This is a genomic window from Vibrio sp. zbq_1, from assembly GCF_043102935.1.
In the GTDB taxonomy this organism is placed as follows: domain Bacteria; phylum Pseudomonadota; class Gammaproteobacteria; order Enterobacterales; family Vibrionaceae; genus Vibrio; species Vibrio parahaemolyticus.
In genome coordinates this window covers 1-57671 of the sequence record NZ_JBICJH010000044.1, presented here as the reverse complement: position 1 = coordinate 57671, position 57671 = coordinate 1, and the positions used below count along the sequence as shown (strand labels likewise).

Annotated in this window: 53 protein-coding genes; 37 read left to right on the top strand and 16 right to left on the bottom strand. The window is 45.1% G+C overall.

Translation table 11 applies throughout. The features are described 5' to 3' along the window. Positions 1–4 precede the first annotated feature (4 nt). The 15 genes from nrfB (at position 5) to ACF8CV_RS22575 (ending at position 14485) form a co-directional block, all read left to right on the top strand. A complete protein-coding gene (gene nrfB / locus ACF8CV_RS22645; RefSeq protein WP_138937551.1) occupies positions 5–607 on the top strand; it encodes a cytochrome c nitrite reductase pentaheme subunit in 603 nt (200 codons plus the stop codon). Between the two features lies 1 nt (position 608). Further along, positions 609–1295: a cytochrome c nitrite reductase Fe-S protein gene (gene nrfC, locus ACF8CV_RS22640; RefSeq protein WP_024702494.1), complete on the top strand. Its 687-nt coding sequence runs from the start codon at positions 609–611 to the stop codon at positions 1293–1295. Then, complete coding sequence (nrfD, locus tag ACF8CV_RS22635; protein ID WP_138937550.1) at positions 1292–2263, top strand: cytochrome c nitrite reductase subunit NrfD; 972 nt, start codon at positions 1292–1294, stop codon at positions 2261–2263. Before nrfC ends, nrfD begins: the two co-directional genes overlap by 4 nt. Positions 2264–2272: 9 nt before the next feature. After that, a complete protein-coding gene (locus ACF8CV_RS22630; RefSeq protein ID WP_138937549.1) occupies positions 2273–4180 on the top strand; it encodes a heme lyase CcmF/NrfE family subunit in 1908 nt (635 codons plus the stop codon). Then, complete coding sequence (locus tag ACF8CV_RS22625) at positions 4158–4691, top strand: DsbE family thiol:disulfide interchange protein (RefSeq protein WP_025499586.1); 534 nt, start codon at positions 4158–4160, stop codon at positions 4689–4691. The genes ACF8CV_RS22630 and ACF8CV_RS22625 overlap by 23 nt, the downstream gene beginning before the upstream one ends. After that, positions 4678–5088, top strand: a complete 411-nt coding sequence (nrfF, locus tag ACF8CV_RS22620) for a heme lyase NrfEFG subunit NrfF (RefSeq protein ID WP_138937548.1) — start codon at positions 4678–4680, stop codon at positions 5086–5088. Before ACF8CV_RS22625 ends, nrfF begins: the two co-directional genes overlap by 14 nt. 148 nt (positions 5089–5236) lie before the next feature. Further along, positions 5237–5413: a hypothetical protein gene (locus ACF8CV_RS22615; RefSeq protein ID WP_005483239.1), complete on the top strand. Its 177-nt coding sequence runs from the start codon at positions 5237–5239 to the stop codon at positions 5411–5413. Positions 5414–5633: 220 nt separating this feature from the next. Next, positions 5634–6290, top strand: a complete 657-nt coding sequence (gene ribA / locus ACF8CV_RS22610) for a GTP cyclohydrolase II (RefSeq protein ID WP_005457833.1) — start codon at positions 5634–5636, stop codon at positions 6288–6290. A 176-nt stretch (positions 6291–6466) separates the two neighbouring features. Continuing rightward, the gene (locus tag ACF8CV_RS22605) at positions 6467–7729 is read left to right on the top strand and encodes an imelysin family protein (RefSeq protein WP_208870979.1); all 1263 of its coding nucleotides are present in this window, start codon (positions 6467–6469) and stop codon (positions 7727–7729) included. 84 nt (positions 7730–7813) lie between these two features. Continuing rightward, positions 7814–9196: a di-heme oxidoredictase family protein gene (locus ACF8CV_RS22600; RefSeq protein ID WP_180758348.1), complete on the top strand. Its 1383-nt coding sequence runs from the start codon at positions 7814–7816 to the stop codon at positions 9194–9196. A 10-nt stretch (positions 9197–9206) separates the two neighbouring features. Further along, on the top strand, positions 9207–10244 hold the full coding sequence (locus ACF8CV_RS22595; protein WP_208870978.1) for an imelysin family protein: 1038 nt from the start codon (positions 9207–9209) through the stop codon (positions 10242–10244). Continuing rightward, positions 10225–11307 carry a DUF1513 domain-containing protein gene (locus tag ACF8CV_RS22590; protein ID WP_208870977.1) on the top strand — a complete coding sequence of 361 codons (1083 nt, stop codon included), beginning with the start codon at positions 10225–10227 and terminating at the stop codon, positions 11305–11307. The genes ACF8CV_RS22595 and ACF8CV_RS22590 overlap by 20 nt, the downstream gene beginning before the upstream one ends. A 152-nt stretch (positions 11308–11459) precedes the next feature. After that, the gene (locus ACF8CV_RS22585) at positions 11460–13001 is read left to right on the top strand and encodes a murein L,D-transpeptidase (protein WP_238988910.1); all 1542 of its coding nucleotides are present in this window, start codon (positions 11460–11462) and stop codon (positions 12999–13001) included. Between the two features lie 182 nt (positions 13002–13183). Then, positions 13184–13732: a DUF882 domain-containing protein gene (locus tag ACF8CV_RS22580; RefSeq protein WP_005457820.1), complete on the top strand. Its 549-nt coding sequence runs from the start codon at positions 13184–13186 to the stop codon at positions 13730–13732. A gap of 96 nt (positions 13733–13828) precedes the next feature. Continuing rightward, on the top strand, positions 13829–14485 hold the full coding sequence (locus ACF8CV_RS22575; RefSeq protein ID WP_208870976.1) for an MBL fold metallo-hydrolase: 657 nt from the start codon (positions 13829–13831) through the stop codon (positions 14483–14485). Between the two features lie 20 nt (positions 14486–14505). Here ACF8CV_RS22575 and ACF8CV_RS22570 read toward each other — a convergent pair whose 3' ends face one another. Then, positions 14506–15171: a DUF2982 domain-containing protein gene (locus tag ACF8CV_RS22570; protein WP_005457834.1), complete on the bottom strand. Its 666-nt coding sequence runs from the start codon at positions 15169–15171 to the stop codon at positions 14506–14508. Between the two features lie 270 nt (positions 15172–15441). On the opposite strand from ACF8CV_RS22570, the gene ACF8CV_RS22565 reads away from it, so the two are divergent. The 6 genes from ACF8CV_RS22565 (at position 15442) to ACF8CV_RS22540 (ending at position 21472) form a co-directional block, all read left to right on the top strand. Then, entirely contained in the window at positions 15442–15831 is a 390-nt protein-coding gene (locus ACF8CV_RS22565) for a hypothetical protein (protein WP_005490722.1), read from the top strand. A gap of 487 nt (positions 15832–16318) precedes the next feature. Next, a complete protein-coding gene (locus ACF8CV_RS22560) occupies positions 16319–17407 on the top strand; it encodes a TRAP transporter substrate-binding protein (protein ID WP_208870975.1) in 1089 nt (362 codons plus the stop codon). A 125-nt stretch (positions 17408–17532) separates the two neighbouring features. After that, a complete protein-coding gene (locus ACF8CV_RS22555; protein WP_021448880.1) occupies positions 17533–18072 on the top strand; it encodes a TRAP transporter small permease subunit in 540 nt (179 codons plus the stop codon). 12 nt (positions 18073–18084) lie between these two features. Then, positions 18085–19371 (top strand): TRAP transporter large permease subunit, encoded by a 1287-nt coding sequence (locus ACF8CV_RS22550; RefSeq protein ID WP_138937541.1) that lies wholly within the window; start codon positions 18085–18087, stop codon positions 19369–19371. A 114-nt stretch (positions 19372–19485) separates the two neighbouring features. Then, on the top strand, positions 19486–20850 hold the full coding sequence (locus tag ACF8CV_RS22545; RefSeq protein ID WP_005458065.1) for a cache domain-containing protein: 1365 nt from the start codon (positions 19486–19488) through the stop codon (positions 20848–20850). Continuing rightward, positions 20834–21472, top strand: a complete 639-nt coding sequence (locus tag ACF8CV_RS22540) for a response regulator transcription factor (protein WP_005458063.1) — start codon at positions 20834–20836, stop codon at positions 21470–21472. The genes ACF8CV_RS22545 and ACF8CV_RS22540 overlap by 17 nt, the downstream gene beginning before the upstream one ends. 37 nt (positions 21473–21509) lie before the next feature. Here the strand turns inward: ACF8CV_RS22540 and cosR are convergent, their stop codons facing one another. Beyond that, complete coding sequence (cosR, locus tag ACF8CV_RS22535; protein WP_005494763.1) at positions 21510–21986, bottom strand: MarR family transcriptional regulator CosR; 477 nt, start codon at positions 21984–21986, stop codon at positions 21510–21512. Positions 21987–22381: 395 nt separating this feature from the next. Between cosR and ACF8CV_RS22530 the strand changes: the two genes are divergently transcribed. Continuing rightward, on the top strand, positions 22382–23953 hold the full coding sequence (locus ACF8CV_RS22530) for a BCCT family transporter (RefSeq protein WP_005458059.1): 1572 nt from the start codon (positions 22382–22384) through the stop codon (positions 23951–23953). A 226-nt stretch (positions 23954–24179) separates the two neighbouring features. Then, positions 24180–26063, top strand: coding sequence for a methyl-accepting chemotaxis protein (locus tag ACF8CV_RS22525; RefSeq protein WP_005458057.1), 1884 nt, complete (start codon positions 24180–24182; stop codon positions 26061–26063). Positions 26064–26164: 101 nt separating this feature from the next. Here ACF8CV_RS22525 and ACF8CV_RS22520 read toward each other — a convergent pair whose 3' ends face one another. Then, positions 26165–26884, bottom strand: coding sequence for a 3'-5' exonuclease (locus ACF8CV_RS22520; protein ID WP_023623883.1), 720 nt, complete (start codon positions 26882–26884; stop codon positions 26165–26167). Between the two features lie 8 nt (positions 26885–26892). Next, entirely contained in the window at positions 26893–28782 is a 1890-nt protein-coding gene (locus ACF8CV_RS22515) for a putative nucleotidyltransferase substrate binding domain-containing protein (RefSeq protein ID WP_005483278.1), read from the bottom strand. Between the two features lie 194 nt (positions 28783–28976). On the opposite strand from ACF8CV_RS22515, the gene ACF8CV_RS22510 reads away from it, so the two are divergent. Beyond that, a complete protein-coding gene (locus ACF8CV_RS22510) occupies positions 28977–29618 on the top strand; it encodes an outer membrane beta-barrel protein (protein WP_042767520.1) in 642 nt (213 codons plus the stop codon). Positions 29619–29717: 99 nt separating this feature from the next. Here ACF8CV_RS22510 and ACF8CV_RS22505 read toward each other — a convergent pair whose 3' ends face one another. The 3 genes from ACF8CV_RS22505 to ACF8CV_RS22495 all read right to left on the bottom strand — a co-directional run bounded on the left by ACF8CV_RS22505 (position 29718) and on the right by ACF8CV_RS22495 (position 32010). Continuing rightward, positions 29718–30908, bottom strand: a complete 1191-nt coding sequence (locus tag ACF8CV_RS22505) for an amino acid aminotransferase (RefSeq protein ID WP_021448914.1) — start codon at positions 30906–30908, stop codon at positions 29718–29720. Positions 30909–31281: 373 nt separating this feature from the next. Then, positions 31282–31581 (bottom strand): hypothetical protein, encoded by a 300-nt coding sequence (locus ACF8CV_RS22500; protein WP_005458048.1) that lies wholly within the window; start codon positions 31579–31581, stop codon positions 31282–31284. A gap of 198 nt (positions 31582–31779) precedes the next feature. After that, on the bottom strand, positions 31780–32010 hold the full coding sequence (locus ACF8CV_RS22495) for a hypothetical protein (RefSeq protein WP_005483298.1): 231 nt from the start codon (positions 32008–32010) through the stop codon (positions 31780–31782). A gap of 178 nt (positions 32011–32188) precedes the next feature. On the opposite strand from ACF8CV_RS22495, the gene ACF8CV_RS22490 reads away from it, so the two are divergent. Together ACF8CV_RS22490 and ACF8CV_RS22485 are read left to right on the top strand one after the other, a co-directional pair. Further along, entirely contained in the window at positions 32189–33580 is a 1392-nt protein-coding gene (locus ACF8CV_RS22490; protein ID WP_138937540.1) for a PLP-dependent aminotransferase family protein, read from the top strand. A 99-nt stretch (positions 33581–33679) separates the two neighbouring features. Continuing rightward, positions 33680–33904, top strand: a complete 225-nt coding sequence (locus ACF8CV_RS22485; protein WP_005485465.1) for a hypothetical protein — start codon at positions 33680–33682, stop codon at positions 33902–33904. Positions 33905–33995: 91 nt separating this feature from the next. On the opposite strand, the gene asnS is transcribed toward ACF8CV_RS22485, so the two are convergent. Continuing rightward, positions 33996–35396: an asparagine--tRNA ligase gene (gene asnS, locus ACF8CV_RS22480; RefSeq protein WP_005458036.1), complete on the bottom strand. Its 1401-nt coding sequence runs from the start codon at positions 35394–35396 to the stop codon at positions 33996–33998. Between the two features lie 188 nt (positions 35397–35584). Then, the gene (locus ACF8CV_RS22475) at positions 35585–37210 is read right to left on the bottom strand and encodes a methyl-accepting chemotaxis protein (protein WP_025509323.1); all 1626 of its coding nucleotides are present in this window, start codon (positions 37208–37210) and stop codon (positions 35585–35587) included. Positions 37211–37504: 294 nt separating this feature from the next. On the opposite strand from ACF8CV_RS22475, the gene queD reads away from it, so the two are divergent. Then, complete coding sequence (gene queD, locus ACF8CV_RS22470; protein WP_005494779.1) at positions 37505–37867, top strand: 6-carboxytetrahydropterin synthase QueD; 363 nt, start codon at positions 37505–37507, stop codon at positions 37865–37867. A gap of 82 nt (positions 37868–37949) precedes the next feature. On the opposite strand, the gene ACF8CV_RS22465 is transcribed toward queD, so the two are convergent. From ACF8CV_RS22465 to ACF8CV_RS22445, 5 genes are all read right to left on the bottom strand, one after another. After that, complete coding sequence (locus tag ACF8CV_RS22465) at positions 37950–38417, bottom strand: N-acetyltransferase (protein WP_021447722.1); 468 nt, start codon at positions 38415–38417, stop codon at positions 37950–37952. 182 nt (positions 38418–38599) lie between these two features. Beyond that, entirely contained in the window at positions 38600–40315 is a 1716-nt protein-coding gene (locus ACF8CV_RS22460; protein ID WP_015296943.1) for an EAL domain-containing protein, read from the bottom strand. 303 nt (positions 40316–40618) lie between these two features. Next, positions 40619–41980 carry an L-serine ammonia-lyase gene (locus ACF8CV_RS22455; RefSeq protein ID WP_021823429.1) on the bottom strand — a complete coding sequence of 454 codons (1362 nt, stop codon included), beginning with the start codon at positions 41978–41980 and terminating at the stop codon, positions 40619–40621. A gap of 98 nt (positions 41981–42078) precedes the next feature. Next, positions 42079–43332, bottom strand: a complete 1254-nt coding sequence (locus ACF8CV_RS22450) for a serine transporter (RefSeq protein WP_005458812.1) — start codon at positions 43330–43332, stop codon at positions 42079–42081. Positions 43333–43686: 354 nt separating this feature from the next. Then, entirely contained in the window at positions 43687–44286 is a 600-nt protein-coding gene (locus ACF8CV_RS22445) for a CoA pyrophosphatase (RefSeq protein WP_005458814.1), read from the bottom strand. A 284-nt stretch (positions 44287–44570) separates the two neighbouring features. Between ACF8CV_RS22445 and ACF8CV_RS22440 the strand changes: the two genes are divergently transcribed. Further along, the gene (locus tag ACF8CV_RS22440; protein WP_031415797.1) at positions 44571–45110 is read left to right on the top strand and encodes a heme NO-binding domain-containing protein; all 540 of its coding nucleotides are present in this window, start codon (positions 44571–44573) and stop codon (positions 45108–45110) included. A 7-nt stretch (positions 45111–45117) separates the two neighbouring features. Further along, positions 45118–46818: an ATP-binding protein gene (locus tag ACF8CV_RS22435; protein ID WP_138937539.1), complete on the top strand. Its 1701-nt coding sequence runs from the start codon at positions 45118–45120 to the stop codon at positions 46816–46818. Between the two features lie 149 nt (positions 46819–46967). Here ACF8CV_RS22435 and pabB read toward each other — a convergent pair whose 3' ends face one another. Next, positions 46968–48332, bottom strand: a complete 1365-nt coding sequence (gene pabB, locus ACF8CV_RS22430; protein ID WP_138937538.1) for an aminodeoxychorismate synthase component I — start codon at positions 48330–48332, stop codon at positions 46968–46970. A gap of 271 nt (positions 48333–48603) precedes the next feature. Here pabB and ACF8CV_RS22425 point away from each other — a divergent pair, with 271 nt between their 5' ends. The 8 genes from ACF8CV_RS22425 to ACF8CV_RS22390 all read left to right on the top strand — a co-directional run bounded on the left by ACF8CV_RS22425 (position 48604) and on the right by ACF8CV_RS22390 (position 56447). Then, positions 48604–50121 carry a fumarate hydratase gene (locus ACF8CV_RS22425; protein ID WP_005376905.1) on the top strand — a complete coding sequence of 506 codons (1518 nt, stop codon included), beginning with the start codon at positions 48604–48606 and terminating at the stop codon, positions 50119–50121. 173 nt (positions 50122–50294) lie between these two features. Then, positions 50295–50480 (top strand): hypothetical protein, encoded by a 186-nt coding sequence (locus tag ACF8CV_RS22420; RefSeq protein ID WP_005458825.1) that lies wholly within the window; start codon positions 50295–50297, stop codon positions 50478–50480. A gap of 211 nt (positions 50481–50691) precedes the next feature. Next, positions 50692–52068, top strand: coding sequence for a YcjX family protein (locus ACF8CV_RS22415; protein WP_005483259.1), 1377 nt, complete (start codon positions 50692–50694; stop codon positions 52066–52068). Then, positions 52065–53105 carry a YcjF family protein gene (locus ACF8CV_RS22410; protein ID WP_138937536.1) on the top strand — a complete coding sequence of 347 codons (1041 nt, stop codon included), beginning with the start codon at positions 52065–52067 and terminating at the stop codon, positions 53103–53105. Before ACF8CV_RS22415 ends, ACF8CV_RS22410 begins: the two co-directional genes overlap by 4 nt. 100 nt (positions 53106–53205) lie before the next feature. Then, positions 53206–54750: a transcriptional regulator TyrR gene (tyrR, locus tag ACF8CV_RS22405; protein ID WP_138937535.1), complete on the top strand. Its 1545-nt coding sequence runs from the start codon at positions 53206–53208 to the stop codon at positions 54748–54750. A 36-nt stretch (positions 54751–54786) separates the two neighbouring features. Further along, entirely contained in the window at positions 54787–55371 is a 585-nt protein-coding gene (locus tag ACF8CV_RS22400) for a GNAT family N-acetyltransferase (protein WP_025501949.1), read from the top strand. 1 nt (position 55372) lies between these two features. Beyond that, the gene (locus ACF8CV_RS22395) at positions 55373–55960 is read left to right on the top strand and encodes an HD domain-containing protein (RefSeq protein WP_138937534.1); all 588 of its coding nucleotides are present in this window, start codon (positions 55373–55375) and stop codon (positions 55958–55960) included. Positions 55961–55973: 13 nt separating this feature from the next. Next, the gene (locus tag ACF8CV_RS22390; RefSeq protein ID WP_005458833.1) at positions 55974–56447 is read left to right on the top strand and encodes a DUF2947 domain-containing protein; all 474 of its coding nucleotides are present in this window, start codon (positions 55974–55976) and stop codon (positions 56445–56447) included. A gap of 50 nt (positions 56448–56497) precedes the next feature. Here ACF8CV_RS22390 and ACF8CV_RS22385 read toward each other — a convergent pair whose 3' ends face one another. Continuing rightward, positions 56498–57460, bottom strand: a complete 963-nt coding sequence (locus tag ACF8CV_RS22385; protein ID WP_021448851.1) for an integron integrase — start codon at positions 57458–57460, stop codon at positions 56498–56500. Between the last annotated feature and the right edge of the window lie 211 nt (positions 57461–57671).

Genomic DNA, 57671 nt, shown 5'->3' with positions numbered 1-57671 from the left:
AAATATGGGCAATATAAAATTGACCATAGTGACAATGCTGAAATTTCTCTTCGCCTTTGCCATCTATGGTTTTTCTATCTCCGCCCATGCGATTTCATCAGAGCCTGTTGAGGGTGCACAAAACACTCGCCATCAAGTTGAGCTGATTCGTGACCGAGACTACAAATGTCTTCAATGTCATAAGGATGCCAAAGAAACTCTGAATTTGTCGCATGAGCCAGAAGCGCTGCTTAGCCAAGGTAAAACACTTAACTGCACAAACTGTCACAGCAATATCGGGCCTGATCACCGTGAAGGGGCTCCTGATGTGATCAAGTTTGCTGCTGCGCAATCAAAAGCAGTGCATGACAAGGTTTTTCTTGATCCAAGCACCATTCTCAAAGCGAATAGCCAGTGTGTAGATTGCCACGCTCCAACTCAGTTGAGAGAAAGTAATTGGACGCATGATGTTCATGCTAAAAATTTGACCTGTTCAAATTGTCACGATGTTCACGCTGCCAAAACGAAAGCACTTTCTTACGACGGAAAACAGCTCATCAAACAATGTGTCGATTGCCACTCTCAGTTTGCTGCTGAACCTGAACTTGCAAAAAAAGAGGAGAGATAGCATGAAGTGTTCAAGACGAAATTTTTTAGCCAGTAGCGGCGCATTGATTTTGACCACTGGCGTTGCTGGTACTTCTGTTGTTAGTGCTTCTCTTTATGCCAGTGATAGTGAGCAAACCAAACGTTTTGGCATGGTGCACGATGAAAATGCGTGTATAGGATGTACTGCGTGTACCGAAGCATGTCGCGAAGTGAATAAAGTGCCAGAAGGGGTGACCCGCCTAAAAATTCATCGCAGTGAACCCATTGGGGAATTTCCTGATGTTGAGTACCAGTTTACGCGTGAATCTTGTCAGCACTGTGATAATCCACCATGTGTGTATGTTTGCCCTACGGGTGCTGCGTATAAAGATGAAGCTACGGGCATAGTTGATGTGCACAAAGAGCGATGTGTCGGCTGTGGCTATTGTTTGGCTGCTTGTCCTTATCAAGTGCGCTTTTTCAACCCTGTTGACCATTCTGCAGACAAATGTAACTTCTGCAGTGATACCAACCTGGCGCAAGGTAAGCAGCCAGCTTGCGTGGAATCTTGCCCAACAAAAGCACTCATCTTTGGTGATTTGAATGACCCAACTAGCGAGGTCAGCAAAGTCATTGATAACCATCTTGTGTATCGCGATAAGTCACATTTAGGAACGCAACCTAAGTTGTTTAAAATTCCGCACAACAAAGGGGAGGTGTCATCATGAACGGTTTTGAAAGTGCTTTCCACTTTGATTCATTAGTGTGGGATTGGATCATCGCGATTTACCTATTTTTAGCTGGGATGTCTGCTGGCGCAGTGATGATTTCTATCTATCTTAAACGCAAAGTCATTGAGGGTGATCCGGCGAACAATGGCATTATGAAAGCGATGGCTTGGCTCGCGCCATTTGGCATCATTTCCGGTTTGGTGATTTTGATTTTCCATTTAACTAAGCCACTCCAGTTTTGGAAAATCATGATTTACTACAACCCGACGTCGGTGATGTCGATGGGCGTTGTCTTGTTTCAAGTCTACATGGTTGTGTTGTTTGTTTGGATTGGCGTGCTCTTTCGCCATCAAATCATCAGCTTTTGTGAAGGCAAATTACCGAGCGGGTTACTCGACTTTGTGGATGGCGTTTTGATCAAGGCTGGAAAGGTGAGTAATGCCATCGAGTTGTTCTTGGGTTTCTTGGCGATAGTACTGGCGGCATATACTGGCTTCCTACTATCGGCACTTAAAACCTACCCGATGCTCAACAATCCGGTGTTGCCGATTTTGTTCCTATTCTCAAGCCTTTCTTCGGGCGCAGCGGCATGTTTGATGTTCGGAATCTTAGTGTTTAAAGAGCCGACATCCAGTCCTAGTGTGTCATGGGTGCATGGCTTTGAACGTCCGGTTGTATTATTCGAGTTGTTCGTTTTAGTAACGTTCTTTACTGGCCTGATTTTCAGCGGGGGACAAAACGAAGTCGCAGCTTGGAATGCAATATCCAACGGCTTTTGGGCGCAGTGGTTCTGGGTTGGTGTTGTGTTGATTGGTATGTTGATGCCGCTAACATTGAACTGGTTAATGCCTTCTGAAGTTCGCCATAAAGGTAGTTACGTTTTTGTCGTGACGACATTGAGTTTGGTCGGCGTGCTGATGCTGCGTACGTTCATACTCTATGCGGGTCAAATGACCGTTGTCTAAGGAGGAACAATGGAGGCTGAACTAGGGTTCTTCTTACTGATTTTTGTCGCAATGGGGGCGAGTTGTTCCGCTGTACTGCATTGGTATCGCCGTGCAGCGGCTAAGCCCATCATGTTAGAACACCAACTTGCGACCTCACATCTCATCAGTTTGGCCTCTGTTGTTTGTCTATTACTGCTGATTGTCTGTTTTATCCAAGACAATTTTGCTCTTGAATATGTGGTCACTCATTCCAACAGCCAATTGCCAACCGCTTACAAGGTTGCAGCGGCATGGGGTGGGCACCAAGGCTCCATGCTGTTTTGGGTCGTGACGCTCAGTTTATGGGCATCATACATTGCTCTTAGTTCTCCGATTAACCAATGCTACACCGCAGATTGCCTTGGCATTATGAATGTTCTGATTGCCGTTTTTGCTTGGTTTACGTTAACAACGTCTAACCCTTTTGAGTTCGCAAAAACATTGGCGGTAGAAGGACGTGATTTGAATCCAATGCTGCAGGACATCGGATTGATCATTCATCCGCCACTTTTATATTTAGGTTACGTTGGCTATTCCGCCATTTTGGCGTTTGCACTTGCGGCGTTATTAAGCAAACGGCCTGTCAATGAATGGTACCGTTGTACGCGAAAGGCCGCGTATTTTGCCTGGGGAACCCTGACTGTTGGTATCCTTGTCGGCTCTTGGTGGGCATACAATGAACTTGGCTGGGGAGGCTGGTGGTTTTGGGACCCAGTAGAAAATGCCTCTTTATTGCCGTGGTTAACCGGCACTGCACTCCTGCACAGCGGGGTATTAGCAAAGAAAAATCAGGGAGCGTTGTGGAGTACATACGCGTTGGCGTTTGCGACCTTTAGTTTAAGCATTCTCGGGACATTTATCGTACGTTCTGGCGTATTAACGTCGGTGCATGCTTTTGCTGTGGATCCTACCAAAGGTTTAGCCCTGCTTGCTGTGCTTAGTGCGTTATTATTGATGACGTTTGGCGTACTGATTGTGCGTGGAGATGCCATCAAACCATTTAGATTACGTTCCTTGATCAGTCGAGCTTATATGGTGTATGTGTCCATTGGACTTTTGGTCATATCCACGGCGATCGTCTTTTTAGGTACGTTCTACCCGATGATTTATCAATTGCTAGGGTTGGGAAACATCTCTGTTGGTGCGCCGTATTTTAATAGCTTGATATTTCCTCTTAGTACTTTCGCTTTGTTGGCGTTAGCCATGACGCCAATTTTGCGGTGGACAAAAGGAGTGTGTGCGAACTGGAAAGGGCAATTCGCCTTCGCAAGTACTATCGCTTTAGGTGTCGTAGCCGTCTTTATCTTGTCGGTTAATACCGTGCGTATTGGGACAATCACGAGTGTATTTTTAGCAGCTTGGGTTATTACTACGCACACTATGTTATGGCTGAATGCCGAAAACAAAGGGCCACTAATCAAGATGGTGTTAGCACACGTCGGTTTTTCTTTAGCCGTTGTAGGAGCTGTCTTCAACAGTGAATACTCGTTCCAATACAACTTGCGAGTAGAGCCAGGTGTTTCACATCAAAGAGCAAACATTGGTATCGATTATCAAGGTATAGATTGGATAATAGGGCCAAATTACACCGCAGAACAAGCAAGGATCATTTTGCGCCTTGATGATCAGACTCGCTATGTATTACAACCTGAAAAACGCCATTATCCCGTGCGAGTAATGAACATGACTGAGCCCGCGATTCTGAGTTTATGGCACGGAGACTATTATCTGACGTTGGGAGATAAAGTTGGCACAAACGCTTATGCAATAAAAGTTCAATACCGGGCGGGGATTTGGTGGATATGGTCAGGCGGTTTGATAGCGGTGTTTGGCGCACTGACGACTGTGTATCGCAAAAGAAAGAGGGCCGTGAATGTCACCGAAAACTATGCCTAAACTATTCGGGTTATTTATTGTTGTTGCCGTCTTTTCAGTCGTGGTCGTTGCGGCGTTATCTGACCGTCCACACGTTGAGCAAGCAAAGGAAAGCACGCTAATGGTTCCAAATTTCAGCGCTGTATCGGTTATCTCTGGAAAAGAGGTCACTCAGGTGTTGTTTCAAGACAATGGCTATAAGTTGCTGAATGTGTGGGCGTCATGGTGTGGGATCTGTAAGAAAGAACATGAAACACTTTTGCAGATAGCGGATGCGGGAGTGCCGATCATTGGTTTGAATTATCGAGATAATAACTCTGCCGCTCAAAACTACTTGAGCTCTAAAAACAATCCTTATCAAGAAGTGATTAGTGACCCAAATGGCGAATTAGCGGTTGAGCTGGGAGTGATAGGTACACCAGAAACTTATCTTATTGATCAAAATGGCAAGGTTTTGATCAAATATCGGGGAGCAATCACGATCGACAAATGGAACTCAATATTTTCTAGGTATTTTAATGGCGCTATTTAAATATATATTTATTACCGTTTTTGCACTTGCATTATATTCTCCTGTGAGCAATGGGAGTGAAATTAAGCAGAACGTTGATCTTTTTGAATTTCAATCTGTAGAAGTGCAACAACGAGCAACCTCGCTCGCTAAGACATTGCGCTGCCCACAATGCCAAAACCAGAACTTGATTGAGTCCAATGCGCCAGCGGCTAAAGATCTTCGGTTAAAGGTCTATACCATGATCAATGAAGGTAGCTCCGATCAGCAGGTAAAAGATTATTTGGTTGAACGATATGGAAATATTGTTCTGTATCAACCTCCATTTAATTATTCAACTGCGCTATTGTGGATCTTTCCTATTATATTTTTGATCTTTTTTGCTCTATTTTCGATCCGACTAATCAAGCGAAATTAATGTGACCATTATTCCAGTATGGAAAATAAATTGTGCATATAACAAGCAGAGTGTTATCATTTTTTGGAATTTATGAAGCCTCCAGTATAAAGCTAACGATAAAATTTGAGCTGGAGAAGTAATAAAAGAACAACAGTAGGTGTACGCAGTGGATTCAGTTATATTGCAGTTAAAGAAGGACTTTTATTCGCAGATTCGTGCGTTTCAAACACCGAAGCTGCCACAAGTGACTTCAACTCTCGCCGTCCTAACAGACGAAGAAATTCAAGAACTCGAAGCGGTATGGATAGAATTAGCGGTTTGGAAACGTAGCCAAACTCATTAAGATTCCTTTTCATGCTCTAACCTTTACCAACCCCGGCAAAAATTTGTCTGGGGTTTTTTATTGTAGTTTTATAAAATTGTTATACTATAACAATTCATCAGCGCAGCAAGATAAGTGATCGTCTTTGTTCGCGGAAGGGGATAAGATCAACCCAATTGTGATCTCAACATTGAAAAATGCGGTATCAATCCCCATAGTTGAAGAGCAATAAGTGAATCCCATGAATGCAATAACAAAAACGCATCAAGCGCATCAAGCAATAAATCGAGTGAGTATAGATATGGCGGAAGTACGTGCCAGAGTAGATTTTAAAGTCGGGGCTAAAAGTAATATCGATGCTGAGATCCTGTCTTTCCGTGGCCTTAAGACAGATAAAGAGCATGTGGCAGTTATTTTTAAACAAGCGGATCAAACGCAAGACACGCCGCTAGTGCGTATGCATTCCGAGTGTCTGACTGGCGATGTTTTCCACTCATCTCGCTGTGACTGCGGTGAGCAGTTAGAAGAAACGATCCAACGTATGGGCGAATCTGGCGGCGTGATCCTTTACCTTCGCCAAGAGGGCCGTGGTATCGGTTTGTACAACAAGATTGATGCGTATCGTCTGCAAAGCCAGGGGATGAACACTTACGAAGCAAACAACCATTTAGGCTTTGATGATGATTTAAGAGACTTCACCGAAGCGGCACAAATGTTAGAAGCGTTAGGTATCAAGAAAATTCGTCTTGTGACCAATAACCCTAAGAAAATCCGTGAATTAGCGGAGTACGGAATTGAGATTGTCGAAGTTGTCAATACTTCGGCGCACATTAAAGATGGTAATGAAAACTATCTTAGAGCGAAAGTTTCTCACGGCAAACATAACCTAAAGGTTTAATCCTAAAGAGAAAACTGTCAATTATGAATGTTAAAAGCCTCACAGTGATGAGGCTTTTTTTGTATCTGGAGTTGCAAATAAATTGTAAATTTGTATTATCTCGTGACTAAAAGTGCAAATAAGAATAATTAGCACTACGAATATAACAAATAAATTGCTCAACAAGGATGCTTCAGATGAATGCAAAAACAGTATTAGTCCAATCTATTGCTGCTTCACTCCTCATTGCCAGTGGTACTACCGTTGCTGCTCAAGTAACAAAACAACAAGTTGTTGAACATTATGCAGATGTGGCTCACGCCGTATTTGCTGACTCACTGACGACGGCAAAAACGTTGGAAGTGAAAATCGATGAATTTTTAAAAGCACCATCTGAGGCAAAGCTTGAAGACGTTAAGCAAGCTTGGCTAGAGTCCCGCGTGCCATACCAACAGTCTGAAGTTTTCCGTTTTGGCAACGCAGTAGTCGACGATTGGGAAGGTCAACTTAATGCCTGGCCACTTGACGAAGGTCTTATCGATTATGTAGCTGCTGACTACCAATATGAGCTTGGTAACGAAGGTGCAGCGGCAAATATCATTGCCAACACAAGCCTAACGATCGGCACGTCTAAGCTTGACGTGGCAAAAATTACTCCAGAATTACTTGCTAGCTTGAACGAAGTAGGTGGCTCAGAAGCAAACGTAGCCACGGGCTATCACGCGATTGAATTCCTTCTATGGGGACAAGATCTGAACGGCACAAATGCAGGTGCAGGTCAGCGTGCTTACACGGACTTTGTTGTTGGCTCTGGTTGTACAAATGATCACTGCGATCGTCGCGGTGAGTACTTAAAAGCCGCGGCCGATCTACTGGTTCAAGATCTTGAATGGATGGAAAAACAGTGGTCTGCTGATGAAAAAGACAACTACCGTCAAGAGCTACTCACAGGTTCTGCAGAGAATGGTCTACGTAAAATGCTGTTTGGCATGGGCTCTTTGTCTTTGGGGGAGTTAGCTGGTGAGCGTATGAAAGTTGCGCTAGAAGCGAACTCTACTGAAGACGAGCACGATTGCTTCTCGGATAACACGCACAACTCGCATTACTACAACGAGCAAGGTATCTACAACGTTTATACGGGTACATACAGCCGCCAAGATGGCACGGTTCTTACTGGTCCAAGTATCGCAAACCTAGTTGCTCAGGAAGATAAGAAAGCCGCTGAAGAAATCCAGAAGCAATTTGACGTAACACGCAGTCAAGTTGGTGAGTTGGTGACTTCTGCTGAAAAACACAATCAGCATTTCGACCAACTTATTGCCGCGGGTAATGCTCAAGGCAACGCACTGGTTAACGACACCATCATGGCGTTGGTTGCACAAACCGGTGCTATTGAGCGTGCAGCGGGTATTGTCGGCATCGATAGCCTAAGCCCAGACACCGCAGACCACGAGTTTTAAGAACACATAATAATAAACAAGGGCTCATCGTGAGCCCTTTTGCCGTTAGAGCTCGTTGTTATCCATTCATATAAGAGCAGTGATATGAAGCCATACCTACTTTCCGCCTTTGCCGCGATCCTTTCGACTTCTGCCATGGCTTACGATGTTAAGTCTGGTGGCAACACCAGTGTCAAAAAAGACGGTGCTAATGCCTATTCATTACCCGCGACGAACTTGCCAATGAGTAAGCGACTTGATTTTAGTGTGGGCAATAGTTTTTTCCGTAACCCATGGGTGCAAGCGCCAGCGACTACAGATGCAAGAGACGGCCTTGGCCCGCTTTTCAACACCAATGGTTGTCAGAATTGCCACATAAAAGATGGCCGTGGGCATCCTCCTGAAAAAGACGACATTCATGCCGTGTCTATGTTGGTGCGTTTGAGTATCCCGGCGATGACGCTAGAGCAGAAGAAAGCTTACATCATGGATGGCGGTATTCCGGAGCCTACGTATGGTGGGCAACTGCAAGATTTTGCTCTGCAAGACCAAGCGCCTGAGGGCAAAATTGCTATTACTTATACGGACGTTCCCGTTGAGTTTAAAGATGGCAGCAAAGTGACGTTGAGAAAGCCTACGCTGAAAATTACCGATTTAGGTTATGGGGACATGCACCCTGATACGCAGTTTTCCGCTCGTGTCGCGCCACCTATGATTGGTTTAGGTTTGCTAGAAAGTATTCCTGATGAAACGTTGCTTAAGTGGGCAGACGAAAATGACAGTGATAGCGATGGCATCTCAGGCAAGGTGAATAAAGTTTGGGACATCGAAAAAGGCGACTTTTCGCTTGGCCGTTTTGGATGGAAAGCAGGACAACCAACGTTGATGCAGCAAAATGCGGCCGCGTTTAATGGTGATGTTGGTCTAACAAGTCACTTGTTCCCGAATGAAAATTGTACGGCGAAGCAATCCCTTTGTGAGGAGTTGCCAAATGGCGGCAAGCCAGAAGTAAGCCAAAACATACTCGACTTCGTAGAGTTTTACAGCCAACACTTAGCCGTGCCGATTCGTCGAAATGTGAATGATCCTGATGTCCAGCTTGGCCAAAAGATCTTTGCTGCTTCGGGGTGCGAAAGCTGTCATAAAACCAGTGTAAAAACGACAAAACGAGCAGACCGGCCTGCGCTTTCAGAGCAACTTATCCACCCGTATACCGATCTGCTGTTGCATGACATGGGAGAGGGCCTTGCTGATCATCGACCTGAATATCTTGCCAATGGCCGTGAATGGCGTACGCCACCACTTTGGGGGATTGGTTACACAGAAGAAGTGAACGGTCACACATATTTCTTACATGATGGTCGAGCTCGTAACTTGATGGAAGCGGTGCTTTGGCATGGTGGTGAAGCGGAACAAGCGAAACAAAACGTGCTATCGCTTAACCAAAAAGAACGTGACGCATTGATTGCGTTTCTGAACTCTCTGTAAGGATGTAACCATGAAGAAAACAACATTAATGAGCGCTGTTGTTGCAACGCTAAGCTTAGTTGGTTGCCAATCGACAACGAGCTCATCGGATGAACAACCAGAGCAAACTAGCCATATTTCTCAAGCTGTTTACGAAGTGGAGTTTCATGCTGCTCAGTCATTTTTAAACCAAGCTTCGCAGTTAGAACAGAGCTTTGCTGATTTTTGTTCGGCGCCGAAAAATGACGTGGAACCAGTACAACAACAGTGGCACAGCACCATGCTGGCTTGGATGGCGCTTCAAGGACAGGAACGTGGCCCAGCGACTGCGCTGGAGCAAAGCTGGAACGTACAATTCTGGCCCGATAAAAAAAATACCACCGGGCGTAAAATGTCGGCGCTGACTAAAGCCGATAAAGTTTGGACAGTGGAAGAGATCTCGACACAAAGCGTGACTGTGCAAGGTCTGGGGGCGTTGGAATGGTTACTTTATGATGATGCATCCACGCTTAATACCAATAGCAATGTATGTGCCTCAGGTGTTGCTATTGCCGAAAACTTGCACGATAAAGCACAGATCATCGCGAATTCTTGGGCTCAAAACCCGTGGAAGTCTTTGCAAAAGACAGAGTGGGAATCGGAGTACATTTCGCTGCTTTCTAACCAGCTAGAATACAGCATGAAAAAGCTCAGCCGTCCGCTAGCCAAGATAGGGCATCCTCGTCCTTACTTCTCGGAGTCTTGGCGCTCAGAAACCTCGCTCTCTAACTTAAAAGCTAACTTAGAAAGCTTGCATCAGTTGTATTTTGCGAACGGTAAAGGTTTAGATGCGCTGTTAAGGGCGCAAGGTAAAACGCAATTGGCGGATCGCGTCGCGTATCAGTTTGACATGGCTTTAGAGACTTGGCCTGAAGATAAAAGCCTGTTCTCTGCACTACAAAGTGTGGACGGATATCGTTTGGCTCTCGCGCAATACAACAAGCTAGAACAACTTAAATACCTCATCCATGAAGAGGTGGCTATCGAGCTTGGTGTCGTTATAGGGTTTAATGCAACCGATGGAGACTGATCAAACCCGCCGAACGCTTCTAAAAGCGGCACTATTTGGAGCGGCAACTCCCGTGTTGCCGTTTGGTTGTGCGGCGACAACAAAGCGAGAGCCCGCATTGATTGGTTGTTCCATTGTCGGGCGAGATAAGTTTGCTACCGTGGTGGCTGATGAACATGGTATGCCTATTTCGACGTTACCTATCCCTGAACGTGGACATGGCGTGGCGACCAATCAGCATGGCCACGCAGTTGTTTTTGGTCGACGTCCTGGCACTTTCTTTATGGTGTTCGACTATCGAACAGAGCAAATGGTCAAGTTGGAACTGGCAAAACCGGAGCGCCATTTTTACGGCCACGGCGTTTATTCTCACGATGGTCTTTATCTCTTCGCTACGGAAGGCGAAAGAGGCACTAGCCGAGGCATCATTGGTGTTTACGATGTTCAAAACCAATACCGAAAAATCGCTGAGTTATCGGGATTCGGCATTGGGCCTCATGAAGTGATCATGATGCCCGATGGCACGTTAGCGATTGGTGTGGGTGGAGTGCATACTAATGGCCGTGAGCCTTTGAATTTGGACAGCATGACGCCAAGCTTGAGCTACCTTTCGCAAAACGGCGAGTTGCTTGATCAAGTTGCGTTGCCGGATCATAAGCTGAGCATTCGTCATCTTGCGCATGATGGTTCAGAAACGGTGTTGTGCGGCCAGCAATATCGCGGAGAACCTGACGAATATCCTGCTTTGCTCGCCATGCATACGCGTGGAGGAGAGATGCAAACACTGCAAGCAGAACCTGAAGAATGGGCACGCTTTAATCACTATATAGCCAGTATTGCTGCAACCAATGATTGGATTTTAGCAACATCACCTCCGGGCAGTTGTTATGGCATTTGGTCTAAAGAAACGGGCAAGCTGGTGGAGCTGAATGCACTGCCAGATGCGTCTGGTGTGGTGATTTACGGCGATGAGTTTCGCGTCAGTTCTGGAGCGGGAAAAGTCGTTGAACAGAAACCTTCGCAATTCAAAAACGCATACTCAAGCGGTGTTCAATGGGACAATCATTGGTCACGAATTATTTAAAAAGTTCAATAAATAATCTCTTATTGAGAGATTTGTTGTCGATTTCGTCACCAGATTCTTAATTTTAAACCTGCAAGCTGTGAGATATTTGCCATACTTTTTTTATGGCAAGTAGCGCAAGGATCGTTTCAGTGTTTGCTAGGGTTTTAATAATGACGGCACTTATGGTGCCGTTTTGCAGCTTTTCTACCGTGGTTTCTCTCGATGCTTCAGCCCAAACGGAGCAAGAAGGGGCCGTAGAGCAGTTGTCTGTCGAAAAAATGATCCATTATCCAACGGTGATTGATCAACTTTATCAAAGTACGAATTACCGTTTGAATTGGGAAAATGAGAGCGATGTTGAACAGTTCATTTTTCAGATGAAACTGGTCGCGCTTGCTGACGTTTCCAAAGAGTTTGACAACCAACTGCATCGTATTAACCAAGTAAGATGGAAAGGAGACAACCTTGACTTCGATTTGGTGATGACCGATTCCCTCCTTATGTACCTCAGCTATCTTGAGCAGGTTCCTCAAGAAGGCGTTAACTGGTTGTTTGCAAATAAAGCCCATGTGAGCTTTCCTGCGCCTAGTGTGGATACGCTATCGGTACTGAGCAATGAGATCACGGTAGGGAAGCTGGATCAGTTTTTAGCCAGCTTGCGCTCGCCTTTGCAAATGGATGCTTCATTTAATACGGCATTTGCTTCGCTTTCTGAATTCTCGCAATATCAATATCCTTTCTATGAGCAAAAAGGTCTGTTGCGCGTCGGCGATCCGATAGAAAACAAATCAACCCTTGTTGAACGCATGGCGATCGTCGGAGTGGATGTCAGTTACATCGATTCAGAAATACCGCAATACGATGAAAATTTGGAGCTGGCGGTGAAAGAATTCCAGCGTATTCATGGCTTGAACCAAGATGGCGTAATTGGTCCGAACACCATTCGTTGGATCAACTTCTCTCCTCAACAACGTTTGCACTTGCTGGCATTGAATGCGGAGCGTTCTCGTATTTGGGCGAAAGAACGAGACAATGTCGTGTTTGTGAACGTGCCGGGTTATGAAGTTACGTACTGGCATGATGGTCAGCCACTGTTTGAATCAAAAGTTGTGGTTGGTCGAGCTTCAAGAAAAACCCCAATCATGACTGGAACGCTAGATTCGGTGATCTTAAATCCAACTTGGAATGTGCCTTGGAAAATCATGGTGAAAGACATCATTCCAAAAGTGAAACGCAATCCGATGTATTTAATGGAACATAACATTCAAATCATCCGTTCTTGGACGTCGCGCGAAATCATCGATCCAACCACGATCAACTGGGCAACAGTTAATCCAAGAACCTTCCCGTACCGCATGCGTCAGGCTTCTGGTTCGCACAATGCGTTGGGTTTGTACAAGTTCAACATGCCGAACCCACAAGCCATATATCTACACGACACTCCAAGTAAAAACTTGTTCCAACAAGATAGAAGGGCGTTTAGCTCGGGTTGTGTTCGAGTAGAAAACGCCGATCAACTTGCAGAGCTTTTGTTCAAAACTCAAGGTTTGGAAGAGCGTTTAGAGAAAAAGCGGGAAAGCGCTCGTTCATCAACGACTTCGGTGCCACTAGGGGAACGTATTCCGGTACACATCATCTACCAAACAGCTTGGTTGGAAGAAGGTACGCTGTATTACCGAGATGACATCTACAAATACGACCATCAAGGCTAAGCCAGCCATGGCTCGTAAATTTAAGAAAATTTACAATTCTAAAAAATCGTTTTCTGTTCAATAAGTAAACAAAAAATTCAGCGCGACTTCGATATTCCGGACCAATTTATGCATTTGACGAGATAAATTGGTTTCGGTATCGTCCGCTTTCTTTGTTTAGTAATTGAGCAGTGTTTTTGTTTATGGTAAGTCGTAATTTTTCTCGCCGTGATTTCCTTAAAATGACCGCTGGTGGTGTCGTACTGGCGTCTGCAATGCCTACACTTTCATGGGCTTCACTTCCGGATGAACCACGCGTGTTAGCCATGAATAACTTGAATACGGGTGAGCTTCTCGAGACGTGCTACTTCGATGGCAATCGCTACGTCGGCAAAGAATTGCAGCGTTTGAATGAGTTCTGCCGTGATCATCGCCGTAATGAAGTGCATCCAATGGATAAACGTCTGTTCGATCAAATCAGCCAAATTCAAAAGCTCATCGGTACTGAATCTGAAGTTATCGTGATTTCTGGCTACCGTTCTCCAGTGACCAATGCATCCCTGCGCAGCGGTTCTACTGGTGTTGCTAAGAAGAGTCTACACATGGAAGGGAAGGCAATTGATTTTCGTCTCGATGGTGTAAAGCTTTCTACGGTACGCGATGCGGCAATCAGTTTGAAGGCTGGTGGTGTTGGATACTATCCGGGTAGTAACTTTGTCCACATTGATACGGGTGCAGTGCGCAGTTGGTAAGCCTATTTTAGGGCTGGCGTAAGTCTTGAAGTCGCCTAGGGTTAGTGTCATAGTTGCGGCAGTTTTAACGCAAATTTATTCGGTAATAGGTTATCTATGGCTCTGAAATACCAAGTTGTCCCAGTGACTTCTTTTTCTCAAAACTGTTCTATCGTTTGGTGTGACGAAACGATGAAAGGCATCGTTGTTGACCCAGGCGGTGACGAAAAACAGCTTGCAATGCTCATCAAAGAGCTGGGTGTTGATGTGGTGAAATTGGTATTGACCCATGGTCACTTAGATCATGTTGGCGGTACTGAGCCATTATCAGCGCTGTTAGGCGGAACAGAAATCGTTGGTCCGCACAAAGCGGATAACTTCTGGCTACAAGGTTTGGAAGGGCAAAGCAAAATGTTCGGTTTCCCTCTAACTGAGGCATTTGAGCCGAATCAATGGTTGAATGAAGGTGACGTTGTCACTTTTGGTAATCAAAAACTGAATGTTATCCATACCCCCGGCCATACGCCAGGTCACGTAGTGCTTTATAGCGAAGAAGCGCATTTAGCGTTTGTTGGTGATGTTCTGTTTAACGGTAGCATTGGTCGTACTGACTTCCCTCAAGGTGACTTCAATACGTTGATTAGTTCAATTAAAGAGAAACTTTGGCCTCTAGGTAACGATGTTACATTTGTACCGGGTCATGGTCCTCAATCTACCTTCGGTCACGAGCGCAAAACCAACCCGTTTGTTGCTGACGAGATGCCACTATACTAGCGCCTTGTCTGTACTTGTTACTATTCTGGCTCGGCGGCCGCTAAGTATCGCCGAGTCAGCCCTACAAATTCGTCGGCTTCCCTGTCTAAATCACTGGCAGAAATAAACACATCATAGCCGTAAAATTCTCTCTGATACTTCATTCTATTCGCCAGCATGGCTTGCAAACCGTCGTATTGTTTTCCCGCTTTGCTAGTGTACGGTTGTGGGTCGAGCACCATATCTTCAAATTTCTCTTCACAATGGTTCTGCCTTGCGCCCAAATACAACAAAGCGCGTTGGCTAAGTAAAATCTCCGTCGCGATACGCGGGCAAATTGCATCAAGGTAAGGGGAATAGTGCTTCAAGCGGATGCCTATCCACGGGAGCGGTTGATGCCAACCGTCTTGTTGATAACTGCATATACCAATGGACTCAATATTTCGCCAACGGACAACCCAACCGCCTTTAAACAGGTGTTGCTGAAAGTGCGAGGCGGTCAGTGTGAAAGTGACTTGGCTTTTCTTAATCATCAGGACGGCGAAACCGACGATGATTGCCATCAAAATGACGGAAAGCATTGCTTGTTTCCAACCCGGAGAAATCACGACAAGAAATAGTGTAATGAGCGCTACCAGCAACAAAATCAATCTGTTGATTGGCGAATCAGACTTGAAGTGTGAATTTGTTAGATGCAGCGTTTCCATGCTCATACCTCAATGAATACTCTAAATAAAATCGAGATTTCTTGATATGCAGCTTGATGCTTTTAATCAGAACGAAACCTCTGTTTTTATACCCAGTATTCAATAAATCCGTTCACAAATGATCTGTTTAAATAGTAGACGTTCTAAGCTTTGAGCGCATTTTTCGTAGCGTTTCGCCGCTAAAACCTACAAATCGATTGTAAATTTTGGTATAAAACGCGCTTCAAATTTTCATCCCTGCTGAGATGCAGTGAACTGGAGAAATATTCAATGAGACTTGCTCATAAGCGTAAAGTGCAGATGAAACTGCAAAAACGCATTAAAGCGACAGTAGCAAACCTAGCTGCAGCACCAAAAACAGCAAAGCCTGTTGCGGAAAAAGCAGCAGTAAAACCTGTTGTGGAGAAAGCAGTAGCTGAGAAGAAAGTAGCTGCAGCGAAAACTGTTGATGTTGCACTTACTCCTAAGCAACAACAAGTACTAGACATCGTTGTAGCGAATGCTGAAGGTATCAACCCTAAAGGCATCGGTTTAGCAGCGGGTCAAGAAGACGCTAAAGCAGCATCATGGGCTACTGGCGCACTGAAGAAGCTTCTTGAAGAAAACCTAGTTCAAAAAGAGCAGTTGGCAGGTAACAAAGTTATCTACAAAGCAGTTTAATTACCGCTATTGTTCTGTTTTTATACAATGCCTCGGTGATCGCCGAGGTATTTTTTTGCCCTAATTTCTTAACTTTCCCTTCTAAACAAGCGTGTATTTTAGCGATACAAAAATGGCGTTTGTCACATTTTTTTAAATACTGTGTAAATTTTTTGGCAAGTTAATACGTAAGTAGCTTTCCAAATAATGCCTTTCATGCCTGATTCATAACTTAATGATTTAAGGCGTTATAACATTACCACCATCTAATCTCCTACGTATAAATACGTAATACTAAGGGCTAATCAGGTTATTGATACTAAGATAACTTGCGTGTTCACGCCCATTTCGAATTAGACAACATTGTTACATCTTTATACCCAAGTTACTTCAAGCGTCGCTACTCGGCTCGTGTTTTGACATGAGAATGGTGCTGGTCAGCTTGTCGTACTTCAAATCCGCATGAAATGGATGACAACAATAACCTTGGTGACAAAGGACGTGAACGATGAGTCTTATCCAAAAATCTTTGAAACGAGTGCTCAAAATGACTGCCGTAGTGGCAGCGATGACATTCGTGGCAACTTCTGCAAGTGCTGCTGAAAAAGTATATCGCCTAAAGCTGGCTGAAACGTGGGGGCCTAACTTCCCAATCTTTGGCGACACGACGAAAAATATGGCGAAAATGGCAGAGGAAATGTCAAACGGTCGTCTACAAATTCGTATCGACTCTGCGAACAAACACAAAGCACCATTTGGCGTATTCGACATGGTGAAATCCGGCCAATACGACATGGGACACTCTGCGTCTTATTACTGGAAAGGCAAAGTGCCAAACACGCTTTACTTCACTTCTATGCCTTTCGGAATGTTGCCGACAGAACAATACGCATGGTTCTACTACGGTGGCGGAATTGAGTTGATGGAAAAGGTTTACTCTCCGCACAACTTGATGTCTTTCCCTGGTGGTAACACCGATGTTCAGATGGGCGGCTGGTTCCAAAAAGAAATTAAGTCGGTCGATGACCTGCAAGGGTTGAAGATGCGTATTCCGGGTTTTGCGGGTGAAATCTTGGCAGAATTAGGCGCGAAGCCAACCAACATTGCACCGGGTGAGCTTTATACCTCACTTGAGCGTCGTACTATCGATGCGTTGGAGTGGGTAGGTCCGTCTTTGGACTTGCGTATGGGCTTTCACAAAATTGCGCCTTACTACTACACAGGTTGGCATGAGCCTGCGACTGAGCTTCAGTTCCTCGTCAATAAGCGAACTTGGGAGCGTCTACCGGATGATCTGAAAGCAATTCTCCAAGTCGCGATGAAAACCGCTGCGTACGACATGTACACGCAATCGAAGCATGAAAGCGGCAAAAACTGGGCATCTATTCAGTCTGAGTACCCAAATGTGGAAGTAAAAGATTTCCCACCTGAGGTGATGGATGCGCTGCGTGCTGCCAATGACAAGCTGCTTAAACAGCATGCTGAGGAAGATGCGTTGGCAAAAGAGATTCAAGAATCTCAAGCGAACTACATTAAGCAAGTTCGTCCATGGTCGAACATCTCGCACCGAGCGTACTTGAATAGCCAAGCGCAATAAAAACTCGGTCTGGCCAAATCGTATGATTTGGCCGACGAGGAAGCCCAAGAAAAATTTCAAATAAAAATCATAAAAACGCTCCGTAGATACTGCGGAGCCAACCCACACGTTCCATGGAGTTCGGAATGAGAAGCCTTATCTATATTGAGCGAATCTTCAACCGCTTTGGTGATTTTCTGGGGTGGTTATCCAGCATCCTCTTCATTTTGTTGTTGTTGAACGTGGTGTATGACGTTGTGATGCGTTACGTGTTTAACGACGTGTCTATCGCGTTTCAAGAAATGGAGTGGCACTTATTCTCTGCTGTCTTTTTGCTTGGCGTGCCTTATGCCATCAAATCCGGCGGTCACGTTCGAGTCGACATTTTTTATGAGCGACTGTCATATAAAGCGCAATCCGTCATCGACATCATCGGCACCCTGTTTTTCCTCTTTCCTTTTTGTTTGCTGGTCGCATGGTTTGGTATTGATTTCGCGAAAGAGAGTTATGCCTTGGGCGAGACGTCTGGTGACCCAGGTGGTTTACCGTATCGATGGATAATCAAAGGCATGATCCCGGTTTCTTTCTTATTTATGGCGGTGAGTGGCGTTGGTTTGCTGCTGCACTCAGTCAATAAAATCGTTAACCCTCATCTTATCTATGCCGGTAACAACGGTAAGTCGTAAAAGGAAGTCATTATGATCGGTATAGTGATGTTTTTTGTGGCGCTCTTTGCGCTACTGCTCGGGTTTCCCGTCGCGTTCACATTCGGCGGTATTGCTCTTATTTTTGGTGTTTGGGCAGAGGGCATGGACATGTTTGCCTTCATGCCATATCGAATTCAATCCATCATGGAAAACACGGTGCTGATGGCTGTACCGCTGTTTGTTTTCATGGGGCTCGTGCTGCAAAAAACGAAGCTAGCAGAGCAGCTGCTGGAATCGATGGGGCGTCTGTTTGGTGGCGTCCGTGGCGGCATCGCAATTTCGACGGTGCTGGTGGGCGCGCTACTTGCGGCATCGACTGGCGTAGTGGGAGCATCAGTGGTGGCCATGGGGTTGATCTCGCTGCCTGTGATGCTCAAATACAACTATGACAAAGGCCTCGCGTGCGGAACCATTTGTGCTTCAGGTACGTTGGGGCAAATTATTCCTCCTTCCATCGTACTCATTTTGCTCGGCGATGTGCTTGGCGTGCCAGTGGGAGATTTGTTCCAAGCGGCCGTGTGGCCGGGTATCGCGCTAGTGGGTGCATACGTTGTTTACATCCTTATTTACGCCAAGCTTAACCCTGAAGCAGCGCAGCCGATTGAACGTGATGAGTCACTCAGCCGCAGGGAAGAAGTGATCAAGGCGCTGAAAGCTGTATTACCACCATTGGCGTTGATCATTGTTGTGTTGGGCTCCATCTTTGCCGGTGTTGCAACGCCAACGGAATCGGCAGCACTGGGCGGGGCTGGGGCGATTGTTCTCGCCGTACTGTACAAGCAATTTAGTTGGTCAATGGTCTACGATGCGTCGAAAGAGACGGTTAAAGTGACCGCGATGGTGTTCGCGATTTTGCTGGGTGCGACGGCGTTTTCGATGGCGTTTACGTATACAGGCGGTGACTATCTGGTTGAAGAATGGATGTTGCAGATCCCGGGTGAGAAGTGGGGCTTCTTGATCATTACGATGATTGTGATTTTGATTCTGGGCTTCTTTATCGACTTCGTTGAAATCTGTTTCATCATCGTTCCTATTATCGCACCGGTTGCTGAGCTGCTCGGCATCAACATGACGTGGTTTGCTATTCTCATCGCGATGAACTTACAAACCTCCTTCTTAACACCGCCATTTGGCTTCAGCTTGTTCTATTTGAAAGGGGTTGCGCCTGCAGGCGTGACTACACGGGATATTTATCGTGGCGTGATGCCATTCATTGCGATTCAAATTCTCGTCCTTGGCTCCTTACTGTTTTTCCCAAGTTTCTACGGCATGGGTTAATGGGTAAGGAATAAAAGAGATTTTGTGAGCTGAGAGTCTTCACCTTTTGAGACAAGTTGTTAAGCTGCTCTTGGGGCATATTGACCCTTTGGGCAGCGTTTCATGGAGGGAAGGATGCCTCTCAAAGCCAAGTTAATTTTACTGACACTGATTCCGGTGGTTTTAGTGTCGGCAAGCATCAGTTGGATTTCCATTTATCAGGCCAAAACATTGGGTCAACGAGAGGTGGAGATCTTCCATCAAAACCTCATTCAATCCAAAGAAGCGGCGCTCAAAGATACCGTTGATGTCGCATTTGATGCCATTTCCCACATTTACAACGATTCGACGATTGAAGAACGTGTCGCCAAAGCGCGAGTGAAGGCCATTCTCAATCGCCTAACTTACGGCTCTGACGGGTACTTCTTTGCTTACGATAAACACGGCACTAATCTCGTACATCCCGTTCTTCCTGAATTGGTTGGGGAGAACTTACTTCACCTAGAAGACGAAAATGGCGACAGGCTTATAGAAGCGTTGCTTTACCAAGCGCAATCCGGAGGCGGCTTTCACCAATACTTGTGGCAGAAACCCTCGACTGGCGACATTGTACCCAAGCTCAGTTACGCCGCATGGTTGGATAAATGGGAGTGGATGATTGGCACTGGTCTTTACATTGAAGATGTCAGCCAAGAAGTCGCGAACATGCGTGCTGCGGTGAACAAAAACATCGAGACCACGTTTTTTTCCGTGGTGGTGATTTTGGTGGTCACCGTGGCGGTGATCATTGTGCTGACTTTAGCCATCAATTTACATGAGCATCGACTTGCCGATAAAAACCTCAAAGAACTTGCCCACAAAACGGTGATGTTTCAAGAAGATGAGAAGAAGCATTTAGCGCGCGAGTTGCACGATGGGATCAATCAGCTTCTGGTATCGAGTAAATGTCATTTGGATTTAATGAGCCATCGATTGCAAGATGAAAAGCTCAAGTCGCATCTCGACAAATCACAACGCTCTTTGGTGACGGCAATTAATGAAGTGCGGCACATTTCCCATCAACTTCGCCCAAGCGCATTGGATGATATCGGTTTGGAAGCTGCGTTGACGACATTGCTGCAAGATTTTCATTCACACTCTGGGATTGATATCGACAGCCATTTTGACACTCAACAGCACAAGTTGACCTCCGAAGTCGCAACAACGTTGTACCGAGTTGCGCAAGAGTCGCTAAATAACATTGAAAAGCATGCAAAAGCGAAAAAAGTGACGGTTATTTTGCAAAAAATGGGCAATATGCTGCAATTACTCATTAGAGACGATGGCGTAGGGTTTGTCGTCAACCAAGCTGTGCATCGCCAAGGGATTGGTTTGCGCAACATGCAAGAACGTGTGGAGTTTATTGGTGGCGAGTTCGAACTCATGAGTGAGCTTGGTTTAGGCACGGAAATTACCGTGCTTTTGAATTTGGATGAATTAGTTTATGGACAAACCGATTAGTGTGGTGATCGTCGATGATCACCAAGTGGTGTTAGATGGATTTATCGCGCGTTTAGAGCTGGAGCCGGATATTGATGTGATTGGCACGGCAAGCAACGGCTTGGAAGCGATTGAGGTCGTTAAGCATTTGCGACCGGATGTTGTACTTATGGACATCAGCATGCCAATCATGAATGGCATCGAAGCAACGGGTGTGATTAAAGAGGAATTACCAGAGAGTAAAATTCTCATGCTTACGATGCATGATAACCGCGAATACATCATGAAAGTGATGCAGGCAGGGGCGGTGGGGTACATGCTCAAGGAAATTTCAGCCGAGAAAATGGTGCAAGCCATCAAAACCGTGAACCAAGGTTCAACCTATTTTTGCGAGTCCGTAACTCAGACGCTCTTTACGCAAGAAATCAAACCCGCTCATCATAAACCCAATCCGCTTAGTCGACGAGAAGAGGCGGTCTTGAGGTTGGTGGCACAAGGCAATAGCAGTAAGAAAATCGCGACGTTACTCAATATCAGCTATCGAACAGTAGAAACGCATCGTCACAACATCAAACATAAATTAGATTTGCATTCGACAGCGGAATTAGCCAAATACGCATTTGAAACGGGGCTGACGGAATAAAAAAGTGCCCGTTTAATACGAGCACTTAAAGAGGTGATTATTCTGGTTTGGTGATGCTGCCGATTTCTAGAAGAGGCGCTACATCGATGTCTTCTGCGTTCATCATGGTGGAGATGCGCTGGACAGAAGAAAGCAGCAATGTTTGTTCCCACTCTTCCAATTTTTGGAATCGATTGATGAAGTGTTCTTGCAGCGGAGTTGGCGCCTGTCTCAGAGCTTCTTCGCCCTTCTCGGTAAGTACCGCATGTACCTTACGTTTATCTTCAACGCTACGACGACGCTCAACGAGTTGATTGCGTTCTAATCTGTCCAAAATCGTGGTCGCAGTTGCTTGACTCATATTGGTGTGGTTAGACAACTGCTTGATAGTCACGTTATCTAACTCATTGATAGCACGCATCAAAATCAATTGCGGAGCGGTCAATCCCGACTCTTTGCTCAGCTTTTTAGAATGTAAATCAATAGCGCGGATGATCTGACGAATCGAGACCAATACTTCTTCGTACTTTTCCAATTTTTTCATCCAGTCTGTAGGGAACATGTAACGACGCGACACTAACTCAAATGCGCTGTTATTTAAAGGGCTGCAGTCAAAATTTAGGTCGACATTTTTCAACTATTTATTTGTCTTTGGTGATTTCTTTTTATTCGCTCGTGCAACTGAAACAGAAAGACCTAAAATTATTATAGCAATAATTGTTTGTGGTCTAATTAATGGTGTGGAGATTTGCGCTTTTTGTAATGCAAATTACCGACTGAAAAGTAAGTTATTGGATTTTTTAACAGCAAAAGATAGACAAAAACGCCTCAAATGATAGGATCTTCCGCTTTCACGGAATGTAAAACGTATCGTGTTCGAACGATTTTTTGTTTGGTACGGAAAAAATAATACAAAAATAGAGAGGAACGATGACAAAGGGTATAGATAAGTACAGTATTGACAGTACCGACTATACGGTAGGTCAAGACAACGTTCAAAAGTGGGGCTTTGATGTTCATAACCCAGTTTTTGGTATTAGTGCAGGCTTTATTGCACTGTTTCTTGTCGCAGCATTAGTTCTAGATGCTCATACCGCGAAGACGGCATTGGATGGGCTTAAGTGGAAGATCATTGGTTCATTCGACTGGCTGTTTATTATCGCTGGTAACATTTTCGTTATTTTCTGCTTAGCGTTGATTGTGTCGCCGCTTGGGAAAATACGCTTAGGCGGTAAAGATGCCGTCGCTGATTATTCATTCATGTCTTGGCTCGCGATGTTGTTCGCAGCCGGTATGGGTATTGGTTTGATGTTCTGGAGTGTGGCAGAACCTGTGGCTTACTTCACTGGTTGGTACGAAACGCCACTCGGCGTAGAAGCAAACTCACCAGAAGCCGCACGTTTGGCGCTAGGCGCGACGATGTTCCACTGGGGTCTCCACCCTTGGGCAATTTACGGCGTTGTGGCACTTTCACTTGCATTTTTCACCTACAACAAAGGTTTGCCTCTATCAATGCGTTCGATCTTTTACCCATTATTGGGCGATCGCGCTTGGGGCTGGGCTGGCCATATCGTTGATATTCTTGCAGTACTTGCCACTCTATTTGGTCTAGCGACATCACTTGGTTTGGGCGCTCAGCAGGCGGCAAGTGGTATTCACCATGTATTTGGTGTTGAACCTGGTTTAGGTTTGCAAATTGTAGTTATCACTGTGGTTACTCTGCTCGCAGTGGTTTCTGTTGTCCGCGGTATCGACGGCGGCGTAAAAGTGATCAGTAACATCAACATGGTTGTAGCGTTTTTGCTGCTTATCCTTGTTGGTTTGATTGGCTGGGCGGCGAGTTTAGGCTCGATCCCAACAACATTAATGGCGTACGTAGAAAACATCATTCCATTGAGTAACCCGTTTGGTCGTACCGACGAAGCTTGGTTCCAAGGCTGGACGGTATTCTACTGGGCTTGGTGGATCTCTTGGTCACCATTCGTTGGTATGTTCATCGCTCGCGTTTCACGTGGCCGTACAGTACGTGAGTTCATCACAGCGGTACTGATTGTTCCGACGGTAGTCACCGTGGTTTGGATGTCGGTATTTGGTGGTCTGGCGATTGATCAAGTCGTCAACAAAGTAGGCGAGTTAGGCGCAAACGGTCTGACCGACGTATCACTGGCAATGTTCCAAATGTTTGATGTGCTGCCATTTGGCAACATATTGTCAATCATTGCTGTAGTTCTGGTATTGGTATTCTTTATCACCTCTTCAGACTCTGGCTCGCTAGTTATCGACAGCATTACGGCGGGTGGTAAAGTCGATGCGCCTGTATTGCAACGTGTTTTCTGGGCATTTATGGAAGGTGCGATTGCGGTTGCATTGCTTTGGATTGGTGGCTCAGAAGCGGTACAAGCGTTACAAGCGGGCGCCATTTCTACAGCACTGCCATTTACCTTTATATTGCTAGCAATGTGTGTAAGTTTATTGATGGGGATGAAGACAGAGCGTCAATAATCGATCAATTTTATAAATTTGCTTAAATAACAAGTAATTAAGAAGCCAGCACCCTGCTGGCTTTTTTTGTGCGGTTTTTCTGACGCTAGACAAAAAAATGACACGCAAAAGTCCATATTTTACAAAGAGTTAATGCGCTATTTTGTTTTTTAAAAATTAGTGAATAGTCGTGAAAAAGTGTGTAATATTCACCCACCTTAACTGTTCTCCCAACTCAATTATAATTATGAAAATATCATTAAAACAAAAGCTAATAGGCGCAAGCCTTTCTGCTGTTGTTGTGATGGCAACAGCACTTACTTGGTTGTCGGCTGGTCAATTATTTGATCAGACTCGTTCAGGTGTCTATTCACGAGCACAAAGTCTAAGTACCACAGCGTCAGAAGGTATTTCGGACTGGGTTAATATCCGTAAGGATATTGCAAGCGCATTCAACGACTACTCGACAGAGCAAGACGTTGTTCCTTTCCTACAGCAAGCACGCAAAGCTGGTGGCTTTGACGACATCTTCTTGGGTACACCAAACGGCGATATGTATCGTTCTCACCCAGAGCGTAACCGTGCTGACTACGATCCGCGTACTCGCCCTTGGTATAAAGATGCCAATGCAGCAGGTAAGCAGATCATCACAGAAGCATATCAAGACGCTATCACTAACGCATTGCTAGTGACCATTGCTGAACCAGTAATGAAAAACGGCAAGTTTATCGGTGTAGTGGGTGCTGACGTACTTATTGATCAGCTTATCGATGACGTAATCAATCTTGATGCGGGTGAAAATGCGCACGCAATGTTGATTGATATGAACGAAGGTACGTTCCTTGCTCACCCAGATAAAAGCCTAACGCTTAAGCCTATCACCAGTTTTCTAAAAGACTTTTCAGAAGAGGCTATTGAGCGTGCGGCAGCAGAAGGCAAGATTGAAAGCACGATGCTGAAAGGCCAAGAGAAGCTTTACTACTTCAAGAAAGTACCTGGCACGCATTGGATGTTCGCGATTGAAATGGATCGCGCAACAGAAGAAGCAGGCCATGCAGTACTGCTTCGTGACCTGCTGATCACCGCTGTGATGATCACCATCGTTGTGATTCTTGCGGTATCTTGGTTGGTTGGCTTCTTGTTCCGTGACCTAGGCCGCGTGTCTGATGCATTGGAAGAAATTGCATCTGGTGAGGGCGACCTTACTCAACGCCTAGAACCTCGCAGTGACGATGAAGTAGGCAAACTGGCTGAGAACTTCAACCGCTTTGTGGGTAACATGCACACGATGGTTACCAAGCTAAGCCAAGTTTCTGCCTCACTTTCTGAGCAAGCACGTACAACGGCACAACAAGCAGAAGAACGTAGCCAGCGTATTTCTTACCAGCAAGACGAAATCAACATGGTTGCGACTGCGGTTAATGAAATGGCAGCAGCAACGCAAGAGATTGCGGGTAACGCAGACAGCACAGCGCATAGCTCTGAAGAAGCGGTGCAAGCATGTGCTCACGGTTCTAGCCAAGTGAATCAAACGCAAGGCTCTATCCAGAATCTGGCGCAAGAAGTTCAAGTCGCGACAAATGTTATCCAAGAACTTGAAGCGCACGGTAACAGCATCAACACGATTCTATCGACGATTCAAGACATTGCTGAGCAAACTAACTTGTTGGCATTGAACGCGGCGATCGAAGCGGCGCGTGCAGGCGATCAAGGTCGTGGTTTTGCGGTTGTTGCTGACGAAGTTCGCGTATTGAGCCAACGTACTCACGCATCGACCAAAGAAATCCAAGAAACGATCGAAATGCTTCAAGGTACAACCAAGAAAGCGGTTGATATCATGGGAGATGGTCGTCGTTTGGCTGATACCAGTGTGGATGACGCGAATTCTGCAGCAGCGAGCCTGACGCAAATCCACAGTGCGGTAGAGCGCATCAGCGACATGGCAACGCAAATTGCGTCTGCGGCGGAAGAGCAAGCATCTGTAACAACAGAAATCACTCGTAACACAGAAGGCATCCGCGACGTATCGAACGAGCTTTCTGTAGAAGCTCACTCAGCAGCGGAGCAAGCAGCGCACCTATCTGAGCTGTCTCACGAGCTTGAGCAAGAGATCAAACGTTTTAAACTGTAATTCTCAGTTTGACTAAAAAACAAAAGGAGCCGATAGGCTCCTTTTTAATGCATGTTTTTCGGTGAATGATTGTTGGTAAATAGCTACAACAAAAAATCTATCTACAACCAAAAATCACTGATGGGTTGGTCATCATTGTAGTGATGCGCCATCTGCGCCTGAAGCAACTCGGCAGTAGCAATCGCATCAGTTAACGCGTGATGCGGAGAGTAGTCTGGTAACCCATAGCGGCGTCGAGACTGCGCCAAACGTAGAGACTCTGGTCTCTTTCCTTTCAGGCGATTCCAAATGCCGCCAGCGCTTCTCTTTTGGATGTTCTCTTCGATTTGTAGCGTGTCTAACACGGGAAATTCAATCCCTTCCCCTATGCGCGCTTTCAGCGCTTGATCCAAGAATTCTCTCTCGATTCGACGGTAATGCACAACGATGATTTTGCCGCTTAAGCAAGGCAGCAACTCACCCAAAATATCGCTCAGATCTGGCGCATCAATCAATTCGCTGTGAGTGATACCGTGGATGATAACGGAATCTTCATCCAACTTTTTCTGAGGCCTTACTTTCCAATGTCGAGCATCGCGCAGAAAAATACGTCTCAGATTGAAAGGTACTAAACCGATAGTAATAATGTCGTGTTTTTCGGGATTGAGCCCCGTCGTTTCGAAATCCAACGCGACAAATTCAACCTCTGAAATGGGGGTATTGGGCGCTGGTAATTCGCTGCCGTAAAAAGCGACAAGATTTTCATCACTGACGAGATCCAACTTTTGCTGAAATTTGGTTGGCCATTGAATCGCAGGCTTTTGAAATAGCTTTTTGATCATGCCAAACCTCACTTAAAGCTCTTATTTGCTTGATAACGGAACTTAAGGAAGTTCTGCCCATTGCTGAGAATTTGGAAGGCATCTTTCAAATTACGGCGTTCAAAATCGGAGAGGTTTTCTGGCTCGATGTTGTTATCTGGCTCAATTCCGAGCTCAACATCGGTCGCTTGATGTCGAATTCGTACCATAGAGATGAACTCTAACGCGTCTTTTAAATCCTGTGCTCGACCTTTTGGCAAGATGCCTGCGTCAATAATATCGTCGAGACGTTCAAACGAGTTTTGTGCACGAGAGCCCACTGCCAAGGCATGCACACGAATCAGATCAACCAGCGGCGCGGTGCCACGACGTTTTAGGTTGATCGAGTTTTTGTGCTGGCCGTCTTTTTCCATCACAAAATCTTTGAAGAAGCCTAATGGCGGCGTGCGGTTTAGCGCATTTCTAGCCAAACATGCTAAGAAGCGATTATTTTTACGCGCTCGACGCACAATGAAGCTGGTGAGCTGTTCTGCCCATTTTAAGCGGCCATACACGCCATCTAAATCGAAAAATATTGATGCATTCAGTAACGCTTTCGGGTTGGGATCGTCAATCCAGTCAGCGAAACATTCTTCCCATTCGGAGCGAGTCATTCGCCACATCGGGTTTGTGGCCATGATGTCACCGGTACAATATTTGTAACCACAAGCGTCAAGGCCGTCACTGACAAACTTGGCGAGATCTTCAAAGTACTTGCCATGTTTCTCTTCTTGATAGGATTCGTCCAGAATAATGGCGTTGTCTTGGTCAGTAACCAGCAACTGTTCGTCGCGTCCCATTGAACCTAATGCGAGGAAACAATAAGGAATCGGAGGCGCACCAAGTTCTTCTTCGGCCAACTCCAACAAACGCTGTTTGAAACTTCGGCCAATTACTGACATCGCGCTGCCAACCATGTGTGAATTGGCGTCTTCGTTAACCAGACGTACGAAGCTGCTTTTGACTTCTTCTGCGACTGTTGCTAAATCTTCGATGCTTTGCTGCTGAAAAATGCTGCTTACAAGAAGCAGTGAGTTTTGCGATTCATAACGAACAATATCGGTAGTTTCGATGATGCCTATCGGTAGTTGATTTTTGACCACCGGCAGATGATGCACGTTGTAGCGTAACATCGTTAGCATGGCTTCATAGATGTAAGCATTATGGTCGAGAGAGATCACTTCCGTCGTCATGACTGTTGAAACATCATCTTGAGGAGACAAGCCTTCCGCAAGCACTCGAGTACATAAATCTCGGTCAGTAATGATGCCTAAAACGGGCGATTGCGGGTCATCTTCGTCAAGGACAAAATCGGGGTCGACAATCAAGAGTGATGAAATGTTGTCCTGAGCCATTAACTGCGCTGCTTGTTGGATTGTTTGGCCGCGGTTTATGGTCGGGGCATCGCCAGTAAGTAGGGTCTTGACTTTAGAGGTGGTTAAGTCGTTTGCGTCTTTGTTTTCTGAAATGGTTTGGCGCAAGCGTGCGCTGTTTTCTACTTCAACAAAATCGGCGAAAGAGTCGAAGTTGTCGTAGATCTCTTGAAACACCTCGACCGGAATGCAGTAGAGTAGGGTGTCTTCAATAGCTTTTACCGGGAAACGAACTTTGTTGTTGGTAAGCAGCCCCATTTGACCGAATAAGTCGCCTTCATCGAGACGGTTATAAAGCTCACCCTTGCGGCGATAAACTTCCACCACGCCACTTCTTACCACGAAGAGATCTTGAATATGGTCACCGAAGTGAATGATTGGGGTGTCTTGTCGGTAGTAAGAGATTTCAACGCTTTCTGTCACTTTGGTCAGAGTTTCTTCTGGAAGTTCGTTGAAAGGGGGGTACTTGGCGAGAAAGTTATATATCTCGAGAAGTTCTGCATCCATTCGGGTGCCTTTTGTTTCGCAAATAATAAAGTAATCTTAACGCAGTTTTAAGACAGAATCTTATTGGATCACGCTTTTTCGTGCTGAGTCATAAGATTCGGACATCTCCCGCGACAAGGTTTTGTTAATTCGGCTAATATGGAAATTGCCAATTGTAGTTAAGTTTTTAGGTGACTCTCATGAAAGGAAGTAAGATGGTGAGACAGTTATTGCTTGTGCCTCTTGTAGTTTTGCCCGCAATTAGTATCGCTTCGGAAGCGGAACAAGCTGCAAAATTTGGGTATGAGCACATTTATTTGGATGTGGGGTCGGGTACGACCAATAAAGATTGGCTAGACAACTCGAATGCGACCACGCTGGGATTGGGTGGCAATTATCTCATCACCGATAATTGGTTGTTTAATGTTGATTACTCAGCGCAGTTTTTCCATCCTGACGATCTAACACTACGTGTGGATCGATTGTTGTTTGGTGGTGGTTATCGTTATGGAATTAACGACCAACTGGACGTTTATGGTACTTATGGGCTTGGTGCGCTGAAAGCGAAAGCGACGGATGAAAAAACGGATAGCACCATTTCCTCTGACACCGAGTTTCTTCAAGCGGTGACCGTTGGTGCAAACTATCTTTTGAATGAACAATGGATGGTGTCAGCACAGATTCAGGCCAACCGAAGTGATGTGGTTGATGAGAACAAGTACAGAATCGGCTTCAATTACCAATGGCATGATGTGATTGGCACGGGCTTGTATTACCAATACCGTGATACAGATTACAGTGGTGAAAGTTCGGATTACATCAACGAAGTCGGCTTAAGTTTGAAGTTCGTATTTTAATCCCATTTAGTAAGTTCAACCGTAATCAACAGATTTAAGAACAACAAAAAAGGTCAGCATACGCTGACCTTTTCGTTTATTTCGTCTGTTTTCGACAGATTATAGAACCGCTGCGATACCTTTACATAGCGGGCCCATGTTTGATTTTGTCATACCAGCTACGCTGATACGGCCAGAACCAACGATGTAAATTGCGAACTCATCTTTCAGACGGTTAACTTGCTCTTTAGATAGACCAGAGAACGAGAACATGCCGTTTTGACGTTCGATAAAGCTGAAATCTGCATCCACACCTTCTTCTTTCAGAGTTGTTACGAACAGCTCGCGCATCTCTTGAATACGGTCACGCATTTCTTGTACTTCCGCTTCCCATTCAGCACGCAGTTCTTCGTTGTTTAGAATATGAGTAACAACAGCACTACCGTGAGCTGGTGGGTTAGAGTAGATAGAGCGGATGATCGCTTTTACTTGAGAGAATGCTGTTGTTGCCACTTCTTCAGATTCAGCAACAAGCGTGAATGCGCCTACACGTTCATTGTATAGGCCGAAGTTTTTCGAGAACGAGCTCGCAACGAGAATTTCTTTGTTATATTTCGCGAAAGTACGTAGGCCAGCTGCGTCTTCTTCTACACCCTTAGCAAAGCCTTGGTATGCAAAGTCGAACAGAGGAAGCAGTTTCTTCTCAGCAATCAGCTTCGCTAGTGTTTCCCATTCTTCAGCAGTTGGATCGATGCCAGTTGGGTTGTGGCAGCAGCCGTGTAGAAGAACGATGTCACCTTCAGATGCAGCTTGAAGATCGTTTAGCATTGCATCGAAGTCTTTGTCTTTAGTTTCTGCGTTGTAGTAAGTGTATTGAGCCGTTTCTAGACCTGCAGCGGTAAACACGCCGTTGTGGTTTGCCCAAGTTGGGTTGCTGATCCAGATTTTTACGTTACCAAGTTGGCGTTTAATAAATTCACCCGCCACGCGTAATGCACCTGTACCACCAGGCGCTTGAGCTGTTTTCGCGCGTTTTTCCGCTACGATTTCAGCGTCTGCACCGAAAAGTAGTTTTTGTACCGCCAGACCGTACTCAGCAGTCCCTTCGATGGTTAGGTATGATTTGGTTTTTTCCGTTTCAATCAGTGCTGCTTCGGCTTTCTTTACGGTAGCAAGAACAGGTGTTTCGCCTTGTTCGTTTTTGTAAATACCAACGCCAAGGTTAATCTTTTCAGCGCGAGGATCTTTTTTAAATTCTTCAGTAAGGCCAAGGATAGGGTCGGCCGGAGCGGCAACTACTTTTTCAAACATAATCTTCATCCATGTTAATCGAAGGGGTCTGCTCGTATTTATACCTTTCAGCAATATTCGTTACAACACTTACTGATAAGAAAACGTAAAAAAATTTCGATTTGAAACAGGATGCTAACATAACCGATGCTTTTGCTATGAAAACCTTGGTTAAATCCGGATGTAAAGGGGAGTTTTGTAGCAATTCGGTGCTAATTTATTCAATCGAACAATTCATGAATCTGATGGCTACTGAGGAGCGATTTTAGGCGGTTTAAAACGTGAATCCAGCAAGGTAAGCAGAGCCTGTTGTGGAGGAAAAAGTAGGGAAGGGTAAGAAACGCCCCAACGGTGAGGGGCGCTTGCATATTCAATTTACATCGAACGTTGAGGTCTATTTCTTTAGCTCAATTTCTGACTCTACCGCATTGGTTTCGATGTCAGGATTTGAAGACAACTTATCTGTCGCCCAATCGTTCATGTGTTTTAGGATTGCTTTAAGCGCATGCTTTTGCGTTGGGGTGTCACCAGCTTGAACATCTAGTTTTTCTTTTGGGTGTGACCCTGTCGCATCTTCGGCAACGTGTAGCCAATCTGGATGCCAGTAGTAAGGCTGTCCTGATGGCACACTCCACGTATGTACGCCATTGGTCTCGCCTTTATATTTGATGTCATTCTCGTTGTATTTCGTCATTATAATCGTCTCTCATAGTCTATGAGTTGAGGTGTGCATCACCATTAGCCTCTAAATGTAACAGATGGCATGAAAATTAATGTGATAGCAATCTATTTATCCTGTCGATAGATTGCTCACGATGATGCACAGTTCTCATTCAGACATGTTTTGTTCCAAAATGCTCTCAACCTTGCATAACAGAAGGTTCGCTTCTGGCTATTCACCATTAATGTGCTTAACAATCGCCTCTTTTGCGTGCTCTTCTGTTGGTGTTTCACCTTCTGGAACGACTAGATCCGCTGTTTTGTGCACACCTAGCGCGTCTTCTGCAATATGTAACCAGTCAGGGTGCCAGTAGTAAGGCGTTGTGCTGGCTGGGTGATCCCAACTGTGTACGCCTTTATGAGCACCTCGGTATGAGAGGTCATCCATAGTAAATACTTTCATCATTTTCTCCCGAAATAAAAGTCATACCTTTGAAAGTATGGAACATAAATTCTCACTTCGTATCGCGAATTGATATCACTAAGATTGATTAATTACGTTTCGAGATTGATAGTCGCGTTATCAGAATACGGGCGCGAAGTATGCTAAGGTTCGCTCGGTCGTGATAAATGAGGGAAACATGAACCGATACCGCCAACTGGCTGAACTGTTCAAAACGCAGATTCAGCAAAACACATGGAGAGCAGGAGAAAAGCTGCCGTCAGTGCGTGTCACCAGCCGAAATCATTCCGTCAGCGCCGGAACGGTGTTACAAGCTTATCAGTTGCTCGAAGCGCAAGGCTGGGTCGCGGCAAAACCTCAGTCTGGCTACTTTGTTACCGCAGAGCTGGATCGTTTGGAACCGAGCCCTCCTGCGACCTCTGTTTATCGCTCTAACATCAATGATGAGCTTTACGACTACCTCAAAAATCAAGCGTCACCGGATGCGATGAAGTTCGGATCTGCCTTTCCAGATCCTGCGTTGTTTCCATTGGATGCGTTGAATCGCAATCTGGCCAGTTCTGGTAGGAAGATGGGGCCAGAGACGCTATTGGATAACTTACCGCCAGGCTCTGAATCACTGCGTCGTTTGATTGCTCAACGTTACATTCAACAAGGTATGGTTTTAACCCATGATGACATTGTCATTACTTCAGGGGCGTTAGAAGCGTTGAATTTGAGCCTTCAGGCCGTGACACAACCGGGAGATACTATCGTGGTTGAATCGCCAACATTTTACGGAGCGCTTCAAGCGATAGAACGTTTGGGTTTAAAGGCGATAGAAATTTCAGTAGACCCGCGTATCGGGCACTCTTTGCAACAAATTGAAGCTGCTTTTACTGACCATGATGTTCGCGCGTGTTGGTTGATGACGAACTTTCACAACCCAACCGGAACATCATTAAATGATGAGCAGAAGCAGCGCATCGCCGAGCTTGCTGATAAACACGATGTGTATTTGATTGAAGACGATGTGTATTCAGAGCTCTATTTTTCTAACAAGAAACCAAGTTCGCTTAAAACTTTTGATACCCAAGATCGTGTGTTGCATTGCGGGTCATTTTCAAAAAGTCTTTGCCCGGGTTATCGGCTGGGGTGGGTGGTCAACAAGCGCTTTAATGAGCATCTGCAAAAACTGCAACTTATCTCGACTTTGTCAGGTAGTGCACCTATCCAACAAGGTATTGCGCATTATTTGCAAAACGACAGCTATGATAATCACCTTAGGAAATTGCGAAAGAATCTTGATCAGCGACAATCTGCGTTCATTGAACTGATCGATAAGTACTTTCCTAAATCGATTCACTACACACAGCCAGAAGGCGGCTATTTTTTATGGGTTGAACTGCCGGAATCAAAATGCGGAAAATCGATTTATCAGAAGTTATTGGAAGACAACATCACCGTTGCATTCGGTAAGTTGTTTTCTGTCGGCCCAGATTATGAGAACTACCTAAGGCTTAATACATCGTTACCCTGCAACGATGAACTAGAAGAAGCCGTGAAGACGATCGGAGAATTACTTCACTAGCCAACTGTTTACCTATTTTTTGCTCAAACTGTATCAGTGAACGAATCCGAAGCTGTGTTTCAATCATTAGCAGACAACCATTTTAGGTTAGGAGCAATAATGAAAAAGCAGTTGGTAAAGCATGAACTTAGGCTAATGGGTGTTGCTATCTTTAGCGCATTTTTGTTGGTGTTTGCGCACCTGATATTGGCGAAGTCTTTTTCTCATATGGTTTGGACGGAATACACCGCCGCTGTGATTCCATTCGTCATGTTTGGTTTGTGTGTTGTTGGAGTGAAATACGCCGCGCGAGCAGATAAGGATGAAGACGAAAGCAACAGCTAAATTGTACACGCAGATTGCTAGAAAATTATTCGTACAAAATAAAAGACCTCCACTTGGGAGGTCTTTCTAATTCTGAGTCACTAAAAAGTGATTAGAAGTTCGCAGAGCGAGGTGTACGTGGGAATGGGATCACATCACGAACGTTGCCCATGCCTGTTACGTAAGAGACTAGACGCTCAAAGCCTAGACCAAAGCCAGCGTGTGGCACTGTGCCGTAACGACGTAGGTCACGGTACCAGCTCATGTGTTCAGGGTCGATGCCCATTTCACGCATACGTGCATCTAGAACGTCTAGACGCTCTTCACGCTGAGAACCACCGATGATTTCACCGATGCCAGGTGCTAGAACGTCCATCGCAGCTACAGTCTTGCCATCGTCGTTCATACGCATGTAGAACGCTTTGATGTCTTTTGGGTAGTTCTTCACGATTACTGGCGCTTTAAAGTGCTCTTCAGCTAGGAAACGCTCGTGCTCAGAAGACATATCGATACCCCATTCAACTGGGAATTCGAACTCGCGACCAGAGTCCAGAAGGATTTGGATCGCGTCAGTGTAGTCAACTTGTGCAAAGTCAGAAGAAACGAATTGCTCTAGACGAGTGATCGCTTGCTTGTCGATACGCTGAGCGAAGAACTCAAGGTCATCGCGACGCTCTTCAAGTACTGCTTTAAACACGTACTTAAGCATGTCTTCAGCTAGTTTCGCTACATCGTCTAGTTCTGCGAACGCAACCTCAGGCTCAACCATCCAGAATTCTGCTAGGTGGCGGCTTGTGTTTGAGTTTTCAGCACGGAAAGTAGGACCGAAAGTGTAAACCTTGCTTAGTGCACAAGCGTAAGCTTCCGCGTTTAGCTGACCAGATACGGTTAGGAACGTTTCTTTACCGAAGAAGTCTTCGTTGTAGTCCACTTTGCCTGCGTCTGTGCGAGGTAGGTTTTCCATGTCTAGCGTAGAAACGCGGAACATTTCACCAGCACCTTCTGCATCAGAAGCCGTGATTAGTGGCGCAGATACCCAAAAGTAGCCTTGCTCGTGGTAGAAACGGTGAATTGCTTGAGATAGACAGTTACGTACACGTGCTACCGCACCGATTACGTTAGTGCGCGGACGTAGGTGCGCAACTTCACGTAAGTACTCGATAGAGTGACGAGTTTTTGCCATTGGGTAAGTTTCAGCATCTTCAACCCAACCTACAACTTTAACGTCAGTTGCAGCCAGTTCGAAGTCCTGACCTTGCGCAGGAGACTCAACAATCTTACCAGTTACTTCAACAGAGCAGCCAGTCGTTAGCTTAAGCACTTCATTGTCGTAATTATTAAGATTATTAGGGACCACGGCCTGAATCGGGTCGAAACAAGAGCCGTCATATATGGCAAGGAAAGAGATTCCAGCTTTGGAATCACGACGTGAACGGATCCAGCCGCGAACAGTTACTTCACTGTCTACTGCTAGCTTACCGCTTAGTACGTCTGATACAGGCGCGTAAGTCATGTTTTAAATATTCTCCATTGAGGTAAAAATTCAACTCAACGCTTATCAAAGTGCTTGTCTCAAAACATTTTTGTTTAAAAAACAAGCGAAGCATTGAGTTGGATAGAATTTTACAGATTCAATGGGACATATTACCCGTCAATTCGTCAGCTTCAACCTTTATATTCAATTTGGACGCGAGAAATTTCCTATTTATTTGCCCTTTGTTGCTCAGAAAGGGTGAATTGGTTAAGTAATTGCTCTAAACGCTCAGAAAGTTCTTCCAAATCGACACTGATATCCCGTGTATGAGAGGCAGATTGAGACGTGTCGTTCGCGTGCAAAGTAATCACGTCGATTTTCGATTGAATGTGCTTGCTGACATCCGAGGTGGTTTGAGTTTGCAGTTGGATGTTTTCTGCGTGTTTAAGCACTTGATGCATCTCGTCTACAACATTGTGCATGGTTTCAGACAGCGCTTCGACATCCAGTGAACGTTGATGAGCAAATTGACAAACATGATCGACCGACGACAGGGACTCTTCGCTGCCTTGCTGAAATTGGGAAATGATGCTTTCAATGTTGCTGGTGGCTTCGGCGGTACGTGAGGCCAGATTTCTCACTTCATCGGCAACGACTGCAAAGCCACGACCTTGCTCTCCGGCGCGTGCCGCTTCGATTGCTGCGTTTAGAGCGAGTAGGTTAGTTTGTTCGGCGATGCCTTTGATCACACCGAGTATTGAGGAAACTTCTTCGGTTCTCTGATTTAGAGACGTAATCTTCTCACGCACTTGTTCAATGTTGCTGACTAAGCTCTTGATGTCTTCGCTGACATTGTGTGCTTGGCTGGCGCTGTTTGCAGCTACGTCAACGGTGTGGTTTACCAACGTCGTTGCGTTGATTGTTGCTTCTTCAACCACGACTTGCTGCTGCAACATATCAATAATGTTGTTTTGCACTTCATTGGTTTCTAATTGCTGATTGTTTGCTGCTTCATCAGTGGATTGAGCAACGTCGGTGAGACGACCCGCAGACCCTGCTAACGAGTGTGAGGTGTCTTGCACGCGCTCAAGACTTTCCGAAACGGTATCCATAAAGGAATTAATAGATTGGGAAAGTTGGCCAACTTCGTCATTTTGTTTATGGACAAGTCTCTGGGAGAGATCTTTGCTGGCACTAACGTTCGACATAAAGTGCGAGGTTTTTTGAATTGGTCGCACGATGATCTTACGAATCAAGCCCATGGTGATGAGAAAACCAACCAACGCAATGGCAGACATGATGCCCATCGCGTACATCGCTTGTTTATTGATCATCGAACTCACGTGGTTCATGTTGTATTCCAAGCGAATAGCACCCAATACTTCACCCTCTGGCGCGACATGACAAGAAACACAATTGGTGCCGCGATAGTTTTGGCTCGATTTCATTGGCAGCGCCACAACAATGCCTTTGCCCCAGTCCGCAGTAATTGGTTCTATCACTAGCTCGCCCGCTAGTGCACGCTGATCAATCTCATCAATAGGTTGCTGATTGGATTGCCCTGCACCGTACAGCTTTGTAACGGCATCGGCACGTAGCACTCGAACTTGCTCAATACCTTCTTGAGCGAGTGCTTTTTGTCGCAGCGTTTCCTTTTGAGACATGGTGCCAGTGAGCATCATCATATTCAGACTATCGAAGTAGTTGCTGGCTTTGTCGTGCAGTTGTTCACTAAGAACATCATTTATCAGCGTTTTTTGTTGATAGTGTTGGTACGCCGTCGACGCGGCGAGAACACAGCTAAAAACGACAATTAACGCAAGCAGGAGCTTAAAGGTAATAGTTGAGCGCATATTTTTATAAGTGTAATTGGAACGAACTGCACAATATTAGTCTTCTCGCATAGGTTGCGCGATGAGCGAAATGAATGATTGTGACCCTACACATGTTGGGGATATGTAATTGTGATGTGAGTGCTGTGTAATCAAATGTTTGGCGCATGACAAAAATGCGACGCTTTGGTTTGCGTGATGGCAAAGAGGTCAGGAATAAGCGGCAGTTTTTGCTACGCTTGTATGGGGTAACGCTTGTCTCTTGGCAGCGAATTCCTTAGTATTGCCTGTCTTTTTTAAAGCCTGAGAATCAAGATGAAAACAGAATTGTACAAAGAGTTTATGTTCGAAGCGGCACACCATTTGCCACACGTACCAGAAGGTCACAAGTGTGGTCGTTTGCACGGACACTCTTTCCTTGTTCGTCTTTATGTAGAAGGTGAAGTTGATCCACATACAGGTTGGGTTGTGGATTTTGCAGAGATAAAAGCTGCATTTAAACCAATTTACAATCGCTTAGACCACTACTACCTAAACGACATCGAAGGTCTGGAAAACCCGACCAGCGAAGTGCTAGCAAAATGGATTTGGCAACAGCTAAAACCAAACCTACCGCTACTAAGCAAAGTAGAGATCAAAGAAACTTGTACAGCAGGTTGTATCTACAAGGGTGAATAACCTTCGTAGTAATCCCATGTTCAATAACAAAGGCAAGCCTATCGCTTGCCTTTGTTTTATCTAGCGTTTGGTTATTGAGCGTTTAACCAAGCGGGTGACGCATCAACCACTCTTTTTCTTGCTCGCCATAAATGGCTTTTTCTGTGTTGGTAAAGCCACAAGCCAAGAAAAAGTCGAGTGCACCTTGATGGCTATTTGGTACCGTCACGCAGAGCGAGGTGCTCTCTGGGTCGATGGTATATGCGTACACAAACAGTTTTTTCAGCGCCTCTGCACCAATACCTTGGCGTTGAAAGCGGCGATCAATCATCAAATAATTAAGGCCCAACTCATGCCGCATTGCAAAAGGAGCATGCTGAGCAAAACCTTTATCAATGATCAGGTAGCCAACGGTTAGGTAGTCCGAATAAATAGTAAAAAATACTTCTGACTTGTTTCGCTTTTGGTAAGCCTGTTCAAACGGCTTGGCAAATCCTATTTGCTCTTCCTGCACGTCCAATTGCATCAAACTCGAAAAATCTTTCAGTTTGGTTGGTTTAATAGCAATCATGGTTTCAATCACGAGTGGGTGGTGGATGGTCTCACCACCTAACAAAAATGTACGAACGTCTTTAACTTTCATCCAGTTATAGACGCTAGTGATACCCAAATCACTTCGCACACTTAGCGCGAATACATTATGAAGTCATTTGGGTATCAGCTAGTTTAAGTAACTCGCGGCATTAAGAAAAGCTAGAAATGCAGAGGATAGAAGTAACCTTGATGAATGTAGGCTCCTAACGTTGTGAGTAAGTGAGCACTATCTGCGGTTTCGACGCCTTCGACGATGACTGTGCAGCGGTAAGTGTTTCCCATCGCAATCAACTGACGCAGCGTTTCCACTTTCTTATCGTCCGACTTTAAACCAATCACAAACTCCCGATCTATTTTCAAATAATCTGGATTGATTTTGCTGATAAGTGACACGTTGTTGTTGCCAGTACCAAAGTCATCAATGCTGATTTTGCAGTTCAGTAATTTTAGTTTCGCGACGTTGTCGTAGATCTCGGAGGTGTAGTACATGGACGCGTTCTCCGTGATTTCGATGGTCAGTAAACGGCAGTCTCTGCTCGCGAGTTCTTGATAAAGAGTCGAGAAGTTTCTACCTCGTAGAAGAGAAGGGCACACATTGATGCTGATGGGCACCAACAAAGTCGGCTGTTTGGCGTAAATTGCTCGGATCACCAAGATCGTGTGGATCAAAAGCAGTCCATTGCTGATCAGTGTTTCGATGAACCTTTGGGTGTTCTTCACTTTGAATCGAGAAAGGGCTTCGTAGTGAATATTTTGCTGCGTTGAGGTGTTGTAGATCGGTTCGAGCTTGATATGAAATTCTCGAATAGCGAACAGATACGTGATGAACGCTTGTAGCGACCGATGCCTTAGTATCACTAAAAAGAACAGGCTCAACAAAATGATGCTCTTAAAAGGTCCTGAGATGTAATACACCTCTTTATAGCCTGTATCTTTAATTTGATAGTGAAAGTATCGCCCGTTGGTGTTGCCAATTTCGAACGACGTACCTGTGTTGGTGTAAAGCTTCATCCCGGAAAGGAAAAAGCGCGAGATGTGGCTCTCCACGTTATTCTGTAAGTTGATGTTTTTCACACGAACTAAAATGGTGGCGTTGTTGATGTCGAAGGATTGAGTCGTGTAATTGCTGTTATCGCTCCACTCGTTGAACGCTTTTTGGCTGACGGGAACCACCGCCTCTGGCGTGACCAAGCAGCGGATATTAAAGCGATCCAACATCATGCTGGATTCAACGAGCTTTACGTTATCAAACAACCCTTTTAGTTGGTCTTCATCAGCATAGCAACTCATCTGAGACAGGCTGTCGGCAATGTCCAATGCGCTATCTAAATAGTTGTGTTTCACAATGCTGTTGATGGCGTAATAGCAGACCGAGAAAAAGATAGCTGTAGTAACCAGCAACACCCAAGCGATGTCGGTATATATCCTTTTATTCCGCAAGCAAATACGAAGGGCTTTTCTGACGCTGTTTTTCGTGTGTTGGTTGATTCTCTTTTGTTGATAGATGCCGCTTTGGTGAGTATGTAGCATGGTAAAAGGGATGAAATATCCCGTCCTGTGAATGTTTTCTATGATGTTTCTCGTGGGAGAAACGTGATCTTCCGTGAGCTTGCGAAACTTCTTTCTCAATGCTGCCACCGCGTTTTTAAATCCATTTTCTGGCAAAGCCATCTTGTAGTGTTGAGTGATTTTTCTCTCAATAACGCGCTGACTGATCGGCGCATTTAAGCTGCCGTAAGTAGCAATAGTTGAAAGAATGGCATACTCATTTGAACTAACAGGGATGGCGTGGTGGAGTGTGTTGTTGATCTCTAAAGAAATGTCGTTTTCGGACAAGCAAACGCAGATTTGGTTTCCAAGTTCAAACCTAATCATGTGTTGATAAGCTCCAATTTAAATTTTGGCTACGTTATCAATAATGAGAAGTGAAGGGTGTGATTTTGTACGGGGATATCCTAAACATTTGGATATAGTAACAGTTTTAGTTTTTTTTATGAGCTACAGCGAGAGTAGGCCCTGACTGGTTTTTAGCTGGAACAAACAAAAATATCGGCAGGAATAAGGCAATGACGGGTGATGCTTCAAATGCGTCTGCATGCGCATACCTCATCGTATTTTGGATAAAAAAAGCCCGAGTATTCACTCGGGTTTATCGATATCTTTTTTATAACGAGACGATTAGCAAATCACTTTGATTGCTAGACCGCCTTGAGAAGTTTCGCGGTATTTCGCGTTCATGTCCTTACCAGTCTCTAGCATTGTTTCGATAACTTTATCTAGAGATACAGTAGGAGCAGAAGAACGACGTAGTGCCATACGAGTTGAGTTGATCGCTTTTACAGCCGCGATACCGTTACGCTCGATACATGGAACTTGAACCTGACCTGCAACAGGGTCACAAGTTAGACCTAGGTTGTGCTCCATCGCGATTTCTGCAGCCATACATACTTGCTCTGGGCTACCACCCATAAGCTCCGCAAGGCCAGCCGCCGCCATAGAACATGCCACGCCAACTTCACCCTGACAGCCAACCTCTGCACCAGAGATTGACGCGTTGCGCTTGTAAAGACCACCGATTGCGCCAGAAGCGGCAAAGTAACGGATGTAATCTTTTTCAGTCACAGTTTGGATGAACTTATCGTAGTAAGCCAATACTGCTGGGATGATGCCACAAGCGCCGTTAGTCGGTGCGGTAACAACACGGCCACCGGCTGCATTCTCTTCGTTTACTGCGAAAGCGAACATGTTTACCCAGTCAACAACAGACATTGGGTCGTTCGTTGTTTTCTCAGAAGTAAGCAGTTGCTGACGAAGTGCTGCAGCACGACGAGGTACACGTAGTGGACCAGGCAGAATGCCTTCTTCGTTCATACCGCGATCCATACATTCGCGCATCGTGCGCCAGATGTTCGCGAAGTAAGTACGAGTTTCTTCGTCTGAGTGAAGTGCTTGTTCGTTCTTCATCACTAGCGCGCTGATAGAAAGACCGCTTTCTTTACACTGGTTAACCAGCTCTTCAGCTGTTGTGAACTCGTAAGGAACCTTGATTGGGTTCTCAGCTTCTTTACCGAAGTTCTCTTCATCAACGATGAAGCCACCACCGATAGAGTAGTAAGTTTTTGAGTACGCTTTTTCGTCATCAATCCAAGCGTGGATTTGCATGCCGTTTTCGTGCAGCTCAAGGTTCGTTTTGTGGAAGTTCATTCCACCTTCACGTGGGAACGATACTGTATGACAGTGCATGCCAACAGGAAGGCGCTCAGTTTCTTCTACGCGAGCGATGAAGCCCGGAATAGAATCGATATCAACTTTCTCAGGGGAGTTGCCCGCAAGACCCATGATGATAGCAATATCTGTGTGGTGACCTTTCCCTGTCAGTGATAGTGATCCATAAACGTCAACGGTGATTTTAGTGATGTCGCGCAGTTTTCCCATTGCACGAAGATCATCAATAAACTCTTTACCCGCTTTCATTGGGCCTACAGTGTGTGAGCTTGAAGGACCAACACCGATTTTATAGATATCAAAAACACTAATCATATCGATTACCTCAGAAGAAAGCCTCCCAAGGGGAGTTGGGAGGCTTAATTTTATCGTTATATTTTTGGATTAATCATTCTGTTAAAAAACAGGGATGATTAAAGAGCGCCGTAGATTACAGAAGTAATTGCTGCAAGACCACAGATTGCTGTGAAAATTTGCACAGGTGCTGAAGTTTTGTACTTCGCCATTGCTGGAACTTTTTGCATCGCGAATACAGGCATCAAGAATAGGATTGCCGCAATCATTGGCGCGCCCATTGTTTCGATCATGCCTAGGATGCTTGGGTTAACGATAGCCACAATCCAAGTAGTGATAACGATGAACAGTAGAGAACCTTTTTCGATCTTGCTTACTGGAGATTGTGAGCGAGATTTGATTAGACCTACTAGACCTTCGTGTGCACCTAGGAAGTGACCGAAGTAGCTAGAAGTGATCGCCGCGAATGCAACCAATGGACCCATGTAAGAGATCAGTGGAGATTCGTGGATGTTCGCTAGGTAAGAAAGTACAGAGATGTTTTGTTCTTTCGCAGATGCTAGTTGCTCTGGAGATAGAGAAAGTACTACAGAGAATACGAAGAACATAACAAAGCCCATTAGCATCATCGCTGCACCGCCAGTGATCATGTCTGTTTTCTTGTAAGCTTCGTCGCCGTATTGCATGCGTTGCTCTTTAGAGAACTGAGAAATGATTGGGCTGTGGTTGAATGAGAATACGATGATAGGAATTGCTAACCAAACGATAGTTGGCATTGCAGCCCAGTCTGGAGCCACTTCAATCATAGATGTGTTCCACTCAGGGATTAGGTAGAAAGACAACGCCAATAGGATGAACACTAGAGGGTAAACCATTGCTGAAGTTGCTTTCAGCATCAGTTCTTTACCGAATACTACGCCTGCTGTCATTGCTGCGATAAGCGCACCAGAAAGTAGCCAGCGAGGAATCGATTCCATGCCCATTTGGTTAACTAGGAAAGAGTCAACCGTGTTTGTGATACCAACACCGTAGATAAGTACGATTGGGTAAATAGCGAAGAAGTATGCGAACGTAATAAGGTTTGCGCCAGTTTTACCGAAGTGTTCTTCTACTGTGTCAGTGATGTCTGCTTCTGGGTTCTTAGCTGAAAGAACGAAGCGAGCTAGAGATTTGTGTGCGAACCAAGTCATTGGTGCCGCGATTAGAGCTAGGATTACTAATGGCCAAAAACCACCCGCACCAGCTTTAATAGGAAGGAAAAGTACACCTGCACCTACTGCCGTGCCGAACAGAGACAGACACCAGGTGAAGTCTTTGTAAGTAAACTTACTAGACGATTGTGCGGTAGAAACCGCAGAAGTAGTTGTATTCATTTTTGAGTTACTCATTTTGGGAACAGGAAATAAGTCGCGGGCAATTTTGCAAGATTTTACACTAGGAAAATTAGATCTAAATCATGTATTGCTCGTGCTTATTGAATGATATGTCAAAAACCTGCTTTTTATCACGAAAATGATGTGCTACTCGTGATTATTGCTAATGAGTAAAATTAGAAAAACTTATCAATAGGGCGATTTGTATAAATTTATTTCACCGCAAGCGTTTGCGGTGAAAATGGCAAATTAATCTAATGTGAATGAATGTTTATGAAGTAACGTTTTATTAATATTGATGCACATAATGATCGCATTGGTCGTATGATCATTATCGAATGAAAGAGGAGAGATTTAGCCGGAAATGATGTGCTTTTGCATCGACTCAATGATCTGCGCCGTCATGCCCCAGATGAAATGTTGACGATATGGGATAGCAAATACACGATGACTGCTTCTTTTTAACTCAAACTTACTGCTGTAGAGCTTATTTGGGTTCAAAATATGGTTGGCTGGTACCTCAAAAACCGACTCGACCTCATTTGGGTCAATATGCGTTTTATAATCCGGAGAAATAAAGGCCAAAAATGGCGTCACATTAAATTGACTAATCGTTGGCAGTTTTGGTAACTGACCGAACACATGAATGTGTTTATCTTCTATACCGACCTCTTCATTAGTCTCACGAAGCGCCGTATTCACCAGATGGATATCTTCGGGTTCAAACTTACCGCCAGGAAAGCTGATTTGCCCTGGATGATGCCGAAGATGTTCGGCTCGCTTGGTCAAAATCACTTGTAGGCCTTCAGGTCTATCCACAAAACCAATCAGAACCGCGGCGTCTCGAAGCGGTTTACCTTTCATAAAATTCAGGCGGGCAAGAGACTCCTTGTGATACCCCGTCGGAAGATGAAATTGAAAGTTCTGCAGCAATTTTGTTTTGTCGATAACCAAACCGAACCCCTAATTTTCGTGCCTACTCATTATTATACACCCAAGATAATAACCCTAAACTCCGGAAGCGAGCGTGCTTGAGTGAGAAAATGAGTGGTGAGTGCACTCCGCCTCATTGTTAATAAAACAGTAAGCTCAAATGTTAAAGGAAAATCGCTTCACATCTAGGCAACCTTTTGCTTTGTGCTTTGTGTCTCACTCTGCCGAAGCATATTGATTTGAAACTTATAGGGTTATACACCATTCTTATTTTTAAGGCGTTGCAATGAGGTTGGTGTTTGCCAATGAAAGGGATAATCTTTACCGAGTTCATGGAGTTAGTGGAAAGCAAATTTGGACTTGAAGTGCTTGACCAAGTGCTCGAACTTTCCGATGACGAAGGGGTATATACCTCTGTCGGCAGTTATGATCACCGAGACTTAGTCAAACTGATCGTCAATCTCAGCAAAGTTTCTGATATTCCCCCAGAGCAGTTACAAGAAGTGTTTGGTGAAAGCGTATTTTTGAACCTGCTACGCTCCATTCCCAGTCATGCAAGCTTGCAGCAGTGCGACAATACCTTTCAATTTGTTCGACATGTAGAATGCTTTATTCATGTAGAAGTTAAAAAACTTTACCCAGACGCCAATCCGCCTAAGTTCGATTTTATCAGCGAAACACAGTCAGAACTGGTGTTCGACTACCACAGTGCAAGGTGTATGGCGCATGTTTGTTTAGGGTTGCTCAAAGGCTGTGCTGCACACTTTGGACAGGTCATTCATATTACGCATCAAAACCAAACCGAAGACGGAAGCCAAGTTCGATTTTGGCTGGAGGCACAATAAGAAGAGTATGACGGGTAACTCCTCATTAGAAAGGAAACTCAAACGAGAAATCGCCTCAAGAAAGGCGGCAGAACTGCTTTTAGAGCAAAAAAGTTATGAGCTCTACGAATCGACGCAAAAATTGAGCGTTGCATTAAAGAAGCTAGAACTTCGATCGGAAAGCGATCTGCGCAAGTTTGAGTTTGAAGAAAAAATTGATGCCACGCTTATTCGGTTTGGACGGACATTCCTTTCCAGCACTTTCGACGAGACAATGATTGCCAGTTTTCTTGAGCAACTGACGTCCAATTCTGTTATTACCGCTTCGTATTTATACCTTGATCCTGTCCAACTCACTTCTTTGCGTCGTCATCATTTCGGGCATTTGGATCTAAAAAGTGACAAACCTATCGCTCGAACACCCAATTGGCAGAATGAGGCGCTACATTTACCCATCATCATTGATGAGCGAGTCGTTGGCGAATTGATATTTTCTGTGTCGTTGGAACAAATTGAGCAAGCTTTTATCTCCAAACAAATGGAACTGGTTTCTGATTTGGTTCACGGCGTGATCAGTCGTCACCTCAGCCTTGAACGTGAAGTCGAGCTAAGAAAGCGAGCGGAAGAGTCAGAAAAAGCGACGAAAGAGTTTGTCGCGATGATTAACCACGAGTTAAGAACGCCACTTAATGGCGTACTCGGCAGCGCAGATCTGTTAAGCAAAACTCAGTTGGGAGAAGATCAACGGCAATATCTCGGTAATTTGATTCAGTCGGGCGATTTACTTCGCGTCATCATCAACGACTTGCTCGATTTCAGCAAGATGAATGCTGGCATGATGGAAATTATCGACAAGGTTTTTGCGTGGGATGATCTCGAAAAAGCCATTACGGGCGTATTTGCTGCGAAAGCGGCAGAGAAGCGCATTCATTTTTCTATCGACAAGAAGTTGGGCATTCCGGAGTTTCTGATTGGCGATTTAGAACGAATCACCCAAATCTTAGTCAATCTGATTGGGAACGCGATCAAATTTACCCATTTGGGCGGCGTGGTCTTGCGAGTCGAGTGGGTAAACGGCACTGCGTTTTTTGAGGTGGAAGATACCGGGATTGGGATACCGTTAGCGGCGCAAAGTTCGTTGTTTGACCCTTTTGTACAAGTTGACCGTTCGGCAAAACGCAGTTTTGAAGGCTCAGGCTTGGACTTAGCGATTTGTAAGAACCTCGTGGATTTAATGCAAGGTGAGATCAGTTTCGAAAGTGAAGAGCGCAAAGGTACAACCTTTAAAGTTTCCATCCCTTTAAAAGAGGGGCAAGCTCAAGGTGCAGCGTCGGGTGAGTTGGCTGTTGTCGAACGAAGCGACTTAGCTGGGCGCTCGATATTGGTAGTGGATGATATACGAATGAACCAAGTCATTGTGACGCAGATGCTGAAAAAGCTCGACATTACTCCTGATTTAAAAGCCAATGGTTTGGAAGCGCTAGAAGCGGTTAAAAACAAAGATTACGAATTGATATTTATGGATTGTCGAATGCCGGAAATGGATGGTTACGAAGCAACGGCTCACTTGCGACAAAAAGGCTTCGACCGTCCAATCATCGCCTTAACAGCAGGCACAACGATTGAAGAACGTCAAAAGTGCATTGATTCAGGCATGGACGATATCCTCACTAAGCCGTACACCGCAACCGATATTGAACAGATTATGTGTAAGTGGCTCGAGCAGTAGACGCTGTCTCTTAAAAAACGGATGCTTGTTGGCTAACGGCTAGCCGCTAAAGGGCATACAAACAACGCTCACAAAAACGCCTCCGTACTGGAGGCGTTTTGACTTGTTTTCGTCAGCAGGATTCAAGAGACGTTGTCATCTGTCGAAACCTACGATTGCAGCGCTGGCAAAATCTTTGAAAGCTTATCCAACGTTTCTTGATATTCAGAGGCACAATCGCTATCTGCAACGACGCCGCCGCCAGCCCAAGCGTACAGTTTGTGATTTTCCGCGACGAGAGTACGGATGGTGATGCTGGTATCCATACGACCATGGCGAGAAATGTAGCCAATACTGCCGCAATACGCGCTGCGTCGATGCGGCTCCAATTCTTCAATGATCTGCATTGCGCGAACTTTAGGTGCGCCCGTAATTGAACCGCCCGGGAAGCACGCTCGTAGCAAATCTGCAGGAGAATATTGCTCGTCCAAATTCGCACGAATGGTGCTCACCAAATGATGCACGGCAGGGAAGCTTTCAATATCAAACAGCTTGGGCACGTGAACGCTACCCGGTGATGCAACTCGACCAATGTCATTACGCAGCAAATCGACAATCATCAGGTTTTCTGCCTGATCTTTTTCCGCTGTCTGCAAGTCATGGGCATTAGCGTTATCTTGCTTTGGATCTTCGCTGCGTGGGCGAGTACCTTTGATTGGTTTCGTTTCAATGACGCGATCTTTGAGTTCTAAAAAGCGCTCTGGAGAGATACTCAAAATCGAAGACTCAGGCATGCGGATAAACGCTGAGAATGGCGCTTGGTTGGCGGACTCCAATTTCAGATACGCTTGCCACTCGCTGCCTTGATACGGTGCGTTAAAGCGTTGCGCCAAATTGATCTGATAGCAGTCACCGCTCAACAAGTATTCTTGCACCTTGTCAAAGCGAGTGGCGTAGCTCTCTTTCGTCATGTTTGACTGCCAATCGCCGGACAGAGCGAAGTCTACACTTTGCTCCGCTTCTTGTTTGTCTAACCATTGCCAAGCTTGCTCGATATTCTGACCGACTAAGCATGCTTTTTTAAGCTTGTGGTCAACAACGACGGCCCATTCATACAGACCTACCGCCATATCAGGCGTGTTGAGATCCTTTTCGGCCTGTTCTGGCATTGTTTCTACGCGTCGACCTAAATCGTAACTGAAGTAACCGAGCGCTCCGCCGACAAAAGGCAAATCCAATTCTTTATTTAACTCAACGTGAGGAAGCCACTGTTCTTGCAACTGATGAAGCAGCGTGAATGGGTCATCTTGAGTTGAATAGGCATTCGATGGCGTTTCAACTTGTGTGCTGTCGGCAATGGTTTCTAACGTTGCAATTGGGTTGGCAACCAACACATCAAAGCGACTATCGATATGCGTTTCTGATGCAGAACGCAGCAACATCGCCCAAGGCTGGTGTTGAATGCGAGAAAAGAGGTGAAGAGCAAACTCTGGTTCGTATTCCAGCGCTTTAAAATCAATGAATTGATTGTCCATGTTGTTCATTTGTGTAATTTGTGACAAAGAGATCGTTCACTGCATGGCATGTCATGGGCAGCAAGAGTATCATATTCCTCTGTATAGCCAAACTCCCTCTATTCATAGGGTTTTGAGATGGTTTACAAGTAGGCGACTTCAGCGTTTCGTGTGTCGATATCAGCCGTTCGACAATTGTTTATAACAAAAAGAAGCTCAAAAGAGCAATAAGCTCAACAAACACGATTGAAGCCAAGCCAATAATGGAAGCATAACTATAACGAGGCATGTAATGACGGTAATACGCAAGCAGGATGTAATCAGCAGTGTCGCTGATGCGCTACAGTATATTTCTTACTACCACCCGCTAGACTTTGTTCAAGCTCTTGAAAAAGCCTATCACCGCGAAGAGAGTCAAGCCGCGAAAGACGCGATTGCTCAGATCCTAATTAACTCCCGAATGTCAGCAGAAGGTCACCGACCAATTTGTCAGGATACTGGCATCGTGACGTGTTTCGTCAACATCGGTATGGGCGTGCAATGGGACTCAACCGACATGACGGTTCAGCAGATGGTAGATGAAGGTGTCCGACAAGCGTATACGAACCCAGATAACCCGTTGCGTGCGTCAGTACTTATGGATCCTGCCGGTAAACGTATTAATACCAAAGACAACACGCCTGCTGTCGTACACATCAACATGGTACCGGGCGATAAAGTTGAAATTCAGATCGCAGCGAAGGGCGGCGGTAGTGAAAACAAAACTAAGATGGTGATGCTAAACCCATCTGACGATATTGCTGAGTGGGTAGAGAAAACGCTACCAACAATGGGCGCGGGCTGGTGTCCACCAGGTATGCTTGGCATTGGTATTGGCGGTACGGCTGAAAAAGCAGCGGTATTGGCAAAAGAATCTCTAATGGAACACATCGATATTCAAGAGCTTATTGACCGTGGCCCACAAAACGCAGAAGAAGAGCTTCGTTTGGATATCTTCAATCGCGTGAACAAACTTGGTATTGGCGCGCAAGGCCTTGGCGGTTTGACGACTGTTGTCGACGTTAAGATCAAAACTGCGCCAACGCACGCGGCTTCTAAGCCTGTTTGTTTGATCCCGAACTGTGCGGCGACTCGTCACGTACACTTCACGCTCGATGGCAGCGGCCCAGCAGAGCTAACGCCACCTAAACTAGAAGATTGGCCAGACATTACTTGGGAAGCGGGCGAAAATACGCGTCGCGTAAACTTAGACACGATCACTAAAGAAGAAGTACAAGAGTGGAAGACAGGCGAAACCGTTCTTCTATCAGGTAAAATTCTGACTGGTCGTGATGCTGCGCATAAACGTATTCAAGGCATGTTAGACAATGGAGAAGGTCTACCTGAAGGCGTAGATCTAAACGGTAAGTTCATTTACTACGTAGGTCCTGTCGATGCAGTTGGTGATGAGGTCGTTGGTCCTGCTGGCCCAACAACATCAACTCGTATGGATAAATTCACCGATATGATGCTAGAAAAAACTGGCATCATGGGCATGATCGGTAAAGCTGAGCGTGGCCCTGCAACGGTTGAATCTATCAAGAATCACAAAGCGGTTTACCTAATGGCTGTTGGTGGCGCGGCCTACCTTGTAGCGAAAGCGATCAAGAAAGCTCGCGTTGTCGCATTTGAAGATTTAGGTATGGAAGCGATCTACGAATTTGAAGTTGAAGATATGCCAGTAACAGTGGCTGTAGACTCAAATGGCGTTAACGCGCACCAAATCGGTCCTGACACTTGGAAAGTAAAAATTCAAGAGATGGAAGCATAAGGCAAAAGGCAATCTTACATTGTCTCAGTAGAGAGAATGTGACAAGGTGCTGATTTACCTAGCAAACATTTGACAAAAGTGCAGCGAAAACTGCACTTTTTGTCTATATAATGTAGATATAAACCTCAGGGCATAGCAATCAAACGTTATGCGAACAATAATTAGGAGACGGCATGCCTCGTTTTATTCAGATTCTACAAATTATTCTTGCTGTAGTGGTTGGTGGCTTTGTTGGCTACGACTTGATTCTTCACGGTATCAGTATTTTTGATGAGAAATACGTCACCATCACTTGTGTGCTTTGGTTTGTTCTTGAAATCGCACTCTTTGTTATCTACAAGCTGATTGAAGAAGATTAGAACATCAAGCCGCTAGTTAGAATATATAAGCCTCTGAAGTGATTCAGAGGCTTTTCCGTTTATAGGCAGCAATATTTTACACTTATCGAGGTCAGCACTAGATTGCAGATTTTGTTCATCTTTGATTAAGGTTGGTAAACTTAGACTCGTGATACTCAAGTTACTTCTATGGAAGCGTTGGGTATAAAAACTGGTGAGATAAATAAAAACTATGAAAAGAATAAAGCAAGAAGTGAACGACTTTATCAGCCGTGGTATGGATTCTAATGTAAGAATTGCGGTAACTGGGTTATCCCGAGCGGGTAAAACGGCCTTTATCACGTCTTTGGTTAATCAGTTGCTTCACACCGCCACTCACGACAATCTACCTTTATTGACCGCCGCGAGAGACAAACGCCTTATTGGTGCAAAGCGTGAACCTCAAACCAATATGATGGTGCCTCGCTTTGCTTACGACGAGGCGATGAGCCAGATTCATGCGAACCCACCACAATGGCCAGTGCCAACGCGTGATGTGAGCGAAATTCGCCTAGCTTTAAAATACAAACCAAAGAAAACGACCAAGAAGCTGCTCAGTAAAACGGCGGTTCTCAATGTTGACATCATCGACTATCCGGGGGAATGGCTATTGGACTTGCCTTTGCTCGATATGAATTTTTCGAGTTGGTCTCAAACGCAGTTTGACGCGCTGAAAGGCAAACGCAAAGAGTTAGCTCAAGCATGGCTAGCTGAACTCGAACAGATTGAGCTCAATGCGGATGCAGATGAAAAACAGCTAGAGAAAGTGGCTCACGCTTACACGGATTATCTCCATGCTTGTAAAGATGCTGGGCTGCACTGGGTTCAGCCAGGGCGATTTGTGTTACCAGGAGAGCTTGCTGGTGCACCGGTGTTGCAGTTCTTTCCTTGTCGATTTGAATCGGAAAGCAAAGCGCCTAAAGGCAGCAACTTAGCCATGTTGGAAGCGCGTTTTCATGAATATCAGCAAAAAGTCGTGAAAGCGTTTTATAAGCACCATTTTGCAACATTTGACCGCCAAATTGTGCTGGTGGATTGTTTACAGCCACTTAATGCTGGCGACGAGGCGTTTTATGATATGCGTCAGGCTCTTGAGCAGATCATGCACAGCTTTCGTTATGGTCGCAGTAGCTTTTTACGTCGTTTGTTCTCGCCAAAAATAGACAAAGTGCTATTTGCCGCCACCAAGGCCGATCACGTGACACCAGATCAGCATCCGCATCTTGTTTCTCTACTGCAACAAATGGTGCACCCAGCATGGCAAACCGCTGCTTATGAGAACATTGAAATGAGTTGTATGAGCATTGCTTCCATCCAAGCGACCACTTCTGGGTTTATTACCTCAGGCGACAAAACCATTTCTGCGTTACAAGGGACGACCTTAAACGGTGAGGCAATGACGATGTTCCCAGGAGAGGTGCCTAAGAAGCTACCCAATGCTGCCTATTGGCAAAACAGTGGTTTCGACTTTACTTCCTTCCGTCCTATGCCGTCAGCAAGTGATGAACCGATGAAACACATACGTCTAGATAAAGCACTGGATTATCTGCTAGGAGACAAATTGAAATGAGCGAATTGAAGCAGAAACAAATTTTCTCTGAAAAAGCACTAGAGAAAGAGCAGCAATCGGATTCACCAGAGTTAACGGCGCAAAAGACATTCAGTGAAAAAGAAACTTTTGTACCAGTGAAGATAGAAGAAGATCGAATTGAAACCGAACAAGAACTGCAACTTGAACATGGGATTCGCCCTAGGCCGGGCAGAAAATGGCTCGCAACCGGCGTGTTTGCTACTTTTGCTGGATTGGTCGGGTGGCAGGCTGTGGACTCAGTTGTCACTGCGGTGCAAACGGCTGACTGGCTAGCATTAGGCTGGGCGGGTTTCATTACTGCTGTGTCATCATTGGGCCTAGGTGCTATCGGTAAAGAACTCTGGAAGCTACGTAAATTAAGAAATCATTTCAGCATTCAGGAAGAAGCCGAACTGCTCGTTCACAGTGACAGTGTGGGTAAAGGCAAGGTGTTTTGCGAAAAGGTGGCAGAACAGAGTGGTGTATTAGCAGAAAACCCAGGCTTTGATCGCTGGCAGAACAGCATTAATCCAGCACACAGTGATGCGGAAATCCTTGATATGTACGATTCTATGGTCGTTAGTCAACAAGACAAGCTCGCTACAAAAGTGGTTTCTCAGCACGCGACTGAGTCTGCTGCGCTAGTTGCGGTAAGTCCACTCGCCGCCGCTGATATGTTGCTGGTGGCGTGGCGAAACTTCAAAATGATCGATAACTTATCCAAAGTGTATGGCGTTGAATTAGGTTATGCTTCGCGCATCAAGCTATTGAGAGCGGTATTCGTGAATATGGCAGCGGCAGGTGCAAGTGAGTTAGCCATTGACGCCGGTATGGATTTGATGTCGATGGATCTTGCTGGCAAAGTTTCTGCTCGTGCAGGGCAGGGGCTTGGCGTGGGGATTCTAACTGCGCGTTTAGGATTGAAAGCGATGGCCTTACTGCGTCCGCTTCCTTGGTATCCTGATCGCCAAGTCAAACTCGGGACTATCCGCAAAGCCGTGGTGGCGAAAGTTGCATCAATCACGATGAAACCATAACGAATATCACCTTTGACCGATAGGATTGCTTGACGCCAATACAAGCTTGATAGAAACTACTGTCAACTTTTCCTGACAGTTGTGAATTGGGATATTTTCAGTGCGTCTTGAAGTCTTATGTGAAGATAGACTCGGTCTTACCCGAGAACTGCTCGATATTTTAGCGTCTAAAAGTATCGACTTACGTGGTATTGAAATCGATATCAGTGGCATCATCTATTTAAACTGCCCAGATATTGATTTTGATACTTTTAGTGAGTTGATGGCTGAAATCCGCCGTATTCCGGGGGTTAAAGACGTACGTAAAATCCAATTTATGCCAATGGAGCGCCACAACACTGAGCTGCTTTCGTTGGTTGATAATTTGCCGGACCCGGTTTTTGCAATCGACCTTAAAGGTGCTGTCGATATGGCGAACATGTCTGCTTTGTCGCTACTCGGCCTGCATAAACAAGAAGTCATTGGCACTCAGATTGGTGCGTTATTACCAAGTGTCCGTTTCTCTCGTTGGTATGAAGGAGTGAACGCTCGTACTCGTGAAAACCTAGTTATTGATGGGTTGGATTACATTTTAGAGCTCATGCCTGTCTATATCAGAGACGAAGCGCAGAATTCTACGCTTGCAAGCACTTTGATGACCATTCGAACAAGCCAGCACGGCACGCAAATAGAAGAAAGACTACCGTTGCATAATCCATTGGGTTTTGAGCACTTCGTAGGAATATCAAACCGCCATAAGGCATTGATTAATCAGGCTAAGAAGCTTTCTGTTCTGGATCAACCGCTACTAATCGAAGGTGAAACTGGTACTGGCAAAGAAATGCTCGCAAAAGCCTGTCATAGTCGTTCAAGCCGTGCGAGTAAACCATTCCTTGTGTTGAGCTGTGCATCCATGCCAGATGACGTTGCAGAAACCGAGCTGTTTGGTCATGCGCCGGGTTCATTCAATCACGAACAAGGCCACAAAGGTATTTTTGAACAGGCAAATGGTGGTACGGTATTTCTTGATGAAATTGGTGAGATGAGTGCTCATCTGCAAATCAAACTTCTTCGTTTTCTACAAGATGGTAACTTCCGTCGTGTTGGTGCAGAAGATGAAATGCATGTAGATGTTCGCATTATTGCTTCGACAAAACATAACCTTGCTGAGCTTTCTGAAGCGGGTATGTTCCGTGAAGATTTGTATTATCGCCTCAATGTACTCACGCTAAGCATTCCTCCACTGCGTAAGCGCTCGAATGATGTGGCACCTTTGCTGGATTTGTTCGTGACAAAACACGCGCAGCAGCTGGGTATCGATAAGCCGGAGCTGGATGACGGTCTGGTTGATGCTCTGGCCAGCTACCAATGGCCGGGTAACATGCGTCAGCTAGATAATATGGTGTTGCGAGCGCTAACAGAAATGGATGGTCACCTACTGAAAGCCGAACATTTTAATTTGCCACAGCCGCAGTCAGTTGGCGGGGGCAGTGCAACGCTTAATATTGATGGTTCTTTGGACGAGATCATGCGTGATTATGAATCCCAGGTGTTGGAGCGTTTGTACCAGTCGTTCCCGTCAAGTCGTAAGTTAGCGAAGCGTTTGAACGTATCGCATACGTCTATTGCGAATAAGTTACGTGACTATGGGATTCGTAAGAATTAACGCGAGTAATCAAGAAAAGGGAAGTTGTCGTTTGTAATGGAAGATCATAGTTCATCAATCGCCGTTCACAAGTTGGACGGCGACTTGCTTCTACGAACCGCTGAAATCGGTGATGCCGATATGATCGCGGCGTATTTTCAATCTAATCGCGATTATTTGAAGCCATTTGAACCAAAGAGAGAAGAGGCGTTTTTCTCTGTTAATGGTTGGCTCCAAAAACTGATTAAGTTGAACGAGCTTCATCGCATGGGGCTTGGCTACTATTGCTTGCTAATTCATGTTGATACAGGGCGCATGCTGGGAACGATTTCATTCAGCAGTATGAGTCGCTTTCCATTTTATAGCTGTAACGTTGGCTATTCCTTGGCGGAAGAGGCACAAGGTCACGGCTATATGCGTCGTGGGTTAAAAATGGCATGCGACTACATGTTTAACGTGCAAAAAATGCATCGTATCCAAGCCGGCTATATGCCTCATAACAAACGCAGTGAAGCTGTGCTAGAGTTTGTCGGGTTTAGCAAAGAAGGTTACGCAAAAGATTACCTTTTGATCAATGGTGAATGGCAAGACCATGTGCTGGCATCATTAACTAACCCTCATTGGCAGCAAGAAGGGCGCTAATATGGATCGATTAGAAAAGCAGTTAGCATTACTCATTGAACTTGATAAGCTCAAAAGCGTATTGCGTCGTACTCGGGTGAAAAGTGCCGAAGGTCGTCTTGAAAACAGTGGTGAGCACAGTTGGCACGTCGCATTGATGGCAGTATTAATGGAAGAGCACGCAAATGCGCCAGTCGATATCTGTCGAGTGATGAAAATGCTATTGATACATGACGTTGTTGAGATCGACGCAGGCGACACGTTTGTTTATGATACTGCAGCTTCAAAAGAGCAAGCAGAAAAAGAAATAAAAGCCGCTGAACGCTTATTTGGTATGTTACCAACAGATCAAGGGCAAGAATTATTAGCGCTTTGGCAAGAATTTGAAGCCGCGCAGAGTGATGATGCAAAATATGCAAAAGCGCTTGACCGTTTAATTCCCATGCTCTTGAACTACCATAACGATGGTCAAAGTTGGAAAGAGAATAGTGTAACGCGTGAACAGGCGCTTACCATTAATAAACGAATTGAATTTGGCTCTGTTACCTTGTGGGACAAAGCGAAAGAGTTGATTGAAGAAGCCACAGAGAAAGGTTGGCTGAAATCGTAATAAAGGAGACTGAATGTCTTATTTGCCTTTGGATGAATACCAAAGAAAATGGATTTTTACGCATCAGTCGATGCCAGTGCCAGAAGAAGATTTGGCATTTATCAAGCCGATGAGCCAAGCTCGTTCTGCGCAATTTTGGAAAGAGAACATTAGCGCGCAAAGCCCTGATATGGACCGCCTAAGCTCACAAGATTGGCCGATGAGTGAATCAAATTGGTTAGAATCTGTAGATTGGATGGCTGCATGGGAATCGGATGAGCCTGAAATGCCACAAGAAGTTGATGCACATATCGATTGGCAAGATGATGTGACCGTGTATTTCTGTTACGAAAAGTACAATGTCATAGAAACAAAATGGTCGATTTTTAAAAAGCATTGGAAGAACTTTTTGTTCTATGATGATGGTCCAATTCTTATTGGTCGTCGCCGCTCGCAAGCATTGTGGTTTGACTCAAAAGGAATGGTTAAACTTGGTGAGCGTCACTAACTCATCACCAGCTTATGATACTAGCCACCAACCAGGTGGCTTTTGTTTTTTTAAAGACTTGATAAAGGGCTTAGGACTCCGCCTGCACCTCTCTCAATCACGTGGGTATATATTTGGGTGGTCTTTACATCGGTGTGGCCAAGCTGCTCTTGCACTGTTCTAATATCGGCACCAGATTCCAATAAATGCGTTGCAAAGCTATGTCTTAACGTGTGACAGGTAACCGTTTTTTCTATGCTTGCATCGAGCGCGGAGCGCTTTACCGCTCTTTGAATTGCGCTTTCATTTATATGATGTCTTCGCAGTTGCCCTGTCTCTTTGTCGACACTTAACTTGTTAGACGGAAACAAAAAGTGCCAATTGAAATCTAATTCTGCATTCGGATATTTACGGCGTAAACCTTCAGAGATGTAAACACCTGCGTATCCGGGTACATGCCGGTCCTTGAAGTAGTAGTTTCTTGCTAAGTTCATCTGCGATTTTAGCGGCTCATGGAGCTCTTTCGCCAATGTGACCGTACGGTTTTTTCCACCTTTCCCTTGCCAGACTCTCACTGCACCATAGTCATAATCTATGTCTTGGATTCTTAGTCTAAGGCATTCCATAATTCGAAGCCCAGAACCGTATAGGAGTTGGATGTGAAGCTTATATCTCGGATCGATATGTTGCACAAACCTGCGGACTTCATCGCGAGTCAAAACAACAGGGAGCTTCTTTTCCGTCAGTGATTTTTGGAACCTCATATCCAGTGAAAGCGGGGTTTTAAAAAAGTCTCGATATAAAAACGAAATAGCATTCAGCGCCAATGCTTGAGTTTTGACTGCAACTTTTTCATCGATAGCGAGGTGGCTGAGAAATCGAATAACGTCGTCTTCAGATAACTTCGATGGATGAGCAAGCTGGTGGAATACGATAAAGCGCTTTATCCAGAATAGGTAACTCTCGATAGTTTTGTTGGCATAATGGCGAGTAAGCATATGCTCTTTTACACTTATCAGAAACTGACTTTTCATAACATTACAAAGCTGTTTATTTATACAGGTGTTGCAATTTATCAATACTGACCCAGTTATCATGCTTTTTGCCGTCTAATTGCGTGTTCAAACACACATATTCATACTACTTTTCTATTTGTTTCATGAAGATGAGTGCTAGGATTTGTTTTTCTTTTGTCAGGAAAGAATGCGGTAGCGTGCGAGAAAGGCCGCTATTTGCGGTATAGAA

Coding starts and splice junctions, on each gene's coding strand:
- nrfB (WP_138937551.1), top strand. CDS start 5: ATGGGCAATATAAAATTGACCATAGTGACAATGCTGAAATTTCTCTTC.
- nrfC (WP_024702494.1), top strand. CDS start 609: ATGAAGTGTTCAAGACGAAATTTTTTAGCCAGTAGCGGCGCATTGATT.
- nrfD (WP_138937550.1), top strand. CDS start 1,292: ATGAACGGTTTTGAAAGTGCTTTCCACTTTGATTCATTAGTGTGGGAT.
- ACF8CV_RS22630 (WP_138937549.1), top strand. CDS start 2,273: ATGGAGGCTGAACTAGGGTTCTTCTTACTGATTTTTGTCGCAATGGGG.
- ACF8CV_RS22625 (WP_025499586.1), top strand. CDS start 4,158: ATGTCACCGAAAACTATGCCTAAACTATTCGGGTTATTTATTGTTGTT.
- nrfF (WP_138937548.1), top strand. CDS start 4,678: ATGGCGCTATTTAAATATATATTTATTACCGTTTTTGCACTTGCATTA.
- ribA (WP_005457833.1), top strand. CDS start 5,634: ATGAATGCAATAACAAAAACGCATCAAGCGCATCAAGCAATAAATCGA.
- ACF8CV_RS22605 (WP_208870979.1), top strand. CDS start 6,467: ATGAATGCAAAAACAGTATTAGTCCAATCTATTGCTGCTTCACTCCTC.
- ACF8CV_RS22600 (WP_180758348.1), top strand. CDS start 7,814: ATGAAGCCATACCTACTTTCCGCCTTTGCCGCGATCCTTTCGACTTCT.
- ACF8CV_RS22595 (WP_208870978.1), top strand. CDS start 9,207: ATGAAGAAAACAACATTAATGAGCGCTGTTGTTGCAACGCTAAGCTTA.
- ACF8CV_RS22590 (WP_208870977.1), top strand. CDS start 10,225: ATGCAACCGATGGAGACTGATCAAACCCGCCGAACGCTTCTAAAAGCG.
- ACF8CV_RS22585 (WP_238988910.1), top strand. CDS start 11,460: ATGACGGCACTTATGGTGCCGTTTTGCAGCTTTTCTACCGTGGTTTCT.
- ACF8CV_RS22580 (WP_005457820.1), top strand. CDS start 13,184: ATGGTAAGTCGTAATTTTTCTCGCCGTGATTTCCTTAAAATGACCGCT.
- ACF8CV_RS22575 (WP_208870976.1), top strand. CDS start 13,829: ATGGCTCTGAAATACCAAGTTGTCCCAGTGACTTCTTTTTCTCAAAAC.
- ACF8CV_RS22570 (WP_005457834.1), bottom strand. CDS start 15,171: ATGGAAACGCTGCATCTAACAAATTCACACTTCAAGTCTGATTCGCCA.
- ACF8CV_RS22565 (WP_005490722.1), top strand. CDS start 15,442: ATGAGACTTGCTCATAAGCGTAAAGTGCAGATGAAACTGCAAAAACGC.
- ACF8CV_RS22560 (WP_208870975.1), top strand. CDS start 16,319: ATGAGTCTTATCCAAAAATCTTTGAAACGAGTGCTCAAAATGACTGCC.
- ACF8CV_RS22555 (WP_021448880.1), top strand. CDS start 17,533: ATGAGAAGCCTTATCTATATTGAGCGAATCTTCAACCGCTTTGGTGAT.
- ACF8CV_RS22550 (WP_138937541.1), top strand. CDS start 18,085: ATGATCGGTATAGTGATGTTTTTTGTGGCGCTCTTTGCGCTACTGCTC.
- ACF8CV_RS22545 (WP_005458065.1), top strand. CDS start 19,486: ATGCCTCTCAAAGCCAAGTTAATTTTACTGACACTGATTCCGGTGGTT.
- ACF8CV_RS22540 (WP_005458063.1), top strand. CDS start 20,834: ATGGACAAACCGATTAGTGTGGTGATCGTCGATGATCACCAAGTGGTG.
- ACF8CV_RS22530 (WP_005458059.1), top strand. CDS start 22,382: ATGACAAAGGGTATAGATAAGTACAGTATTGACAGTACCGACTATACG.
- ACF8CV_RS22525 (WP_005458057.1), top strand. CDS start 24,180: ATGAAAATATCATTAAAACAAAAGCTAATAGGCGCAAGCCTTTCTGCT.
- ACF8CV_RS22520 (WP_023623883.1), bottom strand. CDS start 26,884: ATGATCAAAAAGCTATTTCAAAAGCCTGCGATTCAATGGCCAACCAAA.
- ACF8CV_RS22515 (WP_005483278.1), bottom strand. CDS start 28,782: ATGGATGCAGAACTTCTCGAGATATATAACTTTCTCGCCAAGTACCCC.
- ACF8CV_RS22510 (WP_042767520.1), top strand. CDS start 28,977: ATGGTGAGACAGTTATTGCTTGTGCCTCTTGTAGTTTTGCCCGCAATT.
- ACF8CV_RS22505 (WP_021448914.1), bottom strand. CDS start 30,908: ATGTTTGAAAAAGTAGTTGCCGCTCCGGCCGACCCTATCCTTGGCCTT.
- ACF8CV_RS22500 (WP_005458048.1), bottom strand. CDS start 31,581: ATGACGAAATACAACGAGAATGACATCAAATATAAAGGCGAGACCAAT.
- ACF8CV_RS22495 (WP_005483298.1), bottom strand. CDS start 32,010: ATGAAAGTATTTACTATGGATGACCTCTCATACCGAGGTGCTCATAAA.
- ACF8CV_RS22490 (WP_138937540.1), top strand. CDS start 32,189: ATGAACCGATACCGCCAACTGGCTGAACTGTTCAAAACGCAGATTCAG.
- ACF8CV_RS22485 (WP_005485465.1), top strand. CDS start 33,680: ATGAAAAAGCAGTTGGTAAAGCATGAACTTAGGCTAATGGGTGTTGCT.
- asnS (WP_005458036.1), bottom strand. CDS start 35,396: ATGACTTACGCGCCTGTATCAGACGTACTAAGCGGTAAGCTAGCAGTA.
- ACF8CV_RS22475 (WP_025509323.1), bottom strand. CDS start 37,210: ATGCGCTCAACTATTACCTTTAAGCTCCTGCTTGCGTTAATTGTCGTT.
- queD (WP_005494779.1), top strand. CDS start 37,505: ATGAAAACAGAATTGTACAAAGAGTTTATGTTCGAAGCGGCACACCAT.
- ACF8CV_RS22465 (WP_021447722.1), bottom strand. CDS start 38,417: ATGATTGCTATTAAACCAACCAAACTGAAAGATTTTTCGAGTTTGATG.
- ACF8CV_RS22460 (WP_015296943.1), bottom strand. CDS start 40,315: ATGATTAGGTTTGAACTTGGAAACCAAATCTGCGTTTGCTTGTCCGAA.
- ACF8CV_RS22455 (WP_021823429.1), bottom strand. CDS start 41,980: ATGATTAGTGTTTTTGATATCTATAAAATCGGTGTTGGTCCTTCAAGC.
- ACF8CV_RS22450 (WP_005458812.1), bottom strand. CDS start 43,332: ATGAATACAACTACTTCTGCGGTTTCTACCGCACAATCGTCTAGTAAG.
- ACF8CV_RS22440 (WP_031415797.1), top strand. CDS start 44,571: ATGAAAGGGATAATCTTTACCGAGTTCATGGAGTTAGTGGAAAGCAAA.
- ACF8CV_RS22435 (WP_138937539.1), top strand. CDS start 45,118: ATGACGGGTAACTCCTCATTAGAAAGGAAACTCAAACGAGAAATCGCC.
- pabB (WP_138937538.1), bottom strand. CDS start 48,332: ATGGACAATCAATTCATTGATTTTAAAGCGCTGGAATACGAACCAGAG.
- ACF8CV_RS22425 (WP_005376905.1), top strand. CDS start 48,604: ATGACGGTAATACGCAAGCAGGATGTAATCAGCAGTGTCGCTGATGCG.
- ACF8CV_RS22420 (WP_005458825.1), top strand. CDS start 50,295: ATGCCTCGTTTTATTCAGATTCTACAAATTATTCTTGCTGTAGTGGTT.
- ACF8CV_RS22415 (WP_005483259.1), top strand. CDS start 50,692: ATGAAAAGAATAAAGCAAGAAGTGAACGACTTTATCAGCCGTGGTATG.
- ACF8CV_RS22410 (WP_138937536.1), top strand. CDS start 52,065: ATGAGCGAATTGAAGCAGAAACAAATTTTCTCTGAAAAAGCACTAGAG.
- ACF8CV_RS22400 (WP_025501949.1), top strand. CDS start 54,787: ATGGAAGATCATAGTTCATCAATCGCCGTTCACAAGTTGGACGGCGAC.
- ACF8CV_RS22395 (WP_138937534.1), top strand. CDS start 55,373: ATGGATCGATTAGAAAAGCAGTTAGCATTACTCATTGAACTTGATAAG.
- ACF8CV_RS22390 (WP_005458833.1), top strand. CDS start 55,974: ATGTCTTATTTGCCTTTGGATGAATACCAAAGAAAATGGATTTTTACG.
- ACF8CV_RS22385 (WP_021448851.1), bottom strand. CDS start 57,460: ATGAAAAGTCAGTTTCTGATAAGTGTAAAAGAGCATATGCTTACTCGC.